At 50.4% G+C, this 57671-nt stretch carries 53 protein-coding genes (2 of these 53 only partly in view); 26 read left to right on the forward strand and 27 right to left on the reverse strand.

Annotation, left to right across the window (positions count from 1 at the left end; genetic code table 11):
* The 9 genes from L9P87_RS10595 to L9P87_RS10635 all read right to left on the reverse strand — a co-directional run.
* On the reverse strand, window positions 1-2745 hold the 5' portion of the coding sequence (locus L9P87_RS10595) for a PEP-utilizing enzyme (RefSeq protein ID WP_237444713.1). 246 nt of this gene lie to the left of the window's left edge; only the first 2745 of its 2991 coding nucleotides appear in the window; its start codon is at window positions 2743-2745; its stop codon lies off the left edge, out of view.
* 10 nt (window positions 2746-2755) lie between these two features.
* Entirely contained in the window at window positions 2756-2992 is a 237-nt protein-coding gene (locus L9P87_RS10600; RefSeq protein ID WP_237444714.1) for a hypothetical protein, read from the reverse strand.
* Window positions 2992-6150, reverse strand: a complete 3159-nt coding sequence (locus tag L9P87_RS10605; RefSeq protein WP_237444715.1) for a glycosyltransferase — start codon at window positions 6148-6150, stop codon at window positions 2992-2994. The genes L9P87_RS10600 and L9P87_RS10605 overlap by 1 nt, the downstream gene beginning before the upstream one ends.
* Window positions 6150-7430 carry an FkbM family methyltransferase gene (locus L9P87_RS10610; protein ID WP_237444716.1) on the reverse strand — a complete coding sequence of 427 codons (1281 nt, stop codon included), beginning with the start codon at window positions 7428-7430 and terminating at the stop codon, window positions 6150-6152. Before L9P87_RS10610 ends, L9P87_RS10605 begins: the two co-directional genes overlap by 1 nt.
* Complete coding sequence (locus tag L9P87_RS10615) at window positions 7427-8647, reverse strand: ABC transporter ATP-binding protein (RefSeq protein WP_237444717.1); 1221 nt, start codon at window positions 8645-8647, stop codon at window positions 7427-7429. Before L9P87_RS10615 ends, L9P87_RS10610 begins: the two co-directional genes overlap by 4 nt.
* Window positions 8644-10710, reverse strand: coding sequence for a glycosyltransferase (locus L9P87_RS10620; RefSeq protein WP_237444718.1), 2067 nt, complete (start codon window positions 10708-10710; stop codon window positions 8644-8646). Before L9P87_RS10620 ends, L9P87_RS10615 begins: the two co-directional genes overlap by 4 nt.
* A 169-nt stretch (window positions 10711-10879) precedes the next feature.
* Window positions 10880-11389 carry a hypothetical protein gene (locus L9P87_RS10625; RefSeq protein WP_237444719.1) on the reverse strand — a complete coding sequence of 170 codons (510 nt, stop codon included), beginning with the start codon at window positions 11387-11389 and terminating at the stop codon, window positions 10880-10882.
* A 41-nt stretch (window positions 11390-11430) separates the two neighbouring features.
* Entirely contained in the window at window positions 11431-12228 is a 798-nt protein-coding gene (locus tag L9P87_RS10630; RefSeq protein ID WP_237444720.1) for an ABC transporter permease, read from the reverse strand.
* Window positions 12229-12490: 262 nt separating this feature from the next.
* The gene (locus L9P87_RS10635; RefSeq protein WP_237444721.1) at window positions 12491-13072 is read right to left on the reverse strand and encodes a sugar transferase; all 582 of its coding nucleotides are present in this window, start codon (window positions 13070-13072) and stop codon (window positions 12491-12493) included.
* 159 nt (window positions 13073-13231) lie between these two features.
* On the opposite strand from L9P87_RS10635, the gene L9P87_RS10640 reads away from it, so the two are divergent.
* The 4 genes from L9P87_RS10640 to L9P87_RS10655 all read left to right on the forward strand — a co-directional run bounded on the left by L9P87_RS10640 (window position 13232) and on the right by L9P87_RS10655 (window position 19489).
* Window positions 13232-15205: a polysaccharide biosynthesis protein gene (locus L9P87_RS10640; RefSeq protein WP_237444722.1), complete on the forward strand. Its 1974-nt coding sequence runs from the start codon at window positions 13232-13234 to the stop codon at window positions 15203-15205.
* An 8-nt stretch (window positions 15206-15213) separates the two neighbouring features.
* The gene (locus L9P87_RS10645; RefSeq protein WP_237444723.1) at window positions 15214-16122 is read left to right on the forward strand and encodes a UDP-glucose 4-epimerase family protein; all 909 of its coding nucleotides are present in this window, start codon (window positions 15214-15216) and stop codon (window positions 16120-16122) included.
* A 74-nt stretch (window positions 16123-16196) separates the two neighbouring features.
* On the forward strand, window positions 16197-18533 hold the full coding sequence (locus tag L9P87_RS10650) for an AAA family ATPase (RefSeq protein ID WP_237444724.1): 2337 nt from the start codon (window positions 16197-16199) through the stop codon (window positions 18531-18533).
* A gap of 11 nt (window positions 18534-18544) precedes the next feature.
* A complete protein-coding gene (locus L9P87_RS10655; protein WP_237444725.1) occupies window positions 18545-19489 on the forward strand; it encodes a mechanosensitive ion channel family protein in 945 nt (314 codons plus the stop codon).
* Between the two features lie 11 nt (window positions 19490-19500).
* On the opposite strand, the gene L9P87_RS10660 is transcribed toward L9P87_RS10655, so the two are convergent.
* Window positions 19501-20154 (reverse strand): glutathione S-transferase, encoded by a 654-nt coding sequence (locus L9P87_RS10660; protein ID WP_237444726.1) that lies wholly within the window; start codon window positions 20152-20154, stop codon window positions 19501-19503.
* Between the two features lie 57 nt (window positions 20155-20211).
* Entirely contained in the window at window positions 20212-20751 is a 540-nt protein-coding gene (def, locus tag L9P87_RS10665; protein WP_237444727.1) for a peptide deformylase, read from the reverse strand.
* A gap of 75 nt (window positions 20752-20826) precedes the next feature.
* Between def and L9P87_RS10670 the strand changes: the two genes are divergently transcribed.
* Together L9P87_RS10670 and L9P87_RS10675 are read left to right on the forward strand one after the other, a co-directional pair.
* The gene (locus tag L9P87_RS10670) at window positions 20827-22080 is read left to right on the forward strand and encodes a glycosyltransferase (protein ID WP_237444728.1); all 1254 of its coding nucleotides are present in this window, start codon (window positions 20827-20829) and stop codon (window positions 22078-22080) included.
* A gap of 114 nt (window positions 22081-22194) precedes the next feature.
* Window positions 22195-23295: an extracellular solute-binding protein gene (locus L9P87_RS10675; RefSeq protein WP_237444729.1), complete on the forward strand. Its 1101-nt coding sequence runs from the start codon at window positions 22195-22197 to the stop codon at window positions 23293-23295.
* Between the two features lie 109 nt (window positions 23296-23404).
* On the opposite strand, the gene L9P87_RS10680 is transcribed toward L9P87_RS10675, so the two are convergent.
* The gene (locus L9P87_RS10680; protein WP_237444730.1) at window positions 23405-25030 is read right to left on the reverse strand and encodes a sulfatase-like hydrolase/transferase; all 1626 of its coding nucleotides are present in this window, start codon (window positions 25028-25030) and stop codon (window positions 23405-23407) included.
* A gap of 44 nt (window positions 25031-25074) precedes the next feature.
* Window positions 25075-25665, reverse strand: a complete 591-nt coding sequence (locus L9P87_RS10685; protein ID WP_237444731.1) for a TetR/AcrR family transcriptional regulator — start codon at window positions 25663-25665, stop codon at window positions 25075-25077.
* A gap of 133 nt (window positions 25666-25798) precedes the next feature.
* On the opposite strand from L9P87_RS10685, the gene L9P87_RS10690 reads away from it, so the two are divergent.
* Window positions 25799-26992: an NADH:flavin oxidoreductase gene (locus L9P87_RS10690; RefSeq protein WP_237444732.1), complete on the forward strand. Its 1194-nt coding sequence runs from the start codon at window positions 25799-25801 to the stop codon at window positions 26990-26992.
* 202 nt (window positions 26993-27194) lie between these two features.
* The gene (locus L9P87_RS10695; protein WP_237444733.1) at window positions 27195-27647 is read left to right on the forward strand and encodes a MaoC/PaaZ C-terminal domain-containing protein; all 453 of its coding nucleotides are present in this window, start codon (window positions 27195-27197) and stop codon (window positions 27645-27647) included.
* A gap of 8 nt (window positions 27648-27655) precedes the next feature.
* Here the strand turns inward: L9P87_RS10695 and L9P87_RS10700 are convergent, their stop codons facing one another.
* On the reverse strand, window positions 27656-28567 hold the full coding sequence (locus tag L9P87_RS10700) for a LysR family transcriptional regulator (RefSeq protein ID WP_237444734.1): 912 nt from the start codon (window positions 28565-28567) through the stop codon (window positions 27656-27658).
* A gap of 203 nt (window positions 28568-28770) precedes the next feature.
* Between L9P87_RS10700 and L9P87_RS10705 the strand changes: the two genes are divergently transcribed.
* Together L9P87_RS10705 and fghA are read left to right on the forward strand one after the other, a co-directional pair.
* A complete protein-coding gene (locus tag L9P87_RS10705; protein ID WP_237444965.1) occupies window positions 28771-29886 on the forward strand; it encodes an S-(hydroxymethyl)glutathione dehydrogenase/class III alcohol dehydrogenase in 1116 nt (371 codons plus the stop codon).
* 76 nt (window positions 29887-29962) lie between these two features.
* Window positions 29963-30823 (forward strand): S-formylglutathione hydrolase, encoded by an 861-nt coding sequence (fghA, locus tag L9P87_RS10710; RefSeq protein ID WP_237444735.1) that lies wholly within the window; start codon window positions 29963-29965, stop codon window positions 30821-30823.
* 71 nt (window positions 30824-30894) lie between these two features.
* Here fghA and L9P87_RS10715 read toward each other — a convergent pair whose 3' ends face one another.
* Together L9P87_RS10715 and L9P87_RS10720 are read right to left on the reverse strand one after the other, a co-directional pair.
* Complete coding sequence (locus L9P87_RS10715) at window positions 30895-32214, reverse strand: DEAD/DEAH box helicase (protein WP_237444736.1); 1320 nt, start codon at window positions 32212-32214, stop codon at window positions 30895-30897.
* A gap of 127 nt (window positions 32215-32341) precedes the next feature.
* The gene (locus L9P87_RS10720; RefSeq protein WP_237444737.1) at window positions 32342-33250 is read right to left on the reverse strand and encodes a LysR family transcriptional regulator; all 909 of its coding nucleotides are present in this window, start codon (window positions 33248-33250) and stop codon (window positions 32342-32344) included.
* Window positions 33251-33392: 142 nt separating this feature from the next.
* Between L9P87_RS10720 and L9P87_RS10725 the strand changes: the two genes are divergently transcribed.
* The gene (locus L9P87_RS10725; protein WP_237444738.1) at window positions 33393-34088 is read left to right on the forward strand and encodes a type 1 glutamine amidotransferase domain-containing protein; all 696 of its coding nucleotides are present in this window, start codon (window positions 33393-33395) and stop codon (window positions 34086-34088) included.
* Window positions 34089-34236: 148 nt separating this feature from the next.
* A complete protein-coding gene (locus L9P87_RS10730) occupies window positions 34237-34845 on the forward strand; it encodes a glutathione S-transferase family protein (protein ID WP_237444739.1) in 609 nt (202 codons plus the stop codon).
* 25 nt (window positions 34846-34870) lie between these two features.
* Here the strand turns inward: L9P87_RS10730 and L9P87_RS10735 are convergent, their stop codons facing one another.
* Window positions 34871-35554 (reverse strand): nitroreductase family protein, encoded by a 684-nt coding sequence (locus tag L9P87_RS10735; protein ID WP_237444740.1) that lies wholly within the window; start codon window positions 35552-35554, stop codon window positions 34871-34873.
* Between the two features lie 183 nt (window positions 35555-35737).
* Between L9P87_RS10735 and L9P87_RS10740 the strand changes: the two genes are divergently transcribed.
* On the forward strand, window positions 35738-36628 hold the full coding sequence (locus tag L9P87_RS10740; RefSeq protein ID WP_237444741.1) for a LysR family transcriptional regulator: 891 nt from the start codon (window positions 35738-35740) through the stop codon (window positions 36626-36628).
* A 92-nt stretch (window positions 36629-36720) separates the two neighbouring features.
* Window positions 36721-37185: a hypothetical protein gene (locus L9P87_RS10745; RefSeq protein ID WP_237444742.1), complete on the forward strand. Its 465-nt coding sequence runs from the start codon at window positions 36721-36723 to the stop codon at window positions 37183-37185.
* 12 nt (window positions 37186-37197) lie between these two features.
* On the opposite strand, the gene L9P87_RS10750 is transcribed toward L9P87_RS10745, so the two are convergent.
* The 3 genes from L9P87_RS10750 to L9P87_RS10760 all read right to left on the reverse strand — a co-directional run bounded on the left by L9P87_RS10750 (window position 37198) and on the right by L9P87_RS10760 (window position 39407).
* The gene (locus L9P87_RS10750; RefSeq protein ID WP_237444743.1) at window positions 37198-37602 is read right to left on the reverse strand and encodes a GFA family protein; all 405 of its coding nucleotides are present in this window, start codon (window positions 37600-37602) and stop codon (window positions 37198-37200) included.
* 200 nt (window positions 37603-37802) lie between these two features.
* Window positions 37803-38951: a lipase family protein gene (locus tag L9P87_RS10755; RefSeq protein ID WP_237444744.1), complete on the reverse strand. Its 1149-nt coding sequence runs from the start codon at window positions 38949-38951 to the stop codon at window positions 37803-37805.
* Window positions 38952-38999: 48 nt separating this feature from the next.
* On the reverse strand, window positions 39000-39407 hold the full coding sequence (locus tag L9P87_RS10760; RefSeq protein WP_237444745.1) for a DUF6795 domain-containing protein: 408 nt from the start codon (window positions 39405-39407) through the stop codon (window positions 39000-39002).
* 409 nt (window positions 39408-39816) lie between these two features.
* Here L9P87_RS10760 and L9P87_RS10765 point away from each other — a divergent pair, with 409 nt between their 5' ends.
* Window positions 39817-40317 carry a hypothetical protein gene (locus L9P87_RS10765; protein ID WP_237444746.1) on the forward strand — a complete coding sequence of 167 codons (501 nt, stop codon included), beginning with the start codon at window positions 39817-39819 and terminating at the stop codon, window positions 40315-40317.
* Window positions 40318-40499: 182 nt separating this feature from the next.
* On the opposite strand, the gene L9P87_RS10770 is transcribed toward L9P87_RS10765, so the two are convergent.
* Together L9P87_RS10770 and L9P87_RS10775 are read right to left on the reverse strand one after the other, a co-directional pair.
* A complete protein-coding gene (locus tag L9P87_RS10770) occupies window positions 40500-40838 on the reverse strand; it encodes a zinc ribbon domain-containing protein YjdM (RefSeq protein ID WP_237444747.1) in 339 nt (112 codons plus the stop codon).
* 23 nt (window positions 40839-40861) lie between these two features.
* Window positions 40862-41050 carry a hypothetical protein gene (locus tag L9P87_RS10775; protein WP_237444748.1) on the reverse strand — a complete coding sequence of 63 codons (189 nt, stop codon included), beginning with the start codon at window positions 41048-41050 and terminating at the stop codon, window positions 40862-40864.
* Between the two features lie 151 nt (window positions 41051-41201).
* On the opposite strand from L9P87_RS10775, the gene L9P87_RS10780 reads away from it, so the two are divergent.
* Window positions 41202-41912 (forward strand): DKNYY domain-containing protein, encoded by a 711-nt coding sequence (locus L9P87_RS10780; protein ID WP_237444749.1) that lies wholly within the window; start codon window positions 41202-41204, stop codon window positions 41910-41912.
* A 153-nt stretch (window positions 41913-42065) separates the two neighbouring features.
* Here L9P87_RS10780 and L9P87_RS10785 read toward each other — a convergent pair whose 3' ends face one another.
* The 5 genes from L9P87_RS10785 to purM all read right to left on the reverse strand — a co-directional run bounded on the left by L9P87_RS10785 (window position 42066) and on the right by purM (window position 45907).
* Window positions 42066-42713 carry an alpha/beta family hydrolase gene (locus tag L9P87_RS10785; RefSeq protein ID WP_237444750.1) on the reverse strand — a complete coding sequence of 216 codons (648 nt, stop codon included), beginning with the start codon at window positions 42711-42713 and terminating at the stop codon, window positions 42066-42068.
* A 35-nt stretch (window positions 42714-42748) separates the two neighbouring features.
* Window positions 42749-43237: a molybdopterin-guanine dinucleotide biosynthesis protein B gene (gene mobB, locus L9P87_RS10790; RefSeq protein WP_237444751.1), complete on the reverse strand. Its 489-nt coding sequence runs from the start codon at window positions 43235-43237 to the stop codon at window positions 42749-42751.
* A 2-nt stretch (window positions 43238-43239) separates the two neighbouring features.
* Window positions 43240-44034 carry a DUF3108 domain-containing protein gene (locus L9P87_RS10795; protein WP_237444752.1) on the reverse strand — a complete coding sequence of 265 codons (795 nt, stop codon included), beginning with the start codon at window positions 44032-44034 and terminating at the stop codon, window positions 43240-43242.
* Window positions 44035-44177: 143 nt separating this feature from the next.
* Entirely contained in the window at window positions 44178-44837 is a 660-nt protein-coding gene (gene purN, locus L9P87_RS10800; RefSeq protein ID WP_237444753.1) for a phosphoribosylglycinamide formyltransferase, read from the reverse strand.
* Window positions 44838-44839: 2 nt separating this feature from the next.
* Window positions 44840-45907, reverse strand: coding sequence for a phosphoribosylformylglycinamidine cyclo-ligase (gene purM / locus L9P87_RS10805; protein ID WP_237444754.1), 1068 nt, complete (start codon window positions 45905-45907; stop codon window positions 44840-44842).
* A gap of 347 nt (window positions 45908-46254) precedes the next feature.
* On the opposite strand from purM, the gene L9P87_RS10810 reads away from it, so the two are divergent.
* From L9P87_RS10810 to L9P87_RS10855, 10 genes are all read left to right on the forward strand, one after another.
* Window positions 46255-47532, forward strand: coding sequence for a DUF2066 domain-containing protein (locus tag L9P87_RS10810; RefSeq protein WP_237444755.1), 1278 nt, complete (start codon window positions 46255-46257; stop codon window positions 47530-47532).
* 36 nt (window positions 47533-47568) lie between these two features.
* The gene (hda, locus tag L9P87_RS10815) at window positions 47569-48270 is read left to right on the forward strand and encodes a DnaA regulatory inactivator Hda (protein WP_237444756.1); all 702 of its coding nucleotides are present in this window, start codon (window positions 47569-47571) and stop codon (window positions 48268-48270) included.
* Window positions 48271-48352: 82 nt separating this feature from the next.
* Complete coding sequence (locus L9P87_RS10820) at window positions 48353-48589, forward strand: HP1242/YdcH family protein (protein WP_237444757.1); 237 nt, start codon at window positions 48353-48355, stop codon at window positions 48587-48589.
* 127 nt (window positions 48590-48716) lie between these two features.
* Complete coding sequence (locus L9P87_RS10825; RefSeq protein WP_237444758.1) at window positions 48717-50057, forward strand: spinster family MFS transporter; 1341 nt, start codon at window positions 48717-48719, stop codon at window positions 50055-50057.
* Between the two features lie 146 nt (window positions 50058-50203).
* Window positions 50204-52468, forward strand: coding sequence for a molybdopterin oxidoreductase family protein (locus L9P87_RS10830; RefSeq protein ID WP_237444759.1), 2265 nt, complete (start codon window positions 50204-50206; stop codon window positions 52466-52468).
* A gap of 62 nt (window positions 52469-52530) precedes the next feature.
* The gene (locus L9P87_RS10835; RefSeq protein ID WP_237444760.1) at window positions 52531-54411 is read left to right on the forward strand and encodes a DmsC/YnfH family molybdoenzyme membrane anchor subunit; all 1881 of its coding nucleotides are present in this window, start codon (window positions 52531-52533) and stop codon (window positions 54409-54411) included.
* Window positions 54412-54499: 88 nt separating this feature from the next.
* The gene (locus L9P87_RS10840) at window positions 54500-54883 is read left to right on the forward strand and encodes a hypothetical protein (protein ID WP_237444761.1); all 384 of its coding nucleotides are present in this window, start codon (window positions 54500-54502) and stop codon (window positions 54881-54883) included.
* A gap of 29 nt (window positions 54884-54912) precedes the next feature.
* Window positions 54913-55707 (forward strand): tetratricopeptide repeat protein, encoded by a 795-nt coding sequence (locus L9P87_RS10845; protein ID WP_237444762.1) that lies wholly within the window; start codon window positions 54913-54915, stop codon window positions 55705-55707.
* Window positions 55708-55842: 135 nt separating this feature from the next.
* A complete protein-coding gene (locus tag L9P87_RS10850; RefSeq protein WP_237444763.1) occupies window positions 55843-57195 on the forward strand; it encodes a cytochrome P450 in 1353 nt (450 codons plus the stop codon).
* A gap of 247 nt (window positions 57196-57442) precedes the next feature.
* A protein-coding gene (locus L9P87_RS10855) for a right-handed parallel beta-helix repeat-containing protein (RefSeq protein ID WP_237444764.1) crosses the window boundary here: on the forward strand, window positions 57443-57671 show its 5' end (the start). Its footprint extends 854 nt past the window's final position; 229 of the gene's 1083 nt are visible here — the first part of the coding sequence; the start codon lies at window positions 57443-57445; its stop codon lies beyond the right edge, outside the window.

Genomic DNA, 57671 nt, shown 5'->3' on the forward strand with positions numbered 1-57671 from the left:
CTCAACTGTTGCTGAGTAACAAATTACCTCAGCGACAGCCTTTTCTGTGGTGATATAGTTCGGTAGTGAAGAAAATCGCTCGAAGCAATAGAAGTCACTGACGCTTTGGATGAAGCTGGGCAGCTCTACCGACGAAGTAATAGCGTATTCAGCCTTTCGTTGGGCAATAATGGCGGGAATACTGCGCCATTGTAAGGTGTTTAGCTTTAAAGATTCTATGTCGTTAAAATCAAAGAAAGAAAGGTCTGTCCTGCTGATTCCTGCCTCAGCCCCTGCGCTAACGATGTAATCGAGGGCCAAACTCAGACTTTTAGAAAAATCAAATTTAACCGATTCTCTTGATTGAATGGCGCTGATCAAATAGGCAATAAGCTGCTCGACTGAGATAGCGCTACCGAGCTTATCTAAAAACCCTTTTAACGAACATAGTTCGTCTTGCCGAAATAGAAAGTTAGCACTGTCATGAGTTGATGTATTATGAGCGCTGTATAAATATCGTTCGGGGTCTTCCCAATACGCCTGTGTTGATATTTCATAGGTTCCAGGGCGAAGGTGGCCATATGTGCTGATTAATTCAGGGAGATTGATCTTGCCAGAAGCAAGTGCAGATTTAGCCAGCTCAAAATCACCCGCAACAGTGTTAAAGCTTTTCAGAAACTCTGAGCGTCTCTGTTCACTGAGCGCCCCAGTTGCTACAAAACTATTCAGCAGCGTGGTGGCCACAAAGCCTGCTCTTGCCGCATGAGAGAAAGCGAGTGTGCCATATTCCCTGCAAACCTCCAGCAGAGCATAGCCCTTATTGAGGGCGGACTGATTACCTGAACAAATATCTTTGTTTTGCTGCCTCAGCGTCGCGATGGAAGCTGTGTCGTTATCGAGTCGCGCTAAAGCCTTGCGGGTGATATCTTTCAAGCCGAGTTCAAGCTCGCTAATCATCGCAGGGGTTACTTTATAGGGCGTGAGGCGTGCGCTTGCGTTGTCTGAAAAGTCGGGGGTCCAAACAGTAAAGGCAACATCAAACTCAATCTTGTCATGGAAATGAGGGTTTTCAGACAAAATATTTAAGTAGGCATTTGTAATACAGTTGGCGCTATCATGGCTTAAAGATGCAGGAATAAAAGAGTTCAAGCTGGCTCTGGCATCGACATAGGGCTGGCCAGCAAAGGCATTAATGAGGGGGGCTGGCCTTACATCGCGATAACCAAATTCCGCTCGTTGCATGGCCCATACATCATTGGTAATCAGCTGACGATAGAGGCTAAATGCCAAAGTTTTTGGCTTGGTACCAATAATCTCAGCAGGATTCCAATCCGGCATATTAGCGTAAATGGCCTTATCACCCAATATATTGTGCTGCGGTAAGTTGTGGTCAGTGAAATAAGCTTCACAGGCAGCTCTTTGATAAGATATTTCGTTACTGTCTAAATCATAGGCAGAGTGATCGATAGTCACCGGCCTGACTTGAAAGATATGCACCAGCCCACGAGTATCTATGGCGAACTCGATATCAAGCTTGTCGTAGCCAAGCAGCAATTCAAGCTCTTTGATTGCACTCAGGACTGGAGAAAGCGCCGGCTCAACTGTGTAAAGGTGTTGTTCATGGCCTCGGCTGAGGATGACCGTACGTAAATCTCCTGAGCCACCTGAGGTCACCGATTCAGTCGACTGAGTTTTGTCATCAAAATTGAAACGATAATAAGGCGCACCGGTTTCTAAGTTGCAGGTGAAGACGACACCAGAAGCGCTGACCTCGGTCAATTGCTGCTGAATTAAAACTTGGTCATTATTGCAGCTGCCTTCGCCGTATGAGGCGATGACTTCGTCGACGGCAGCGGTGACTGTTTCTCTGCAGTTGGAGTCAACATTTAGTATGCTTTCGAAGCCACCGGCATTAGAGGCATACCAGTTGTCCTCGCCTTTCGAACTGCTACGAATGACGAGTTGAGTGTTGCCAAACAGAGATTGCACAGAGGTTAATATGCTGGCCTTATCGTCATACCATTGCGACGTGGTAAAGCTAACTTGCTTGCCAATGTGGCTTTTTTGCACCAGCGGTTCAAGTCTTGCCAATGTTTCAGCCTTGGTGCCCAGTATGAAATGAGCAATATCGCGTGGCGAATTAAATTCAGCCCACTCACCTTTGACGTCGAAGTAGGCAACACTGTAGCCAAGTGACTCTAGCTGGCGGATAAGCGACATCAAATCATTGCCGGCTTCGGCTTCATCAAGCTGACTCAGCCGCTGGGCAACGCTTTGCTTAAAGTGCACTAAGCCGGTGAACTCGACTGTTTCTAAACCTGCTTGATTGGCGAGGGGGATGTCGAGCGTTTCGGCGCCATCGATGTCTAACTGGGTTCTATCCGCGTAACGACTTCGCCAAATACTATCGATACCAACCACGATGTCGGCTTCAACCGTCGTAATGTCTTTGATGACCTCTTTGCGAAAAACTGTATCTGAATAGCAGGTGATAATGGGTTTACAGCCAAATGGCGCCGATAAAAAGGTATGTAAAAGTGATTTTTTTTGCCAGTCAGCCACGACAGTAAAATTAAGAAAGGGGTAGCTCTCAATGACCTTATCAATATGGTAGCCACCCAAGAAGTGGATGTTGTTCGGTGTCGTCACAGTATCAAAGCTGTGAATTTGCCAGTCCATAGCCCTGCTATTAAGCGCTATGTTTTTAAGTGCAGCCGGTTTTGTGCCATAGGCTGGACGGCCTGCACCTAAAATAAATACATCCATTTCGTCAGCCCTACTTCATTGCTTCGTCGTTAGACTCAGCGTCGTTATCTTGTGTCTTCTTGCTGGTAAATATGCCCTTAATCTTGTACCAATAGGTTTTAAGCGCAATGCCTGCGGCGACAAAAAAGCCAATGATGGCCGACATAATGGCGCTGCCTGAGCCCGGATCAATATAGGCCATTACTGGCGTTACCCAAGACAGGGATAGGAGTACCGTAAGAGTAATTAAGCGTGTAAATGTAGACATTATATTTCCTTTGTGTGGATACGTTGAATGATTTTCGAGCTATATCTCTGGGGGGGGGCATCAAGCGAAAGCTGACTGATTTTGTCCGTCAGAGGGGTGTCCGCAGCGATTTCATCGATGTAGTCAGAATCACTGTGGGATAATAATTGAATGTTATCTGCCAGTGCTAATATTGGCAACCATTGCGCTACATTATTGACGCTATTCTTTATAGGGCTGCTATCACTTGTATTGGGCGCGAGGTCATAACAAAAGAAGGTTTGTATGACGCCTGCAGACCGAGTCGCTTGATAGAACGCGGTGCTTAATCTTGGCGAATAACGTGATGACGTTAAGGTAACTAATTCATCGCCCTGAAAATATTCGACTGGACTGTCTTTTAGCGCATCGGTAGGACAATTGATAAGCTCGAGAGTAAAAGCCCTTGCGTAGTAAAGACAGTTGTTTTTTTCATAAACCGGTTCAATACGATAGTGATTCGAGTGTGTGAGTACCCATTGTTTTAAGAGTTGCTGGAACTGGTTTTCGGTCTCGACATCTGTGTGTTGACTATCAATAATTGCGCTGATGTCAATCAAGCACTGTCGAGGCTTGATTCTTGGTGGAAAACTCTTGTTGATTGCAATGGCGACTTCTGTAGTTACATCTTTGTTCGTGTTGTTTGCGAGCTCTTTTGCTATGGCTTTAATCACGGGGGCGCTATGTTGGGGAGGTTTATGGTAAATACCCTCAATAACATGATGATATTTATTGCCGCAGACCACTGGGCTGTGCTTTTCTAGTAGTAAACCCCTGCCGGCTTGGCCAAGGCGCTCCCTAAGATCAGGGTTGTGGTAGAGCTTGTCTAATGCTGCTGCTAACTGCGCTTGAGTGAAGTCATCGGGGATTTTAAATATGGCCTCATCATCTATCTCATCCATGCTGCCATTTCTGTTGACCAGTGTTGCCTTGCCGTGGCTTAGGCAGTCCAATACTGCGGCAGAGGTTTCACCTCTGGAGGTTCTGCGTAATTGTATACATAGGTCGGTTGCAGCCAAATAGTGCTGGTATTCCTCTTTTTCTGTCCAGCCTGTAATAGTTATATTATGCTGGCCACTTTGCTCCAGGAGGAGGTGCAGTTCGTCCTTATAGTTGTTATTTGGCAGGTCGCCTACAAAGATCAATCTGCACTTTTCGGACTTGGCTATCGAGCTGTCGAGCCAAGATGAAACTAGTTCTTTATTGAGTTTGTTGCGGTGAAGCATCCCAAAAGTGCACACAATGAATTCATCGTTCTCAATGCCCAGTGCCTTGCGCGCGGCATTCTTGCACTGGTCGATTGGATTTCTTAGCAGAGGCAGTACATGCCAGCCTTTCACTGCTGAATCGCCATACCAGTCCGTGGCAAGGTTGCGAGAGTATTCAGAGTGAGAGATAACCCCAAGGGCATTATTTAATACAGTTAGATTGCAGGGGTATGCATCCATTACCGCGTGATTATATTTATCACTGGGGTCTTTGTAACGATCGTAAACTGCGGTGTACCCTGCTGACCTGTATAGCTCTGGTGTAAATCTTAATCCGGGGTTGGGTCTGGTGTCGATATAATTAACGGCTCCGGAAAGATAAAAATCATGCAGGACGACGACTCCCGGTATGCGCTGTATCAAGTGAAACATATGCTTGTGGAATGAAGAGTTGCCGAAGTGATAGATAACTCGGTCGTAGTCGTCGGCATGTTTGATCAGCCAGTCGGTAGATCTGATAAGGCATTGCTGTGGCAGGCAGTTGGTGTCGACATTTTCTTGATCGATGATTAAGTCAATCGTGTAAAAATCGAGCAGCGTCGGTAGTAAGTCGGCGCTATAATCACTGATGCCGCTTCTGGCAGGAGGAAGCGGTGAGACAAAAGCAAGTCGGGGCTTTAGTTTTTGTTTCTGCGGTGTAGTTAGTCTTTTACTCTCGACGCTAGCTTCAAGGACGGAAACAGCCTCTTTGGCGGTTTGCTGCCAACTAAACTTCTGAGCTTGAACCAGGGCATGTTGTTCTAGCTCTAGTTTAAATTGTTCGTTGAGCAATACCTCTTCTAGTTTGCTCGTGATAGCTTGGTCGTTGTTTGCCTCAAAGAGCGCATCGGCTCTACCAATAACCTCGGGTATACTCGATACATTGCTGCCGATAACCGCCTTGCCGCAGGCCATCGCTTCAAGAGCAGGGAGGCCGAAGCCTTCGTGCCAGGACGGGAAAATAAAAACCTCGCAACTGCGATATAGGCGCAGCAAATCATCGTCGTGCACAAAGCCAGTAAAGATTAGGTCGTCTAAATGCAAACCATTGTCTCGGCCTAGCTGTAGTAATTTATCTTCAATGAAGTCATGTACGGAACAAACGATAACAAGCTGGTATTTCTGACGAACGCATTCCTGTAGTTGTGAATACCCTCGAATCAGTCCCTCGATGTTTTTCCGGTGATCGATGCCACCGGTATACATAATAAATGGACGGGAGATATTAAAGTGCTGTTTAAGCCGCTCGCTATCAACGGCTGAAGGTAGGGCAGGGCTAAAGTTGGGCTCTATTGCTGTTGATATGTTGGACACAGACGACGGCTCAAAGCCGAGAAAGTTAATTGCCTCTTGCCGTGATGACTCGGAAATAGTGAGTAGCAAATCCGACTGCCTGATATGTTTTATTTTTGAATGATACCACGCGGCAATGGCCGGGTTAACTAGATAGATGTCAGGGTAAATATAGGGTATGAGGTCGTAAAGTATCGTCGCTACTAGGGCGTCGGGATTGAAGCGTTTAATGCTGGTTACTGCATCGTCACCAGAGCCCTCGAAAAGACTAGTGATAAGGATGATGTTAGGCTCGAGAGAGCAAAGAAAGGCCTCGTAAATGAGCTCGGCTGACTTTCTTCTGCTGGCATTTATCTCGGTCAAAAAATCAACATTATCGGGTGGAGTCCAAGTGACGATGTTGTCATTTTCTATCAACCCGTCAAATTGTTGTCGAATGTTGTCAATATGCTCTGAGAAACGGCCATTGAGGGCGATGATTAGTTCATGGTCTTTGTGATTTTTGGCCAGTGCTTGGACAAAGGATTGAGTATATCTTCCGATACCTCGATCTCTAGAGCCAGAAGATTGCGCCCCTTGATAGTCGATGACAATACGCATTACTTATTTCCTTTGTTCTTTTTTATTTCGGCATTAAGAAAGTTAAGTGCAGAGGATGCGTTTTCTGAGATGTGCTTGTGCTGTCTCAATGTTGAGGTTTTTTTGTCTTTTGTGCTCGGTCGGTTGAAGCGCGTCTTTAGGGTCGGGGAGAAATACAGTAAGCCATTGACCATTCTTTTGAAGAGCGGCTTTCTTCTTGCGGTTCGTATTGCCTTTTTTCGGAGTCTGCTGGTTTTTTCTTTGGTTTTTCGACGTAAAACTGAGATTGATTTGACTGTTTTTCTCAGCGGCTGAGTGAGTCGCCAAGAGCGGCTATTGGTTAGTAAGTTGATTTTTTTTGTGAGATTCTTGTGGTTTTTTTCAGATTTGTTGAGTCGTGACTTTAGGCTGAGTGTTTCTTTTTTAAGTTCTTCATTTATATCTTCATGAGATAATTTTAATGCAATTATTTTTTCTCTTGTCGATTTTCTTATTTTGAAATTTTCACTCTCAATCTGATGTATTTTTCTTTCAAGTTCGGTGGTGTACTCTTTTTGTTCCGCTAAAGTTGTTTCTGCCTTGTTGCTGACAGTGGTGCACCATAGGTTATTAGACAATCCTGACAGAGAGGCGCCATCGAATACATTAGGTGGGGTGCTAAAATGATGGTCAAGATCCTTGTGTTCGTCAGCAACGTAATACCTATTGAGGCCGTCAAAATAGATGAAATGATAATCCTTGCTTAGGATGATCGGTTCCCAATCTTGATGGTCCTGATTCTGGCTACCGGGTAATGTTGCTTCTACGACAAGTATCCAAGGCCTGATCAAGCGTAGGTCGATACCTTCAAGGACAGACTTCTCTGCTGTTTCCACATCGATCTTTAGGAAATGAATATCATTTACGTTGTTCTCACGGCAAATGGTCGTCAGGGTCTTCAGAGGTACTACTGTTTCTGTAACTGAAATACTATATTCTTCTTCATGCTCTTTGGCAATTTCTTTGTTACTTGTTGATAATCCGGTGCCAGGGAGCACAAATAGTTTTAGGCTGCCCTCGCTTGACCCCGCAGCGCATTGTATATTGTTGTCGCGGGTGCGTTGTGCGGCCAGTTTGTCGAACCATTCTTTCTCGGGCTCGATGTTTATGCCTGACCAGCCCGCATCGTAAAATGCCTTGGTAACAGAATCTATGGTTGGGTCGTTGGCGCCAACATCAATATAAAAGCCATCGTTGATGTGCCCGAGAGCACGCCACAGCATAACGTCTTCAAAATTCTGTGCATAAGAAACTAATTTCATTTGCGGTTGGTCTCAATTATAGGGTCGATCCAGGCGCAGCCTGCAAACTCTTCTTTGTTGATATTTATGACGTTGAATAAATAAGCTAAATCCAGCCATTCATAATTGTTTTCTAAGTGTGATTCGCTGCTGACTAAGGCGGTTTGAATAGAGTAGCTACCAATCCCAAGGTTTATCGGGAAGCGAATGTTGTAAGTAATAACTTCCCCGGACGAAATATTTAGCAATGGTTGATTTTTCAAAGCGGTGTTTGTGCCGTAAATGGTTTGTCCGAGGCGGTCCTTGATGCTGTAGCCCAAAATTAGCGTCGGTATATCGGCGTGTGCCTTTACCGTTATTTTTAGGTTGACATCATCTCCAACGCTGACACTCTCTACCTCTTCTTGCATGTGGTTTAGAAGAGAAATTTTAGATACTTTTGCTTCTCCTGTGCCTGAGCTGGTTTGGGTCTTGCCATTGCTCAATGTCTTTGTTTCAACGGTGCTGTTTTCTTTTTCCGCGATAATAGCATTATAGAAATCAAAGACCGCTTCAGGATTTCCATCCTTAATAATATGGCCATCTTCAAGTAAGATGGCGCGATTGCACAGTGATTGAATGGCCCCGCGGTCGTGAGAGACAATGAGCAAGGTTGTGCCTTGTTCTTGGAACTCTCTTATTCGGTTGAAACTCTTGTGTTTGAAGTATTCGTCACCAACGGACAGGGCCTCATCAACAATTAATATCTCAGGTCGATAGGCCGTGGCGACGGCGAATGCGACCCTTACCCTCATGCCGCTCGAATAGGTGCGTACGGGTTGGTCGAAATATTCGCCTATTTCAGCAAACTCTTCCATTGACGCCATTGCGCGATCAATTTGCTGGCTGTTAAAACCCATTAATCCGGCAGAGTGGCGCACATTTTGTCTGCCAGTTAGCTCTGGATTAAACCCCATACCGAGCTCTAGTATGGCTGCAATCCTGCCATTAACTCTGACTTTTCCTTTGGTGGGTTGCAGGGTTCCTGTGATCATTTTAAGTAGGGTGCTCTTGCCTGCACCATTTTGTCCGATAATACCTATAGCCTCACCTTTGCAGATTTTGAAGCTTATATTTTTGAGTACCCATTTTTCTTCTTTCGCTTTAATTGGTATACCAAACCAGCTTGCAAAACGATGGAGCTCAGAACCGTATTTTCGAAATGCTTTCCCTAGGCCTTCAACGTTGAGCAAAATCATGAGATAGCGCCTGAGGTAACGGATACGGGGATTGACAAGAAGTGCACAACATTATCGTCCGTGGTTAATGTGATATCTAAGCTGGCGGGTTTGTTTTGTTTGATCGATGAAAACCTGAGTAGAAACCAGCGAGTGGACGATAATTCATTGAAGTCATAATTTCTATTTTGAATTCGTAGGTTTAGATTAAATGTCCGAAGTTCAACCTGCAGTACCAATTCACAGCGACTAGACTCCGGTCCGCTTATCTTGTCGCTATTGAATGCCAATCCTTGATTTGACAACGTAAGCACTGCTTTTTCTGGTCGGACGTGGGACTTGTAAACTTTTGCTGACTTGTAGTCATCGAGGTAGCGGTCAATTCTTGTGCCTGTCGGTAAACTGTAATTATTGTGTTCATAATAGTTTTCAAAAATAACATCATCCGAAATAGCGGTTGGAAGCCAAGAGGATATGTTTCCTGGCCAGCCTATAACTCGGTAGGGTCTGTCAGCAAAGTTGTTAGGATGTAGGTGCTTTGCAATATTAAAATACACGCTCCATTCATCAAGCCCCATACCTTCGGTTCGCACCAATATTTGCAAGGCAAGAGATTTGTTAATGATTTGCGGAGAGTGTGAGTTATATAATTTGTAGTCGTAACCGCAGCTTTTTAGAAAACGAACAGTTTTAAATAACCCTTCGTCAAAGCTTGTGGGTTTGGGGAATCCACCTAGCCAATCAGCGCCATTGGTGTAAAAATAGTATGATTGATGGACACCATCTTGGATAAAATCATCAGTATTTGAGGGGTTGATGACAATATAGTCATCATCAAATGCTATGAAATTGTCATTAATGATCTCTTCTGCATAGAGCTTTTTTCTAAGTAGTGTATTTCTAACTTGATGATCATGAGGTAATTGAGTTAAACCGACTTCAGACTCTTTGATAATAGTAATTTGGATCTCTAGCTTAGCAAGCTTGTCAGAAAGCTTGTTGTAAAAATTGTCTGCAGTTAAAACCACCACGCTATTTATATAGGGCATGTACTCTATAATGCTTGAGATGGAGCGATGTAAGGCATCTGGACGGATTGATATGTATACCGCTTGGCAGGGGAGAGAGGAAATACCTGGCGATGTGCGGGTGGCGCGCAAAGCGTTGTATATACCATCGGCGGCCTCGTCCCATGTTGGGGTGACAAACTCGGCTGCATCCAGCTTTAACTTGGCGTAGCGTTTTTCATTGCGTAGCTGCAGCACCGCATTCTTTACGGCGTTAATATTCAGCGCTGTTGTCACTGCAGCGCCTCTTGAAACCTCTTCCATTGCGCTGCCTTTGGTGCATATTGATATGCAATTTTGGCTGAGTGACTCGATGACTGGTAGACCATAGCCCTCGTAGTGAGACAAGTTGATTGAGGCCAGCGCCTTACCGTATAACCCGAGCACATCGGTATCAGAGGCGTTTTGAAGCCAAAATACACGTTGGCCATAGTCAGGGTGTTTTAATATTCGTTCTGAAACATCTTCAACATTCCAGCCTTGTTTACCGACGATTACCAGATTTAACTCCGGGTAGTCGTCTTTGCAGGCGTCAAATCCATCAAGTAAAAGCTGATGGTTTTTTCTTGGCTCTACAGTGCCTACAGAGAGTAAAAATGTGCCATAGCCAGATATTTTACTATTGGCTTGTATGTGCTTGCTGGTAGAGAAGTCGCCACCTAGCTGAACTTTATGTGCCGTTGGTCGGCCAAGGTTAATGCTTTTGCAGATACTATACAGGTCTTTTTTGACCGTATTAGAAATGCAGTACCAGTAATCGGAGTATTTTAAGCTAGCTGAGAAGTTTTCAGCGAAGCGAAATACCGTGTGAGCATGAGAGAATTCAGGGGTCAAAATTGGTACAGCATCAAAGTGAAGTTTTATGATGATGGCACCCTGCTCTTTTAGAGATGAGAATAGTTCATCGCAGTTGTAGCTATCGCCCCAAGAGGCGTCGATATCAAAGAATATATCGCCAGATTGAAAATCTCCAATGAGGACTTTTTCTTTCAGAGTCACCTCTTCTGCTTGAAGCATTGCGCTTAGTTCTGGGCCGCGCTTTATCTCGTAAAATGAAGCCCCGATGTTTGCGATAAATATTACCTCATGGTGCCTACTGAGTCTTTTTGCCAGCTCTCTAGTAACACGTTGTATCCCTGTTTTTCCTCGATTTACGAATGTGTTTGTCAGGTTAACGTAGATTCGATTATTCAACACGACGATAGCCTTTTTTCTTGAATTCTTGAGAGTTGAATATGGACGTAAAAACAGAGTTAAATTTTTTTTCCTTTTTCACATTTTTAGTGTGTTTGATAATGTCGGCTTGCAATGGATATCTTGTGAGTAGAGCAAGATAAATACAGCTTATTGTATGGATAATGCTTTTGGTTGATTCGTTATCATAGTTTGCAAATTGTTGTGCACGCAATTCATTAACATAGCTGTGATCAATGTTTAAGCCATATGCTGCGCTAACTTCTTCGGCTATTTTTAGCTCGTAATAACTGCTGTGGTAAGGCTTGTGCCCCCAGTCGTCTGTCTTCCTGACATCGCCACCAATGATGGCGTTGTTTGCAGCCCATTTTGAAATCAGCCATGCGTTTAGTCTACCAGGTATGGGAAGTCTGTTCTGAATGATATGTCTGAGCTTGGGTCTGGATATAACGAAGCTAATAGCCTTGAGCAAAATCCGTCTAGTTAATTTTTTTAAAATCAAATTATTGGCTCCGATGCCGATTCAATGTTAGCTGATGTTATTTACAGGACGTCCATCATTTCTGCACTCGCACGCCGGAACATAAATAAACTCAGCAATAAGGCAGCCAGAGAGACTGCTGCAACAAGAATAATGCTCTCCCCAAGTTGCGGCGCTGAGTTATATACTAAGATATCGTGATAGCCAGTGACGATTGGGTACATTGGATTTAATTCCATTAAGTGCATGTACTTTTCGGGTATTATTGATGCAGGGTAGACGATTGGGGTTAACCAGAACCACACTTGCAGAACTACTGGCACCAGTTGACCTATGTCTCTCAAAAAAACATTCATAACACCGAGGATGAGGCCGAGACTCGCAGCGAGTACGACCACTGATAACATTAGGGGGATTAAGTAGAGCATTGCAGAGCTGAATTGCTGGCCCAGAAGCGCAAAAATAATTAGCATGCAAAAGAACAGTAATAAATTGTTAAGCAGGCTGGATCCTACGGTGATAATGGGCAGGGTGATTTTTGGGAAGCTAACTTTTTTCATTAGCCCGCCCCTGGAGATAAATAAATTGAGGAAGTTGCCAATGATTTCGGAAAATAGATTCCAAGCTAATAAACCGGCCATCAAATATATGGCGTAGCCATATGTATTGGTTATTTCAGGTAGTTTCGCTGCCAGCACGTTTGATAAAATGAGAGCGTAGATTAACACTTGTGACAGAGGGTTTAAAACAATCCATAGGCCGCCGAGTTTGCTGGCGGCAAACTTCCCTTTGAGCTCGTTGCGGATGGAGCTAATAATAAATTGACGGTATCGCCAAAGATCTTTGAGCATGCCTGACATTTAACGCGCCTTAATTGTTATCTAAAAATGAGCGCTTAGGCTCAGAAAATGTTGGGTGTTAAGCGAAGCCGTTAGGCGAAATGACGCATTTAACTTACTCTGACTTTCAGATGCTTAGGCACAACGCTTTGAGCTGCAGAATAAGTGAATCGGCATTGTTGGGCCCGATTGGATTTGGAAGAAACCTTATCATAAGCGCCCAGTGTTTGTGAATATCTTACCTCTTGGCTGACATGGGTTTTCGTATTATGCATGCAGCGCCTCATGTCTTTGTTATTTTGTCTCCTTGTCCTTTGCCGTATATAGTCAACAATAGACAAGTAAGATAGTGTCTTGCTGTCACCTTGTTACCCAGTGCAGAGTCATACTTGGCTAGTTTCCTCGGCGTTGACATATCGACATTGTTGATCTGGCCTAGCCCGGTGATCCCAGGCCTCACCTCAAACACCCTTCTTTTCTCTCGCTCTTCAATCAGTTCGACTTGGTTGAACAGACAGGGCCTGGGGCCAACCAAACTCATCTGGCCAAATAAGACATTGATGAGCTGAGGTAACTCGTCAAGTTTAGTGCGCCGTAAAAAGCCGCCGAACTTGGTCACAGAGCTGGCGCAGGCTAGGTGAGTGGCAACAGATTTTGTCTCAACTGACATTGTTCGAAATTTAATCAAATTAAACGGCTTTTGATGACGGCCGACTCGGCTTTGAATGAATAACGGCGAGCCGGTGTCGAACAAGCCGACAACGAACAGTATGGTGAGCACCGGCAGTAGGCAGATAAGGCCGGTAAGGGATAATATGATATCGAATAGACGGATGTTGATCTGGCTCATGTTGATCTGGTTCATGTTGATATAAATCAATACGTTTTCGGCAGGAAATTCAAGTATGCCATGCTATCATAACAAGTGTTGTTTTTATTGCTTGTTTACTTGTGACTGGTTATTTTGGATTGTGACAATAATAAAAGCGTTTAACAGGCGTTATTTTTACCTATAAGGGATTTCATGCCGCAGCTTAACTTTTTATGGAATATGCCTCGTGTATACAAGAGGTTGTTGAGTGTTGTGATTGATTCGGCCTTTATCACTCTCGCCTTCTGGGGGGCTTATTGGGCGCGCTGGGGTTCATTTGAGGTGGTATATTCGTCTTTAAATTGGGCGGTTTTTTCTGTCAGCCTGATCGCCACCCTGGTCGCCTTTGCTAAATTGGGTTTATATCGAGCGATTCTTCGCTATCTCACCTTTCACGCGCTGTTTGTGGTCTTTGTTGGCGCCCTTATCTCTATACTCTCTGTCACCCTGACCTCCTTTTTTGCCGATGCCAATATTCCCCGTTCGGTGCCGATTATTTACGGCGCCTTTTTAATATTGCTCTGTGGCGGCTCCCGCTTGATTATGCGGGTATTAGTGGCGCAGAGTTTTGAGAAAGGTCATGAGCGTGTTGTCATTTATGGCGCCGGCAGCACCGGTCGCCTGCTGGCAATGGCGCTTAGGCACTCCGACACCTATAAGGTTAAGGCGTTTATCGATCATGACAAAACGCTCTCGGGCACTGTTATTCAGGGTGTGAGGGTCTGTTGGCTCAATGAGCTGGAAGATTTAATAGAAAAGAAATCGGTGCGAAAAGTGTTGTTGGCGCTGCCGAAGGCAACCCGGTCGGAGAAAAAAGCGATTATCGACAGCCTGGTGCATCTGCCGGTTGAGGTGCTCACTGTCCCTCGAATGACTGATATTGTCAGTGGTAAGGCTAAAATCGATGAGCTGCGTGATGTGCCAATTGAAGATTTGCTGGGGCGTGACCCTGTGGTGCCGCAGAAGTCTCTGATGCAAGCCGATATCAAGGACAAGGTGGTACTGATTACCGGTGCTGGCGGTTCTATCGGTTCGGAGCTGTGTCGACAGATTATTTGCCAGCAACCCAAGCAGTTAATCTTATTCGAGGTTTCAGAATTCGCACTGTATAACATCGACAAAGAGCTTAATAATATTAAGGCTGAAGAAGGGTTGATCGACTTAGAGATAATGCCGTTTTTAGGCTCAGTTCAGCGGCAAAACAGGCTGGTGGCAATTTTTGATACCTTTGGTGTTCAAACCGTATATCACGCGGCAGCGTATAAACATGTGCCAATGGTTGAAAATAACGTTGTTGAAGGTGTCCGTAACAACCTGTTTGGTACCTATTATGCGGCTAAGGCGGCGATAGAGGCCGGTGTTGAATCCTTTGTTTTAATCTCTACCGATAAGGCGGTGCGACCGACCAATGTAATGGGTGCCAGTAAGCGGATGGCCGAGATGGCGTTGCAGGCACTGGCCAGTGACTGTGATAAAACCCGTTTTACCATGGTTCGCTTCGGTAATGTCTTGGGCTCTTCTGGCTCGGTAATTCCGCTGTTTAAGAAACAGGTGGCCGAGGGTGGCCCAATTACCGTAACCCACCCCGATATTATTCGTTACTTTATGACAATACCCGAGGCCGCCCAGCTGGTAATACAAGCTGGGGCCATGGGGCGAGGGGGCGATGTCTTTGTGCTCGACATGGGGGAGCCAGTTAAGATTGTCGATTTGGCGAAGGATCTGGTGAGGTTGTCGGGGTTGGAGCTGAAGACGGAAGACAACCCCCACGGCGATATCGCCCTTAAGTTTACCGGTTTACGCGCCGGTGAAAAGTTGTTTGAAGAATTGCTGATTGGCGACGATGTCAGTGGCACAGCCCACGAGCGCATAATGACTACCTCAGAGGCCTTTTTGCCGCTGCCAGACTTCGAATCGATCATCAAGCAGTTGGATGTTGCCTGTCATAACTTCGATCATCAATCAATTCGCCGTATTTTGCTCGATACACCGACCGGTTTTGCCCCGACTCACGGTATTGGTGATTTGCTGTGGAGAGCGAAGCGTCAGCCCAGCGCCGTCGATGAGTTGCCGCCTATGCAGCCGTCTAAACCCTTAAAATTAGTGCAGCAGCCACAGACTAAGTAACGCCCTATATGAACGTCCTTCTTACCGGTGACACAGGCTTTGTTGGCTCGTCGCTGCTGCAATACGATCACGCAAATAGCTATATTTTGTTTTCAGAGCAGTCGATGATACTCGATGGTGTTGCTGGCAAGGCTAGAATCACTGCTGCTGCCGATTACGGTAATCTATTTGATGGTATTGAGGTCGTTGTTCACTGTGCCGCCAGGGTGCATGTGATGGATGATCAAAGCGCTGACCCCTTGGCGGCATTTCGCGCGGTGAATACACAGGGCACTGTGAATCTTGCCCGTCAAGCCGCCGCCGCTGGTGTAAAGCGCTTCATTTTTATCAGTACCATCAAGGTCAACGGTGAGTTTACCGAAGCCGATCAAGCGTTTCGCCACGACGATATCGCTCAACCTTGTGACCCTTATGGGCTCAGCAAGTGGGAGGCTGAGCAGAGCCTGATGCAGTTGTCGAACAACAGCGGTATGGAATTGGTTATCATCCGCCCGCCCCTGGTTTACGGCAAGGGTGTTAAGGGGAATTTCTGCGCACTAAGCCGGATTGCCTGTAGGGGGGTACCACTGCCCTTGGGTGGTATCAATAACCGTCGCAGCCTGGTCTTTGTCGATAACTTGGCCGATTTGATTGTCACTTGTTTAGCGCACTCTGAGGCGGCGGGCGAGACATTTTTAGTCAGTGATGGGATGGACCTATCGCTCAGCGATTTGCTGATCAATATTGCCGAGGCAAACCGACAGCATTTGCGTCTGCTGCCACTGCCTATATTTTGTCGGCGCTTGATGACACGAATAGCGCCCGGTATCGCTCAGCGACTGTTTACCAGTTTGGTCGTCGATATTAGTCATACCCAGAAGACGTTGGGCTGGCAGCCACCGTTTAGTGTCTCTTATGGATTGGCTAAAACAGTATAATCCGTGCTATTACTTAGAGCGTTGAAAGCCGTTTAATTAGCATTGTTTTATAATGGAATATCAAAAGGTTGGCTATGCAAATAATAATAATTCGGCAGACTTTTGCGCTGCTTTGGCTGCTGCTGTTATCGCAGCCAGTCTTTGCCGTAAGTGACTCCGAGCAACAGTACTCAAAACTGACGACGGATTGGCAGCAAACATACCAAGGGCTTGTTAAGCGGGGCTTCCCCCGTGCCGCCACGGATCAGTCGCTGTTTGAAATCTACCAAGACCTGGGCCAGCGCAGCGATAAAATAGAACAGCTGTTAGCGGATGAGACGAGCACCGGCGAGCAGCGATTTGAACTCTGGCAAGACACTCTGGCATTGCTGAAAGTCCGTACCCAATTAATCGATGCCGCCCCCAGCAGCATTGCCGGTAAGGTGGTCGGCTTTGGCCCGTCCGGGGTGCGCAATTTACAGTTAGAGTTGCGGCTTTATCGATTATCCGTGGCCATTAAACAGCAGCATATCTACAGCGGCTTTGGCAGCTTAGGCAATGATATGTTGTTGTCGCCGGTGCCACTGGTGATAGCAGTGATCGAGATTTTACTGGTCGTGGCCTTCTTCATCTATTGGCGCCGACGTGGCATTGCCGCAATACTCAAATTTAACCATGTCGAGGCAGGGGAAAAGCGCACGCTGCCCCAGTGGATTAGCTGGTGGTATCTGCGCCTGCGCAAGCCATTGGAGTGGTTTGTTTTACTAACCATGGTCTTTTCCATTGCCGCCGATTTGCTATTCTTTGTACGTTTTTATATTTTTCAAACAGTCATCGACTGGTTATTACTGGGTGCTGTGGCCATCTATTTTATTGATACCGCGATGGGGTATCGCAGTGGCTCGACCAATAACGAGATGGCGGAACGGCGTTTAAAATCACTGAAACTGATCGGTTATACCTTTATTTTCATCGGTTTGATTTCGTCGGGCCTGAAATCGTTGGAGTTGGCCTGGGGAACGATTGAACACTGGTTTGATACCGCCTATTGGTTGGTTATGCTCCCCGTCGGCTATACCCTGTTACGCTGGTGGCGGCCCTATGTTTTCGAGCGTTTGCGACAGCGGCGCTACCGTGATATCCCGGTGGTTAAGGTGTTGCTGGCAAAGCGGGAGGCGCCGCTCAGCATTGTGTATACCGTGGCCGGTATTTTGTTTTTAATGGTGTACCAGCTTTCCAGTTTTGTGTTGATCTCTGTCAGTGAGCAGGAGTTGGTGCGCAGTTGGATGGCCTATCTATTTCGCATCGAGGTGGCACGGCAGTCGGCGAAGGATGACAATTCTGAATACCAGCCTATCAGCAGTCAATTAGAGTCCTGCTTTGGCTTGCATACCCCGTCGAGTTATTACAATAGCGATGTTGCCGCGGCAGAGCGCCAACTCATTGCGGATAAGTGCATCGATGATCGGCCGACAATCGGGGTGGTCTATGCCGCACGTGGCATGGGGCGCAGTCATTTTCTTCGCTCTCTGGCGGATGAGCTCAGCGATCGTAAGCAGACGGTGGTTGTATCGACCCCTCTGGGTGATTTCTCTGACCTGCTGCCGGTGATAGGCAAGGCACTGGGGCTTGCGCTTGATGCGCCATCGCGAGACATCGTCAACCTGTTGAAAGAGGATGTTCCTCGAGTCATTTGTATCGATGATGTGCAGCGTATTATTACACCGACTATCAGCGGGTTGAAGGAGCTAGATCGACTGGTACGGCTGATGCGACGCAGCTCGTCGACGGTTTCCTGGGTGATGACTATTGAGACCTCGTGCTGGCGGTTTATTGAGCTGGCCAGAGGGGAGCGTTTTTTGTTCGATAGGGAGATTGCACTGCCGCCGTGGAGCGAGAAAAACATTGCCGGCCTGATATCGGCTAGAAATAAACAGGCTGATATCGAACCTAATTTTTCCACCCTGGTATTGCCGCGGCAGCTGGGTCGAGGTGATGAGCCAGAGGAGAAGGCGGCGATGAGCAGTTATGCCCGTATTCTCTGGGATTACAGCAAGGGCAACCCTGGTATTACGCTGTTTCTGTGGCAGCAGTCATTATTTGAGGGACGGCTCAATGAGTTTGGTGAGCTGGATCCCGAGGGTGAACCGCATATTATTGTGCGTTTATTTGATATACCCGACGCCGGCCACCTCGATACCATGCGGGTGACCTCACTGTTGGTATTGCGGGCGATAATGCAGTTGGAGCAGGGCACTAAGGATCAGATTGCCAATTGTATCAATCTCAGTAGTGAGGAGGTTGTCGATGCTTTACGACGTTTAACCAGCGCCGGTTATCTGATGTCATGCGATGGTTATTACCAGATTGTCTGGCCGTGGTATCACGCTATTGCGACCGTGTTGGTCCGCCAGCATTTACTGCGCCTATAGAGGGCTTAAGAATGAGAACAACAAAGAAACAGCACGCCCTATTCAGCCTGATGCTGTTTGTGGCGGCCCTGTTATTGCCTCAACTGGGGCTGGCTCAGGCCGAGTTGATGGCGAACGGCGGCGAGGCGCTGGGCCAGTTTGCTCAATTGATTCGTTGGAGTGGTGTTTTTACCTCGGTATTTGTGGTGTTTATCGCTTGGTTAATGCTGCGTGTGGTGCATCGTTTCGTCGAGCGTATCAGCAGTCAGTTTGTACAGCGTCGTTTAATGCTGCAAAAATCAGAGACTGTGTTTCAGTTTGTTATTTATATCTCGACAGCGCTGGCGGTGTTTAACCTCAGTCTACGGGTGGATGATCGGGTGCTGGCGCTGATTGGTGGTACGGTGGCGGTATCAGTCGGCTTTGCCTTGAAGGATTTAGTAGCATCATTTATTGCCGGTATTATGATTATGATCGATAGGCCTTTTCAGGTTGGCGATCGTGTGACGTTTGATGGCCAGTATGGCGATATCACATCGATCGGCCTGCGTTCGGTGCGGATGAATACCCTCAACGACGATGTGGTGACGATTCCCAATAACAAATTTCTCAGTGAGTCGACGGTCAGTGGCAACTTTGGTGAGTTATCGATGCATGTCGGCATCAATTTCTACATCGGTGTCGATCAGGACATTGAGCAAGCCGAGACGGTGATTCGTGAGGCGGCGGCGAGTAGTCGTTATGTCTATAGCTCGCAGCCGATTGTGGTATTGGTGTCGCAGCAGATTATCGAGGGTTATTTGATGGTTATGTTGAGGCTCAAGGCCTACGTGTTAGATACCCGCTATGAGAAGAAATTTGAAACCGACATCAATCTGCGGGTACTGAAGGAGTTTCAAAAGCTCGATATTAAGCCGCCGGCAGTATTGCATCGTAGCCTCGACGAGACCCCGCTGCCGAGTATCGTTGAAGAATAGCAGCGCTGTTTTCAGCCTTGACCAAACAGGGTAATGCTATCGCCGGTCTGCCAGGGGGGGTATTTCTGCATAATGTCGATAAAAGGCGGCTGTGTCATTAGTTGTTCCAGCCACCGTATTAATTGCGGGTAGGGTGACTGCAAAAACCAGCGTTTATCATTGTGGGCAAACTGGCGGATAAACGGCATGATGGCCATGTCAGCCCAGCTGATATCGTCATCAATGAGGTAGCGATGTTGCTCTAACCGTGTTTCTAAGCCGCTGAGTGTCTGCTCAGCCTGTTGGCGGTAATACAGTGGGTCATGTTCGGGGTAGCGGTCAGCGTACTTATAACGATCCAGCCAGTGCTTGAATATGATGTCGTTATCGCTGATCAGCTGTTGTATCTCGGCCTGCTTGGCAGTGTCTTCCCGTCGTTGCCAGTTATCCTCATCACGCCGATGCAACGCCCAGGCCATAATATCGATGCTTTCGTCGATGATGGCATCGCTTAGCACTAACACAGGCACTGTGGCCTTGGCTGAGGCGTCGATCAGAGTCTGAGGCTTGTTTTTTAATACCACCTCACGCAGTTCGACAGCCTGCTGGCTATAGGTAATCGCCAAGCGGGCGCGCATGGCGTAGGGGCAGCGACGAAAAGAATATAAAACGGCGTTATTGGGCACAGAGAACTCACGGATTAACAATAGGGCGCTGCCATTATGCCTCAGTGGCGGGGTTTATCAATTGTCGGTTAAGCGCTGTCGCCACTGTTGCTCGGTGACAATATTGCGGCTGTCGGTCCGATCGATAAAGACGGTGCCGTCTAGGTGGTCGATCTCATGCTGAATGATTCTGGCGACAAAGCCTTGGTATCGTTGCTGCTGTCGCTCCCCCTCGACATCGTAAAAGCTGACGTCGATTTCACTGCTGCGCTCGACTTGGGCTCGTATGCCGGGTATCGATAGGCAGCCCTCCCAGTCCCAGTTCTTGTCGCTGCTCCATTCATCGATTGTCGGGTTGATCATTACCATCGGTGTCATCAGTGGTGCTGTCGGATAGCGGCTATTGGGTTTTGATGAGATGACGATGACACGTTTGGCGATAAAAATCTGCGGCGCGGCCAGCCCCATTGCGCCGGTCTCTTCGGCGCGGGTAAGCATTTGCTTTATTAGAGCCTGGCAGGCCTGCGAACCAATGTCATCGACAGCCTCGGCAATGGTTCTCAATACTGGCTCGCCAAGTTGGGCGATATTTTGGGCTTGGCTGGGAACCGCGGCCATATTATCCTCGGTGATCAGTTGGTGGTGGCGACAATACCCCCTACAATAGCGCTTTTTCCTGCCCGAGACGAGACTATGCTAAACCGTTGCAGTGCCGGCACCGAAACGCAGCCTAAACTATTGATTATTGGTTATGTGTGGCCGGAACCCAACTCCTCTGCCGCCGGCAGGCGGATGATGACGTTTATCCAGCTATTTTTGGCCCAGGAGTGGCAGCTACGCTTTGCCAGTCCGGCGCAGAAAGGCGAGCATCATGTCGACCTCGAGGCGATGGGGGTGGCTGCCGACAGCATTGCCTTGAATTGCGCCAGCTTTGATGACTACGTCGCCGATTATCAGCCAGACATGGTGTTGTTTGACCGTTTTATGATGGAGGAGCAGTTTGGTTGGCGGGTGGAGCAGCAGTGTCCCGAGGCATTGAGGATACTCGATACTGAAGATTTGCATTTTCTGCGACATGCGCGCCATAACGCGGTAAAGCAGCAGCGTCAGGTGTGTTATCAAGATTATTGTACCGATATGGCCAAGCGGGAGGTCGCGGCGATTTATCGCAGTGATTTAACCCTGATGATATCGGAGTATGAGTGTCAGTTATTAAGAGAGCAGTTTGGTGTCCCTGCCAGCCTGCTGTGCCACAACCCATTCATGCTGCCTGAGGCAGCCCCATTAGATAGCCTGCCCAGCTTCGAGCAGCGCCAGCATTTTGTCTCTATCGGTAATTTCCGCCATGAGCCGAATTGGGATGCGGTGTTACAGTTGAAGCAGCTTTGGCCAAAAATTCGTCAGCGTCTACCGCAGGCTGAGTTGCATGTTTATGGCGCCTACCCACCGAAAAAAGCCACTCAATTACATCAAGCAAAGCAGGGCTTTATGGTTAAAGGCTGGGCCGATGATGCTCAGCAGGTCGTCGCTGGTGCGAAGGTGTTATTGGCGCCGCTGCGTTTTGGGGCTGGCCAAAAGGGCAAGTTGGTCGAGGCCATGCTGTGCGGCACCCCCAGTGTGACGACGCCGGTCGGCGCAGAGGCGATGGGTGATGGTGGCGAATGGCCGGGGCTGATCTGCAACAGTGATGAAGAGTTTATCGACGCTGCGGTCGGCCTTTATCAGGGCGCAGATTGGCTGGTTAAACAGCAGCATAGCCGCCGCTTGTTGGCGGCGAACTATGATTACTCCTCACTTTCAGCGCAGCTTTTAACTCGCATCGAGGTTGTCAAAGATAACCTGGCTCAGCTTAGGCTGGCTAATTTTACCGGCCAAATGTTGCGCCATCATCATCACAAAAGCACCCAGTATATGGCCCAGTGGATCGAGGAAAAAAACAAGCACTAGAGAATGCTTTGTCGAACAATTGGTCGATTCGCTGGTCTGCCGCATGGCTGAAGTGTTATATTCAGAGGCTGTGCGAAATTATAATAAATCCTAGCCTTGGTTGTGGAGAAAATAATGCGTTTAAGAACAAAAGCCCTGTCAGTCATGTTGGGCAGCCTGATGGCTGTTGCCGCCCACAGTGAGGGTGCGGAAAGAGTCCTGAATTTCTATAATTGGTCCGACTATGTGGCGGAGGATACCCTCGAAAAATTCACCGAGCAAACTGGTATTACGGTCAACCTGGTTGAGTTTGATGAGGAAGAAGAAGTCAACACCCTGCTGGACGATGGCAGCAGTGAGTATGACCTGGTGGTCACCTCGCTCGATTATATGGCACAGCGCCTGTTGATGCAGAAGACAGTATTCCAAAACCTCAATCAGGCCAAACTGGTCAACAAGGGTAACCTTGATGCCGAGGCGATGGCGTTCGTCGCTCAAAAAGATCCGTTTAACAACTATGGCGTGCCCTATCTATGGGGAACAGTGGGCATTGGTTATGATGTTGACGCTGTCGAAAAAGCCTTTAATGGCAATGCCCCCACCAACAGCTGGGATCTTCTATTAGACCCAAGAAACCTGAAAAAGCTACAACACTGTGGTGTTGCCTTTGTCGACACCCCCAACGAAGTGTTACCGATTATTATCAACTACCTCGGTGGCGACCCGAATACCATGGATAAGGATATTTACTATGGCATGGCGCAAAAACACCTGAAGAAACTTGCCCCCTATGTAACCTTTACTTCCGATATCTCTGAGGCAATGTCAGAGGGCGAGTTCTGCGCTGTATTGGGTTGGTCGGGTGATGTTCTCTATGGTGCTGATTTAGCAGAGGAAAACGAAACCGGTATAGAGCTAGCCTACTCAATACCACGCGAGGGAACCTCGGCCTGGTATGACATGTTGGTTATTCCTAAGCATGCGCAAAACGTCGATGAGGCCTATGAATTCTTAAACTTTTTGATGCAGCCTGAAATCATTGCCGATGTGACCAACTATGTGTGGTACCCCAATGTAAATAGTGCCTCCAATGAGTTTGTCGATGAGGAAATCTTGGGTGATGAGAACATTTATCCCACGCCAGCCATCCAACGCAAGCTCTACCTACTATCGGTGGCACCAAAGCGTTTGGCCAAGCATCAGCAGACTATCTGGGACAATGCCAGAGCGCAGTAAATTGTTGGTTGCTTAGCGGCACAAAAAAACCGTCATGGTGAAGCATCATGACGGTTTTTTTATGCCTGGCTGTTGCTGGCAGGTGGTGCTTGGAGTGATTGTCTCCCGGCTATGGACTGAGAGGGTTGCAGACATTGCCCAGCAGCGATAGCCGTTGACAGTCATAGACCAGGCGTCCGCGATCTCCCTGCTTTTGATCCAGCATGTACAGTATGGGTTTGTTGGGCGCCATCGAATGCGCCGGCTCTTCCTGTAATTCGTTCAGAGGTTGCGGGAAAGTAGACCAATCGAGTGGTGGATGCCAGCCCGGCGGCGCCGCGATACGTGCACGGGTACCGTTGATAGGATAATTGGCCCGCCATTGAGCAATAGCCTCGGTCATGCGCTTAACTTGCTCGGGATGTTTGTCGCTCAAGTCGTTCCACTCACCAATATCGTTACTCAGGTTGTAAAGCTCATTCTTGACGGTGATCTGATACAGATCTTGTTCTACCCATTGAACCAATTTCCAGTCGCCTTCGATGGCAGCGAAGTTGAACGAACCATAAAGAGGAATCTCGGAGCCAAAGATAACAATGTTGTCGCGTTCAACCGGCTGATCTTCGGTCAGCGTCTTGAGGGCGTTATAGCCATCAAAGGTCTTCTTGTTCTGGGCCTTTATACCGGTAGCAGCGGCGAGGGTAGGGAACACATCCATCACGGTAATCATTTCATCAATCTCGCTACCGGCTGCGATATGTTGCGGCCAGCGGGCTAATGCGGCGACGCGAATACCTCCCTCATAGCTCTCGGCCTTACCGCCACGTAGCGGTGCATTATCGCCGCCGCCGCGACCATCCACACGGGTGGCACCGTTATCGGAAAAGAACAATACAATGGTATTGTCGGCAATGTTTTCGCTGTCGAGGGTGTCTAACACCTGCCCAATGGATTGATCCATGGCGTCTACCACGGCGGCATAGAGTGGACGTCGTGAGGGCAGGATGTGACCAAAGGCTGACATATCACTCGAGGGGCTGCGGGCCGGCTCGCGCTGATCTTCTAAGTCTTTATACTTCTCGACGAACTCATCGGGTGCCTCCAGTGGCTCGTGGGGGGCGAGGAAGGGCAGGTACATAAAGAAGGGGCGGGTCTTATCGCGCTGCTCGATCCAGCGGCTGGCCTCATCGGCGAGCAGAAAGGTCTCGTAGCCCTGATCATCGATGGTTTTGCCGTTGCGCTGAAAATCGATGCCGCCGAGATTGGCGAACGGTGGGTAAAAACCAACCTCGGTATGCAGGTGACCATAGAAACTATCAAAGCCACGCTCGTTGGGGTGAAACACCTGTTGACTGTGGCCGAGGTGCCACTTGCCGACCATGGCTGTTTGGTAGCCCGCCTGTTGGAAACTCTCTGGCATAAAGTGCTCATCAGTATGCACGCCGCCGGTATCCCAGGGCAGGATGACGCTGTAGGCAACCCCGAGGGTGCCGGGGTCACGGCCGGTCATCAGTGCCGCGCGGGTAGGGGAGCATATTGGCGCGGTATAAAAGCGGTTGAGCACTGCGCCCTCACCGGCGAGTCGGTCGAGGTTGGGTGTTTGAATCTGCGATCCCTTAAACCCCATGTCGGCATAGCCCAAATCGTCGGCAACAAAAATCAATACGTTGGGTTTGGTGTCAGCGGCCTGAGCGGAGATGGCGGCAGATAAAATTATTGCCGAGAAAGCCGCGATAGCATTTTTTTCAAAAATCATTTTTCTCACTTTTTTAATTATTTTTTTAACAGTGTCTGCTCTATCTATGGTTGCCTAGCAAGAGGCTGGAGTAAACTAACAATTAGTTCATCGACATGTTTTCTGGCGCCAATTAAGTCTTCTGCTTCGGCAATATAAAGGCCGATTTCAGCAAAGCTGGCCATTACTACGCGGGTAATCAGTTCGAGCTTTTCAATTGGCCAGTGATCGGCAGATTGCTCGGCTGATTTGAGCAAATGTTGTTTGGCCTGTTGACTGACCTCGGTATTGAGCCAGCGCTTTCTACCGAGTACATTGGGGCTGTCGAGCAGCACGATTTGACGAAAGTCCGCTTGGCAGCAAAGGTCGAGAAAACCATCGAGGCTGGCCAGTACGGGGTTGGCCTGCGGTGTCTCTTTCGCCTCGCTGAAGGTCAGTAGTATGTTGGCCTCCATTGCCTCGGTAACCGCTTCAAATAATTTTAGCTTGTTGCCGAAATAGTGATAAATCGGACGTATGGTAACGCCACAATGATTGGCTATATCTTCCAGTGAGGTGTTGTGAAAACCCTGGCTACCAAATAATTCAATGGCGCTGTTGAGCACTGCCGATTGGGTGTGGGCGCGCCGCTCGGCCTGGCTTTTTCTTTGACTCATGGTGTTTTCTCGGCCAATAAGGCTTTTGTTGCGACTTGGTAACGTCGCTGTGGCGACAACTGTTTGACAAATGTAGTTAAGTTACATAACTTGTATGCTATCACTATACTGAATAATTACAAGGTTCGATTCGATGTCTCAATATTTGGAAAAATGCTTCTCCGGTGCAAAAATAAATAGCCTCGAGCTGCGTAACCGTATTATTAAGGCGGCGACATTCGAAGGCATGAGTGCCAACGGCGCACCCAAGCCCAGCCTCGGCGCCTTCCACAGCCGTCTGGCCGAGGGCGGTATCGGCATGACAACACTGGCTTACTGCGGTGCTGAGTCCAACGGCCGGGTGATGGATTCGATGCTCTATATGGATGAGCAGATCAAGCCGCAGTTGCAGCAAATTATCAGTGATGTTCACAGCCATGGTGCCAAGGTGTCGGGACAGCTCTCTCATTGTGGCAATTTTTCCAAGAACAAAGAATTTAAGGGGCGCCGCCCACTGGGCCCGTCATTTGGCATTAATTCGGTCGGCATTGCCTCGGGCATGCCCTTCGCCGGTGCGCTGACCATCCCTGAAATCAAAGAACGGGTCAAGACCTTCGCCCGTGCCGCGTTGTTCATGAAAAATACCGGTTTCGATGCGATCGAGATCCACTTTGGCCACGGCTACGGCATCAGCCAGTTTATCAGCCCGCGCACCAACAAGCGCAAGGATGAATACGGCGGCAGCTTGGAAAACCGCATGCGCTTTGCCCTTGAAGTATTGGCGGCGGTGCGCGCTGCGGTCGGCGACGACTTCCCGATTATTGGCAAGATCAGCATGATGGACGGTGTCGGTGATGGCATCAAAATAGATGATGCGGTCGAGATTGCCAAGATGCTGGATAAGGGCGGCATCGATGGCATTATTACCAGTGGCGGCACCAGCAGCATGAATCCAATGCTGATGTTCCGCGGCGATACGCTGCTTAACGGTATGATCGAGCAAGAAACAAACCCTATTATGAAGTTCGGTCTAAAACTGGTCGGGCCGAAACTATTCCGCCAATACCCCTACGAAGATACCTACTTTCTGCCGCAGGCTCAGCGTATTCGTGATGCGGTCGACTGCGCCGTAGTCTATATCGGTGGCTGTAGCAGCAATGCCGACATCGAGCGGGTAATGGGGGCGGGTTTCGACTTTATTCAACTCGGCCGCAGCCTGATTCACGACCCGGACTTCGTCAAGCATGCAATGGCCGACGCCAATTATAAAAACGGCTGCAGTCACTGTAATAAGTGTGCCACGTTGATTGAACATCCCGACGGCATTCGTTGCGTCGAAGTCGCTTAGTCTAGGCGTTAGGCTTAAAGTGTTAGTCGACGGGTAAGCATCTACTGTCTCGACCATTTTAACACCTTATATCTGCTGTTAGGTTGTAGTCCAAAAATAGGGGGGCAGGAGATTTACCGTTAATCATTGTTAAGTTTATCTTTTCTCTCTAATTTATGTCGATATAATACCGTCGATAATAAATTGAGTAGATAGAATCGCCATGATGTATTTTGAAGATTATCATGTGGGTTTGGTGATGAATTCGCCGGCCTATACGGTAACCCAGCAAGAGTTAGTTGAGTTTGCCAGCAAGTGGGATCCACAGCCGTTTCATATTGATGAGGCTGCGGGCAAGGCTGCTTTTGGTGGCCTGATCACCTGCTCGGCCCATACTTTTTCCATATTTTCTGCCCTCGGCAGCAGACTTGATATTGGCAGTAATGGCGCAATTATTGCCGGACTTGGGTTTAACCGCATGCAGATGATCAAGCCTATTTATGTTGATGACCGGGTTCGGCTGCGTGCCGAGGTGACCAAGTTGCGTCGCTCGCAGAGCAATCCGGCTCAGGGCATTATGACCACGATTAATCATCTATATAATCAGAAAGACGAGTTGGTGTTCAGTGTTGAAACGGCGACTTTGATCGGCGTTAAAGAGACCGTGCCAGCATAATGCGGCGGCTATTCTCTATTTTTATCCAGCGCTGAGACAAGAAAATCGATGACCAACCTCAGCCGGGTCGATAGGTGGCGGTTTTGTGGGTAGACCGCCCAAATGCCCTCATCCTCCCGCCGATATCCGCTCAAGACCTTAATCAATTTGCCCTGCGCCACTGGCTGTTCGGTGTAGTAGTCTGGCAGTTGAGCCAGGCCGATGCCATCCATTGCCGCGGTGGCAACGGCGATGCCGCTGTTGCAGCGCCAATTACCGGTGACACGATAATCCTTGTGGTGGCGCTGCTGCCTTGGCTGTGTGGCTGAATGTTGTTGGAACACCCAGTGTTCGCTCATTCCTCGCAGGCAATTGTGGCCTGCCAGCTCGTCAATCGTATGGGGTTGGCCGTGGCGGCCAAAATAGTCCGGCGAGCCGACCACATCGAAGCGCCGGCTGGCTATTTTTCTTGCCATTAAGCTGGAATCGGCAAGCTCGCCGAGACGAATCGCCAAATCAAAACCCTCGGCAATTAGGTCGACATTGTGATTGTTGAGTTGCAAGTCCAGTTCTATGTCGGGGTACTCGGATAGCAGTTGGCTAAACAGGGGGGCAATCACCTGCTCGCCATAGTAGATAGGGGCGGTGACTCTGATCAGGCCGCTGGGGGTGGTGTTGAGCTGAGTGGCGGTGCGGTTGGCCTCGAGCAGACCATCGACCAGTTGCCGGCACTGTTGGTAGTAAATCTGGCCGCTGGCCGTGGTATTCACCTGGCGGGTAGAGCGATGCAGCAGTTTGACCGCCAGCTTCTTTTCCAGGGCATGAATGCTGCGGCTGACGTGGGCGGTTGACACCTCGAGTTGCTTGGCGGCGGCGGTGAAGCTGCCGGCCTCGACCACGGCGACAAACTCGTCCAGGCCCTGCCAGTTGTTGATGGCCATGTTGATTCCCTGAAATCCGGCTTATTGTTACTGTACAGTAATAGTATATTGCAATGACAGGGTATTATCTTTTTTCGGGTAATGGTTAATAATCATCTTATCACTTAAGTCAGCAACTACACTGTATGGGCTGCTTTCAATTTGGCTACCCGCCTCAGATTGCCCGTCACCGAATACTGGAGAACACTATGTCGAAAGAGACAATGAAAACACGCGCCGCCGTTGCCTGGGGCCCCGGTCAGCCGCTGCAAATAGAAGAGCTGGATTTGGAGATGCCGAAGGCGGGCGAGGTCTTGGTACGTATTGTCGCCACGGGTGTCTGCCATACCGATGCGTTTACTCTGTCCGGTGATGATCCCGAGGGGATTTTCCCCGCTGTCTTGGGGCACGAGGGCGGTGGTATTGTTGAGCGCATCGGTGAGGGGGTGACCAGTGTGGCGGTTGGCGACCATGTGATTCCGCTGTATACCGCCGAGTGTGGTGAGTGCAAGTTCTGCAAATCGGGCAAGACCAACCTTTGCTCCGCGGTGCGTGAGACTCAGGGCAAGGGCTTGATGCCCGATGGCACCACCCGCTTCTCCAAAGATGGCAAGCCGGTTTATCACTATATGGGATGCTCGACATTCTCTGAGTACACTGTACTGCCTGAGGTATCGCTGGCCAACATCAACAAAGAGGCACCACTGGAGGAGGTCTGTTTACTCGGCTGTGGCGTCACCACCGGCATGGGTGCAGTGAGTAATACTGCCAATGTTCAACCCGGCGATACCGTCGCCGTCTTTGGTTTGGGCGGCATTGGTTTGTCGGCGATTATCGGTGCTCGCATGGCCAAGGCCAGCCGTATTATCGCCATCGATATCAACGAATCGAAGTTTGAGATTGCGCAGCAACTCGGTGCCACCGACGTGGTGAATCCGAAGAGCTTCGATCAGCCGATTCAGGAAGTGATAGTCGATATGACCGATGGCGGTGTTGATTACTCCTTCGAGTGTGTTGGCAATGTGCATTTGATGCGCTCGGCGCTGGAGTGCTGCCACAAGGGCTGGGGTGAGTCGATTATCATTGGTGTGGCCGGTGCCGGCCAGGAAATAGCCACCCGTCCATTCCAATTGGTGACCGGTCGAGTCTGGAAGGGGTCTGCCTTTGGTGGTGTGAAGGGACGTTCTCAGCTGCCCGATTACGTGCAGCGTTATATGGACGGTGAGTTCCAGCTCGACACCTTTATCACTCATACCATGGGCTTGAATGAGATCAATAATGCCTTCGATCTGATGCATGAGGGCAAATCGATACGCACCGTGATTCACTACGATAAGTAATCGATTTTTATCGCGAGCTGTTATCGCCGCTGCGCCCAAACCGCGGCGGCTTTTTGACTTCAGGAGTATCGGTTACATGTCTTCATCGTTAGAAATGATCTCAGCCAACCGCAGTTTCGGCGGTTGGCATAAAAAGTACCAGCATCGCTCGAGCAGCCTGAACTGTGAGATGACGTTTTCGATTTACCTGCCGCCGCAGGTCGACGACGGCGGTAAGGTGCCGGTGTTGTATTGGTTGTCGGGTTTAACCTGTACCGACGACAATTTTTCACATAAGGCTGGCGCGCAGCGCTATGCAGCAGCGCTAGGTGTCGCCTTGGTAATGGCCGATACCAGCCCCCGTGGCGACGGTGTTGCCGACGATGCCGATGGTGCCTATGACATGGGGTTGGGCGCGGGCTTTTATCTGAATGCCACCGAGGCGCCGTGGAATAGTCACTATAAAATGTACGACTATATCGTCGATGAATTGCCCGCGTTGGTCGAATCGGTGTTTCCGGTCACAACAAAAAAAGCTATCAGCGGTCACTCCATGGGTGGTCACGGTGCGCTGACTATCGCGCTAAAAAACAGCGGTGTTTATACCTCTGCCTCTGCCTTCTCACCGATTGTTAACCCGGTTAACAGCCCATGGGGCAAGAAGGCGTTTGCCGCTTACCTTGGTGATGATGTGGCGGCCTGGTCAGCGTACGACACCGTCGAGCTAATGAATCAGGGCGCGGGTAAGGCGTTGCCGATCTTGGTCGATCAGGGCTTGGATGATAGTTTTCTGGCGGAGCAATTGTTGACTGATAATTTGGTGCAGGCGGCGCAGGCGAATGGTGTTGACGCCAAGGTGCGATATCAGCCCGGCTATGACCACAGTTATTATTTTATCGCCTCGTTTATCGAGCAGCACTTGATATTTCACGCCAAGCATTTGGTCGGCTCAGCTTGATAAAGTACTAGATATCAGCAATAAAAAAGGCTTAACCCTTAGGTTAAGCCTTTTTTTATTTTCTGAAAAGCTTACAGGTTCCAGGGGTTGGGTTTTCCCGGTGCCGGTTTTTTAGGGTTGCCATTAGAGTTCAGGTTGCGCTTCTTGTTACCCTGCTTGGATGCGGTGTTCTTCTCACCCTGGCGGTGCGAGGACTGTGTGCGCTGTTGTGGTCGCCTGTTTTTAGGCACGTAGTTAAGAATCGACACCGGCACCTCCTTATTGGGTGTAAAGCCCTCGACCACGCGGCGCTCTAACAGTTTATCCAAGCGGCTTTCAATGGCGCAGAGGCTTCTGAAATCGTCGCGGGAAACCAGCGAGATCGCCTCGCCTGCGGCGCCGGCGCGGCCGGTGCGGCCAATGCGGTGGATGTAGTCATCGGCCTCGTCGGGCAGGTCGTAGTTGATGACCCGGCTGAGTTCGTCGATATCGATACCGCGGGAGGCAACACCGGTGGCAACTAAAAACTGTAGTTTGCCAGATTTAAAATCATCCAATAAGTTGCTGCGTGAATCCTGGCTGCGGCCGCTGTGAAAGGCCTCGGCCTTGATGCCGCGTTTCTCTAACTGGCCGACTAATTTGGCGGCGCCGTGTTTAGTTTTAATAAAAATCAAGCCCTGTTGCCACTGCTGTTCATTGATCAGATGGCTGAGCAGGGCAGATTTCTTGTCTTTGTCGACGGTAATTGCCCACTGCTCGATCTGTGGTCGGTCTTTGTCGCTGGCGGCCAGTGAGATTTCTATCGGCCGGTGAATAGTGGTCTTGGCCAGCATCCGCACCTGATCGGATAAGGTGGCAGAAAACAGCAGGTTTTGGCGCTGCTCTGGGAGTCGCTCGATAATCTTATTGATATCGGCGATAAACCCCATGTCCAGCATGCGATCGGCCTCATCCAGCACCAACACCTTCAGCTCATCAAAGTACAGTGCGCGTTGAAACAGTAAGTCGAGTAGTCGGCCGGGGGTGGCAACAACAATATCCACGCCCTCAATCAGTTGCTGCTTTTGTGGTTCCTCATCGACACCGCCGTACATGGCCATCGAGGTGACGCCGGTATGTTTGCCATATTGGCGAATATTCTCTTCCACCTGCACGGCTAACTCCCGTGTTGGCGTTAAAATCAGCGAGCGGATACGCTTGCCGCGCACCTTGTTGCAGTTACTGAACTGCTGCAATAACGGCAGCACAAAGCTGGCGGTCTTACCGCTGCCCGTGGCCGCCGCGGCAATGACATCGTTGCCATTGAGTATCGCTGGAATCGCCTGGCGTTGAATAGGGCTGGGAGTCTGATAGCCTTTTTCGCTGAGGGCATTAACAATAGCGTCACTTAATCCAAGCGTGGAGAATGGCATGATGGGTCTCGGGTATAGGGAATAAACAGGCTGCGGCAGCAGGTGATGGCGGCAGTGTACGGCTGGTATTATAACAGCTCGCGGCCGTATTGGGGTAGTGGCCTTGCGGTATCGGGCCGCAGCGGGGTTAGGGGCGTTGTCGGTCCAGCTTGCTGAAATACTCTTTGAGATAGTCAATCAACAGCCGCAGTTTTTTAGAACCGGCGGCGCCGGGTGGAAAAACACCATAGATATCAATATCACCGGCTTGGTAGTCGTCGAGTATCGACTCCAGTGAGCCGGCATCGATTTTTGGCCTGGCATCGTACAGCGGGATTCTGCCGAGGCCATGGCCACCCTCAATAAAGGCGGTGCGAGCGGCGGCATTATTGGTGCTGATGCCGCCTTTGACCGCAATGCTGTATGAGCGCTGGCCCTTGCTGAGAGTAATTGTTGCGGCGCTTTGCTTATATACCACCCAGTCATGCTGTTCTAAATCGACGGGTCTGTGGGGTCTGCCGTGTTTTTTAAAATACTCCGGTGAGCCGCAGAGGCAGGTGGCCAGAGTGGATAACTTGCTGGCCTGTAGGCCAGAGTCGGGCAGTGGCGCGCCGCGAATCGCCAGGTCGATACCCTCCTGCATAATGTTCACCACCTCGTCGGTTAGCATCACATCGAGGTCAATTTTAGGGTAGAGGCGGCGAAATTCATTCAGCGCCGGCACTACTATTTGCAGGCCGACATTGACTGGACAGGTGATTTTAAGCAGCCCCTCGGGTTCATTTTTGAAGTGTTCAATGTGCAAATTGGCGTTGGCGGCTTGGTCGGCAATGATGCGGCAGGATTGGTAGTAGGCGCTGCCAGCATCGGTCAGGGTGACCGAGCGGGTCGACCGGTTAAGCAGTTTGACGCCCAGTTGAGATTCTAATTTTTTGATGTGGTAACTCACCACAGCGCGGGATAGGCCAATATGCTTGGCGGCGGCGGTAAGGTTGCCCTGCTCGACGACTTGGGCAAAGACGACCATACTTTTGAGCTGTTCAAAGGAGAGTTTCATTGTTGGATTGTATCAATTTGCTGAACAATGTGTTCGATTTTATTCGTATTGTTTGACCTGACTCATGGGTCTACACTGATCTCAATGGTTAAAGCAGCGATTGCCTAACAACCAATTTCCGACACACAGAGAGAGCGCAGCAATGAATACAGCAACCAACAAAAAAGTACTGATGGTTATTACTTCCCACGGAGAACTGGGTAATACCGGTGAAAAAACAGGATTTTGGGTCGAGGAATTCGCCGCCCCGTATTACGCACTTGTCGATGCCGGTGTTGACGTGGTGCTGGCCTCTCCAGCCGGTGGCCAGCCGCCGATAGACCCGAAGAGTGAAATGGCCGACTTTCAAACCGCCTCGACCCAGCGCTATGATCAAGATGCCGCTGCCCAGGCACTGGTGGCCACGACTCAGGTGTTGGCGAATGTACAGGCCGGTGATTACGACGGTGTGTTCTACCCCGGTGGCCACGGCCCGCTATGGGATTTGACCGATAACAGCGATTCAATCGCACTGATCGAAGCCTTTTTTGCCGCCAATAAACCAGTGGCGGTGGTCTGTCATGCGACGGCGGCGGTATTGAATGTGAAAACTCCCGCCGGTGATTTTGTTGTTAACAATAAGGTGGTCACCGGTTTCTCCAACACCGAAGAGGAGGCGGTGCAGCTTACCGACATCGTGCCTTTCTTGCTGGAAGACGAGTTGGTGAAGCGCGGTGGCGATTATCAAAAAGTTGCCGATTGGAATGCCTTTGCGGTGCAGGACGGCCTGCTAATCAGTGGTCAAAACCCCGGCAGCTCAGAGCTGGTGGCGGAGAAACTGTTGGCTGCCCTAGCCTAAGTCTTACCGCGTTATCAACAGCCTGGCCGAGCCCTTCGGTCAGGCTGTTGTCGTCTTGTTAGTGACGATTAGATCTAAAACCGATGGTGCTGCGTAAACTCAGGCGGTTTACCCGTTTATTCGTCGTTAATTCACTCCAGGAGTCACCATGTTAACCGTCCACCATTTGAATCAATCTCGTTCTAAGCGAGTACTGTGGCTGCTTGAAGAGCTTCAAACCCCCTACCAGCGGGTTGATCACCAGCGCGATGAGCAAACCCATTTAGCCCCCGCCAGTCTCGCTGCCGTACACCCACTGAGCAAGGCGCCGGTGATTGTCGATGGCGATATTACGCTGTGTGAATCCAGTACCGTGATGGAATACATTCTCGACCAATACGGCCGCGGGCGCTTAAGGCCTCCGGCGGCCAGTAGGGCGTATTATCAGTACTTGGAGTGGTCTCATTTTGCCGAGGGCTCATTGGCTTTGCCGGTGATGTGTCGACTGTTTATGGGGATGGAAACCCGTGCTGGCGATCAGCCGATGGATGGTTACATCGCCAAAGAGGTGGCGCTGGATTTTGCCTATATCGAATCGGCATTAAGTGATCGTGCATACTTTGCCGGCGACGACTTTAGCGCCGCCGATATTATGATGACGATTGTTTTGGAGTTCGCCGACGGCATCGGCTTGCTCGAGCAGCGGCCGAAGACCCGAGCCTATCTGGCAAAAATGCAGCAGCGTTCGGGCTATTTGGCGGCGGCCAGCCTGGGTTAAACCAGGCTAGGGCAGTGCTGTTAAGTTAAACCAGAGTGAGTACTTCACTCACCGGGCGGCGCTGCTTCTTCTGCCAGTTGCCGGCGACTTCACGTCCTACGGTGACCAGCATGACCGGTACTTCTTCGGCACTGAGATTAAACGTCTGCTGTATCGCCTCGGCATCGAAGCCAATCATCGGGCAAGAGCCATAACCCATCGATTCCGCCGCCATCATCAGCGTCATAGCGGCTAATGAGCCTGTCCGCATCGCCTCGTCACGCTGCATGGTGGGGTTGTCGCCGTACATACCATCGGCCATGCCCTGCCAGACATCGGCGACCTGCTGAGGCAGCGTGCCGTTGGCAATAGAGGGCTGCAGTGACTCGGCCAGGCTGCGGTGAATATCGAGACGACCGACGATGATAAAGCTGACCGAGGCCTCGCTGACCTTGGCCTGATCGAAGGCCATTTGCTGCAATGTCGCTTTTTGTGTGTCGCTGTGGACAGCAATAAAATGCCAGTTTTGGCCGTTAAACGCCGTTGGTGCCTGAGTGGCAAGCGCAACCAGACGGGCAATTTCCTGTTCACTCATGGTGTGGTCGGGGTCGAAATGATTCAGCGAGCGACGATTTTTGATCAACTCTATCATTGGGTTTGCTGGTGTTGCGGCGGTGTTAGTCTGTGTCTTGTTGTCGATGCTTGCGGCGCTGTCGATGGCTTTGTTCATAATCGTTTCTCTGCGATGGTGTCTGGTGGGTATCGGTGCTGATGTCACTGGGCCAGCCCGTTTGATGACGCCACTATAACGAGAGCGAGGTCTGTGGATAAGCCGGTGAAAGCAGGAATGACCTTTCCAAATATCGTGGTAATATTATATATGCCTCCTCACTACTGCTAAAAAAGGTGTTACATGGACCTGAATTCGCTGAATATCTTCGTCAATGTTGTGCAGCAGGGCAGTTTCTCCGCTGCCAGCCGTAAGACCGGTATTCCTGTGGCAACAGTCAGTCGCCGTGTCAGTGAGTTGGAGAGCGCGCTACAGCAACGCTTGCTGGAGCGTACCACGCGGTCGCTGATGTTGACTGACGCCGGCAATACGCTCTATCAACATGCGGTGCAGGGGCTTGAGGAGATATTCTTTGGCGAGCAAAAAATGCAGTCAAACGATCAGCAGTTACGCGGTTGTTTACGCATTTCTATTCCGCCGGCACTGGAGGCCCTGACGCCGCTGTTTAGTGAGTTCTACCGGGCTAATCCGGGCATACGCATAGAGCTATTAACCCAGTCTCGCAAGCTGAACTTTATCGACGACAGCATCGATATTATGCTGCGCATCGGCGACATTAATAATGAGTTGGCCATCGCTAAAAAGCTGGCGTCGATGCGCCATATGGTGGTCGCCACGCCGCAGTTTATCGACCAGCATGGCCGGCCAGAGACCATCGAACAGCTATTGGCGTTGCCGATTGCCACCTTCCTACCGACTAACGGTAAACCGCAGTGGCGTTTTGGCGAACAGCTGTTCACCCTGGAGTCAGCCTTTTGCTGCAACGAATACAGTCATGTTTTGAATGCGATTCGCAGCGGCCAGATGATCGGTGAACTGCCGCCGATGATAGCCATGGCGTCTATCCGCAGCGGCGAATTGGTCGAGGTGTTACAGCATCAGCCACTGCCGGTATTGGATATCAACCTGCTCTATGCCTCCAACCGTTTTACCTCGCAGTTGATCAAGACCTTCAACCGCTTTGCCGTCGATTACTTCCAGCGCAATCGTGGTGATATTACCAATATTGTTTGATTCACAGAGGCTGGGCTAAAAACCATTTGATAATGGTTATCATTTGCATTAACTTTGTGTGATTCCGTTAACTCATACAGGTATTTGTCGCTATGCAATTCTTATGTCCCACCCATCAGGACGAACTCGGTAAATTATCGGATGCCGACATGGTGTCGCTATGGTTTGATTGGATGAATCAAGCCGCGTTGTATTATGAGGAGGGTGACTGGCAGCAGTCGGTTGTCTACAGCGGCTGTTCGTTCGAGTTGAGTATTATTTATTTATCGCAGGCGGAAAAAAATATGCAGGCCAATGCCTGTAAAAATTTATCGCTGTCGGCGATGTACTGCATCAATGCCTTGATTCAAAATAATGAAAACCATAAGGCCAGCTATGTGTTTGCTGTGGTTGGTAAGCTGCTCGATAACTGCAGTGCCCGGCAGGAGAAGGTCAGCCCGATCAAAAGAATCACCAGTGCCTTTCGCAATATCGCCGGCCACGGTGAGTATTTTAACAACCACCTAAACTTCCCCTTCAACCGCCTCGACCCGCAACTGAATTTTGCCGTGCATTAGGGCGATGTTTTGTTAGCGGTCGGCGGGGTGGTGAACGCCATCGTGGGTGGGGATGTTGCTGAGCTTGAGCGGGTTGATACCCTCCAAGCAGGCGACATTGAAGCCATATTGACTCGGATTGGAGCGCCGTTGGTGGTGGGTGTAAATGCCGCAGTGGCGGCAAAAATAATGTTTGGCGGTGTGGGTGTTAAATTGGTAAAGGGTGAGATCCTCAGCCCCCTTGATAATGCTGATGCCGGCCAGCGGCACCGAGGCCACAATCGCCCCGCGGCGTCGACACATCGAGCAGTCGCAGCGCCTCAGTTCGCCCAAGCCCTGGCGTAGGTCTAGTACAATTGCCACCGCGCCACAGTGACAGCTGGCCTTGTGCTTGGTCTCAACGCTGACGCCATCTACCTCGGTTACATTCCCGGTCATCACAAACCCCTGTTGTTGTTTTTTTGATTGATCAGTATAGCGGCAGCCTCGACACACTGCGGGAATACCCGGACTAGAGTGCCATTAAAAGATTGATCGGCAACTCGCTGCGCTCAAACACGGCCTCGGTATTGTTGCTGTGACTGAATGAGGACTTTTGGGTGGTTTTTAAGGGATGCCATCTTAAGAGCCCGAATTTATTAAAACAGAGCTTGACCAGTTTTCCGGATCAGGTGACCAATATCGCTGTGTAGTCGTAAGAATATACTGCGAATGAATGAGGCAGTGAATTTCGTGGTGTCGGTGACAATAATGCCGAACATTTTCCCCAAACGTTTGATCAGGAGGATGACCCAGCGTGAGAGTTCCTTACTATAGTTGACAGCTTTTGACATCAAATAAGCCAGTCGATCAAGTATCGTAAAAGTTGTACTGAAGCCTGATACTAAAATTATTCCCAACCCGTTGGTTACTTTCTTTACTACATATAATAAGGCTGCCCCGACCAGTTCAATACTGTTAATCCCGAGGGCAACAAAGCTGTCGGATTTAAGCCAGCGTTCAATTGTGATATCCATATAAGATTTTGGTCGATGTGTCTTCAGAGTCATCCAGTCTTTCGATCGTGTGGACGTCATATAATTATCCATCTTATGGAACTCCCAAGGAAGTGGGCTGACTCGTGAGTTGAGCAAATAGTCGCTATCATTATTAGGTACATGTACAAACGGCCAAGTTGGCACCATTGGGACTGGGTCTGTTTTATGGTAAACCCGATGAATATTGCTACTTCCTAATCTGCTGGAGGCCTTCGCGGCAAAGAACTCTAGACCGGTACGTGGTGAGCCAAATGTGTAGAGTTTTACCGTGCAGGCTAGCTGTGTACTTAGCCAGTCTGCAGTTAATGTAGCAAGAGCACCGCCTAGGCTATGGCCTACGCAGTGAATAGTGTGGATACGCTGCCCACTACAGTCGCGGACAAAGGCCTGAAGGTCGGGCAGTATTGAGGCGAAGGTGTAATAAAACCCTTGATGTACATAGCCGCCATTATGACTGGGTTTGAGGCCTGCATTTAGATCGGTGAGTGCATCGAATAACCCCGCGGTACCTTTTAAAGCGACAAATGCCTGGCCCGAGTATTTATCTTTACCTAGGGCCGCAATTCCCATGACGTGTTGTTCTTTGATGAAGCAGCCAGTGCTGCCTGATAGACGCTTTGAACTCTTTTCAAAATTAACATCGAATTCATTTTCGTAGATGGCTAGAAAGACATCTCGAGAAAGTTCTGACTTGATGGCATAGATATCCGAAGCTAGCGTGGCCGCGTAATGAGGTGTAAGTGTCGACATATCGATTCCTTTCTAATGTGACGATTTCTTGCCTGTTTTTTGAGGATATTAATCATTCCAATTGCAATTGCTTCTGAGTAGTGAGGCACCGTGGCGAATTGTTTTTAATTCGTCGGTAAGTTCGCAGCTCAGCCTCAGTTCAGCACCGCCCAATTCGGCATTTTCTTCTGAAGAGCGCTTTACGCCAGACCATATTTTATACTCCTGACCCTCATACTCGACGACTAACGACTGACTCGCGACAAATTCGACAGGCATAAGGCTAGTGGCGGAGCGGTGATAGAGACCGGGCATTTGGAAGTAACCGTTTTCATCAGTGGTTGTTTCGTCAGTCTCAGTTTTTTGCCATTCCACCATGCGGGTGATTTTTGCATTGCTTATTGGTTGGCCGTTTAGCGTTAAAACACCGCTGGCAGGGGAAAACACACAGGATTTACCAATATCGAAAATAGACATAGCTGTAACCGTATTGCTGTGTATCAAAGTACACAAAATGATAGTGAAGAATATAAGCGTGTTTTTTTTAGCCATTATAGAGTCCATGTTTTGCCGGGCTAACAAGGCCGCAACATAAGCTTATGTTGATCATACACGAGATTTTTTCTTTAAATAATGGTTTTTTATACAATCTTTTGCAGACAGCGGGAATGTAAATATTGTGAATAGGTGTGAGTGTAAATCGTATGCGAAATAACAGTAATATCCTGTTGTTGTGAGTGTTTTCTATGGTTTTAAATTCGAAGTTGAAAATGTCAGAAGTCATAAAATAAAGCCTTATTTAATGCACTGTTGTCGCTTGCGTTCGAGGTTATATGACGTGCATGATGGGCGCTGAATTTCGATATTTTTCTACAAGGACGTAATCATGGCGACGACAAAACTGACTGAATTTGATCAATCCACCCATATTGTTGGCGGCGGCCCGGCGCAACATGGCATCTGTTATTATATTTGCGACTACGTGCAAAAACACAAGGACAGCCCCTGGTCCAAGGCCAACAGTTTTAATGAGGCCAAGGCAAATTCAACCCGGTTGAGAACAGTCCCTCTGGTGGCGGCGGGAAAGGCGGCCAATGCAAAGCATTTCAAGCCACAAAATGGTGGCTATGCCGATGCTGCACCGTTAAAGGATAATGCTATTTACCGTGTAGAGGTCGCTGTCGATACCAATGTTGGTGTCAATCACGAGACCATGATGATGACAGGCAATAATGAGATCATCCTGTTTGATCCCAACTTCGGTTTCTACCACATCGACACCGCCCCCGTCGGCCATGCTGCCAAGTTTGAGCAGGCGCTGACAGCGCTCTATGGCACGACCACGGTGACTAACTTCGGTTACAGTAAGGTGCAAAAAGCGTATTAGATTTATATAGAAGGGGTGTTGTTGATCCCAATTAGATCGGATGGAGGCCTCGATACACTGCGGGGCTTTCATGAAAATATTGATCGGCAACTCGCTGCGCTCAAACACGGCCTCACAATTTTTAATAAAACCCCTCCGTGTCTTTGCTGTGGAGCGGGGTTTGGAATTGCAGATGCTAGTCGTCAGGCCTTCTTAACAAACTTCGCCGTTACCATCATGTCGCTGGCGCCGGCCATTCTGCAATCGAGTTGATGATCCTTGCCCTCGACGATGCGTCTAACGACAGCCTTGGTGCCAATCTTCAACACCTGTGAACTGCCTTTTATCTTAAGGTCTTTAATCAGCGTCACCTTATCGCCCTCGGCCAGCACGGCGCCGTTAACATCTTTGACCTGCCGCGCCGCGGCTTCGGCAGCAGCCTCTGCCGCGTTCCATTCATGGGCACACTCCGGGCAGATCAGTTGATCCTGATCCTGGTAAACGAATTCAGAGTTGCAGTTGGGGCAGGGAGGCAGCGACATAGGTGGTTACTTTCTTGGATGTGTTAGATAGTTATATCGGCATGATAAGGGTTCTGTGCGGTCTTGGCGAGGGGGTGATCTAGGGTTGGCGTTTGGTTAGGTAAGGAGCTGCGTCTGGCAATACCGCCGCAGAGGACGCCGTGAATACCTCCCTGTAGGCTCAGCGTCAGCGTCCCTGCTGACGATGCCTCTGCGCCGATATTGCCAGCCACGTCGGGTTGAGTTTTTACTCTGACCCTAAATATGCTAGCAAAAGAAAAGGCCTAACTCTATCCCCATCTTTATGGCTGCCAATTTAGTGCTTATATAATTCATTAAGTCCTAGTGATAAAATATAGATAATAATAAGTAAGGGTAGGATGAATGGCAAAATTAGGGCATGGCTATGAGAGAGTTCATGGTGAGATTAGATATTCTGGCCGAGTGATAATGAAGGCTGATTCAGCATCATTTGAAGTCTTCAATAAACAGTGGGCCAAGGATAAATATCGCGCCTATCGCCATGGTGATCCTGTTAGAGGGGTGGATATCGACTCGTTTGTTATCCTAAATGAGATCTTCTCGAAAGATATAAGCCGAGTATATTTCAATATCGGCAACCTTAAAGATGTTGATGCAAAAACCTTCACAGTGCTGGATGTTGGCAAAAATTTCGCAGGCCGGGTGTCTGTTGATAACTATCTGTTGATTGATGAGACGGAGTATTGTGGGTATGCCAAAGACAAAGAGATGGTCTTCTTTCATACGTCATCGTATGGCAAGCCTAAGAAGATAAAATCCGCCAATGTTAATACATTTCAATCTATTGATTACGGCTACGGTAAAGATGACAAGCGTTGCTTCTATAAGGGGGTTATTGTCAAAGGTGCAGACCCGGATACCCTAGAAGTGATTGGCCAGTATCATGCCAAGGATGGAAAATCTGTATTTTATAGAGGTGAGAAAATAGTTGATGCTAACCCGGAGCATTTTGAAATGCTAGATCACCCATTTGTTGGAAACTGCCGTTGGGCTAAAGATGACCGGCATATTTATTGCCAAGAGAGAATTCATGCTGTTGTAGTGGCAAAGTGAATTTGGCCGCTACAGCCAACACCGCCCGTTGATATCACCACCGAGCCATCGCCAGCAGGTAAGCTGGCGATGAGCCTACAGGGACGTACTTGCGGCGTGCTCGGTGGTGGTGTCGGCGGGCGAGTCCGAAGTGAGGCCTAAACACTACCGTCCTTACCCCAATCCCTCAAAAAACCGAACAACCTCCTCAACCGCCGCATCCATATTCTGTTGTAGGGTAAAGCCAGACTTCACCCGCGGCTTAAACGAGTGGTCGCCATCGGGCAGTATCTGCACGCTAACGTTTTTCGATAGTGGGAAGCCTTTAATCGCTTCCTCGCCGCCGAAGGTGTCGCGCTGGCCCTGGATAATCAGTACCGGGGTGGCGATACTTTCGAGGTGCTGTCCGCGGAAGTTCTCTGGCTTGTTGGGTGGGGTGAAGGGAAAGCCGAGGCAGATGACGCCGGCGAGACTGAAGCGCTCGGCGCTGTCGGCGGCAATCATGCTGGCCAGCTTGCCGCCCATCGACTTACCGCCGATAAACCAGTGCTGGGTATCGGGGAACTGCTGTTGCACCTGCTCGATCACCGCCTCGAAGGCGGCGATGGCCTTGGGGGCGCGGTCGGGTGGGTATTTCAGGCCATCGAGGCGGCGTTTCTGCATATAGGGGAATTCGAAGCGAATAACGCGGATGCCGGCACTGGCGATGGCGGCTGCCATGGCCTGCATAAACTCATGCTCCATGCCGGCACCGGCACCGTGGGCGAGAATGAAGGTGGTGGTGGCATTATCGGGGCCGTCGATTAACAGCGGTGTGGTCATGATGTTCTCGCATTAACAGTATTCATCAGCGGCGGTTAAACGTCGGCGGCCAGTAGGAAGTCGGCGATCTGCTCGGCGTTGTTTAAGTCGAGTACCGGCACTGGGCAGTCGTCGATCGGCTGGTCGCTGGCGACGGCGATGACGTTGCTGATCTTGTGGGTCAGCAGCTCTTTTTCCATCTCGGGGCGATAGACCAAAATCTTAGGATGGTCGTGCAGCTTGTAGCCCTCAACCAATAACACGTCGACCGGCTGGACGCGGGCAATGACCTCGCTTAATTCCGGCTCGGTGGGTTGCTCATGAAAAATCATCCAGCCGTTGTGGGTGGCGAGGATGACCTCGTTGGCACCGGCCTTGCGGTGTTGGTAGCTATCCTTGCCGGGCTGGTCGATTTCAACGTCGTGGTGATGAGTGTGTTTGATGGTCGATACCGACAAACCTCGGTTTTTAATATTGCTGACCAGCTTGCACACCAGCGTCGTTTTACCGCTGTTTTTCCAGCCTATAATGCCGATAGTCTTCATGGTTACTCCGCAGGATTCTGCTTGTTTAATGGTGATTCAGATGGCGCGCCGGTAACGTTTTTTCCGTCGATGGTGGCGGCGGTCAGTTTAATGGTGTCGCAGTTACCCTCGTCACAGAAGACAAACTGGGCAATCAGATTGTGCCAGTCCTTGGCCAGCCAAACCGTGGTGCTGTGGCCGGGGTCGGTGACCTTGCTCTGCTCAAATTTTAACGTGTCGAGCTCGCCCAGTGGTGTTGTTAGGCGCTCTTCGCCACGGTAGTGGATAACAATATTATCGCGCAGCGATTTTCGGTCAACGACAGGGTAATAGGAGCCGGTGTAATTATCATCGTACTGTTGGCCGTTGATAATGCTGTCGGCCTCTAATCGAATGGCCAGCTGATAATTGAGTCGGTCGAAGCTGCGTGGGTAGATCTCAATGATGTAGTCTTGTTTTTTATAGCGGCTGGTCACCGTCAGTGTCGACCATTGCCATTGCTGGTTGAACGCTTTACTGGAGCCGAGGCCGCCGCGCTTGCGGCTAAACGTCTCGGTGTGCAGTTGGTTGTTGGTGTCGATACTGAAGATGCTGGTTTCGTTAATACTGGCCAGCGGCACCTTGGAGTGATTGTTGAGTTGATAGCGACGGTCGCCGTTGGTGGCGGGGGGGAGTTTGGTCAGGCTGCGCTCGGCGGTGGCCTCGATGCCGTAGACAGTGGTTTGATAACTGGCCCGGTATTCGGCCAGCGCGTCGTTAGGCTCGGCCACGGTGTTGGCGCCTAATATCAGCGCGGCAAGGGTGAAGATTAATCGCATAGAGAGTCCACTCAATCACTGGCTGCAAAAAATGGGCAGCGATGACAGTGTACTAGAAAACGTCGCACAAGGGGGTGATGTAAGTTGTGGGTTTGTTGTTGCGGAAGATGCTCGGCACGACAAAATCGTGCCGGGCTAATCAATCAGCGCTGGCTAAGGTTGTGGTTGAGGCCAGAGCTGGGCAGAGCCTTGCCGTCGAGCAGGCTGTTGTCGCCGTCTAGGCGTAATCGTCCCTCGGCAAACCAGGCGGCGGCCAGTGGGTAGATGACGTGTTCGCAGTGAAGAATCCGGCCGGCGAGGGCGCTGGCGGAGTCGTCGGCTTCGATGGCGACACTGGCCTGTAACACCGGTGGTCCCCCGTCGAGTTCTTCGGTGACGAAGTGAACCGTGCAGCCAGCCTTATCATCACCGGCGTCGATTGCCCGCTGATGGGTGTTGAGTCCGGGGTATTTCGGCAGCAGCGACGGGTGGATGTTGAGCAGGCGACCGAGATAGTGGCGGGTAAAGCCGCCGGTCAGAATACGCATAAAGCCGGCGAGGATGACCAGGTCGGGTTTGAACTGGTCGATCTGCGCCATTAATGCCGCATCAAAACTGTCGCGGCCGTCGAAGGCTTTGTGGTCGACTACGGCGGTGGCGATACCAGCTTTACGGGCACGCTCCAAGCCAAAGGCGTCGGCCTTGTTACTGATCACGGCACAGACTTCAAACGGGTGATCAGCATCACCCGCCTTATCGATAAAAGCCTGTAGGTTGGAGCCGCTACCAGAGATTAAAACCACTAATCGGCAGGGAGACGACATGGTTATGCTCCGACGAGTTCGACCGCTTCTTCACCGTCTGCAAGGGCGGCGATTTCACCGATCTTCCAGGCGTTCTCACCCTCGGCGGCGAGGAGTGCCAGCGCTTGCTCGGCCTCTTCGCTGGGCACGCAAATTACCATGCCAACACCGCAGTTAAAGGTGCGGTACATCTCGGTGGCGTCGACGTTGCCGTTGTGCTGTAGCCAGTTGAATAGCTCAGGCATCTGCCAGCTGTTCAGGTCGATTACCGCCTTGGCGTTGTCGGGCAGTACGCGGGGAATGTTCTCTAACAGACCACCACCGGTAATGTGTGACAGGGCGTGAACGTTCTGCGACTTGATCAGCTTTAACAGTGGCTTGACGTAAATACGGGTTGGTTCCATCAGCGCCGCTGACAGTGAGCGGCCATCGACTTGATGGGCGTCGAGGTCAACACCGCTGACGTCGATAATCTTACGGATCAGTGAGTAACCGTTAGAGTGAGCACCGGAGGAGGCGAGGGCAATCAGGGTATCGCCAACGGCGACCTTGGTGCCGTCGATGATTTCGTCTTTTTCGACCACGCCGACACAGAAACCGGCAAGATCATAGTCGTCGCCCTCATACATGCCGGGCATTTCAGCGGTCTCGCCGCCAACCAGTGAGCAGCCAGAGTATTCGCAGCCCTTGCCGATGCCTTCAACCACGCTGGTGGCAGTGTCGACATTGAGGGCGCCAGTGGCGTAGTAATCGAGGAAGAACAAGGGCTCGGCGCCGGCGACGATCAGGTCGTTAACACACATGGCCACTAAGTCAATGCCGATGCTGTCGTGAATGCCGGTGTTGAGGGCCAGGCGAAGCTTGGTGCCGACACCGTCGGTGCCAGAAACCAAAACCGGCTTCTTGTAGCCTTCGGGTAATTCGCAAAGAGCGCCAAAACCGCCGAGACCGGCCATCACTTCTGGTCGTCTGGTGCGTTTGGCAACGCCTTTAATCCGTTCTACTAAAGCGTTACCCGCATCGATATCGACGCCGGCGTCTTTGTAGCTTAAAGAAGGTGTGTTGTTTGACGGAGTATTGCTTGAACTCATTGGATTCGTACCCTATGCGAGTGCTCTAAAGAGGCGCGCTATTCTAGCAACAGATGCGGGGCAGGGATAGAATATTTTGTTGAAAAACGCTTAAAATTCAACAGCAAAAACTGTCTATTTGGTCAGGAGTTTTTTATTTATATGACAAATATCAGTATTTCTCGTCAAACCATTGTTGCCGGCAGTCGGCTTTGGAGGCTGGCGGTGACAGACGAGGGTTCAGGGGGCTGGGGAATTAGTCAAAGCGTGGGGTGTTTCTCGCTTAAACCGTGTCGATGCTGGCCATTAGTTGGACAGATTGTGCTAGTATCGCAGGTTGATTATTTCTCATCATTTAGGAGCCAACTTTGCCCTATACATATACTGTCGCGCGATTATCAAGAGCCCGAATTCAAACCGGCTTGGCGCTGATTTGCCTGTTGCTCGCGGTGGCACTGTTGTCGCCGCCGGCCGACGCTGTGGTGGTCGACAATTTATTTCGTGTTGAGACCGAGGTTGCCGATCAGAGTAATAGTGCTCGTTTAGAGGCGCAAAAGCTGGCCCTTGCGGAGGTGTTAGTCCGCTCGTCAGGTCGTGGCGATATCACCCAGCAGGCTGAGATCAAGTCGGTGTTAGCCAGGCCCGATCGCCTGGTCAACAGCTATCAATATCGCACCGTCAGTTTTACCGATGAGGAAACCGGTGAACAGGGGCGTCGGTTGATGCTGATTGTCGATTTTCAACCGAAAAAAATCACCGATATATTGCGCCAGTCGTCGCTGCCAATCTGGTCGAGTAATCGCGCCAGTATTACCACCTGGATAGCGGTTGATGATAGCAGCGGCCGTCAGGTCGTCAGTGCTACTAACCGGATACCTTTGGCAGAGGCATTGGCGGCCAATGCCAAGCGTCGTGGTCTGCCAATGCTGCTGCCGGTCTACGACATGACTGATATTATGGCGGTGAGCACCGATGATGTTTGGCAGATGCAGCAGCAATCATTATTTGCTGCCTCTGAACGCTATCAGGCCGATGCTATTCTGGTCGGCCGTATTGTTGCCACCGGCGAAAGCCAGTGGCGTGCAAGCTGGACCTTTAGCCATGCCGGAGAGCATTTCAGCTTCGACAGTCAGGGGCAGGATTTTAACGCGGTCTTGGCGCCGGTCATCGACAACGTCGCCGAGGCGCTGTCGCGTCGCTATGCGGTGATTGTCGGTGAAAACAGCGCCGAGCTACAGCTCAGCATCGACAGCATCGACAGCTTTGCCGATTACACCTCGGCGTTATTGTATCTGCGCGGTCTCGAGGCAGTACGCCAAGTCGGGCCGCTGTATATCGAGGGCGAGCAAGTAGTCTTTGCGCTGGAACTCGATGGCACCGAAGAGCAGGTGTGGCAGGCGATCTCGTTAAACCGTCGGCTAAAAGAAGCCACGGCAAAGTTGATTCAAACACCGCAGGCGGCTCAGCCGCCTGTGCTGACGCCGGCAGCGGTCAGTGATGACGAGGCGGTGAGTCGCGCCGAGGACAGCACTGAGGGCAGCGCCGAGGACAGCGTCGAGGTGGCGAATCCGGCGGAGGCCGAGGTGGCTCCGGTTATCGTCGATCAGCCTATAGCGCCGTTGCGATATTATCAGTGGCAGGGTTAAATGACTGCGACCGCGATGTTTAACCACAGGTAACCCATGGAACAGATGGCATTGGCGATGTCGTTAACCGACGAGCCAACACTCGACAATTTTATCACCGGTGCCGGTAATCGTTTGGCGCTTGCCGCCGTGACGCAGCAGGCATTGGAGAACGGTGAGTGGTACCTCTATTTATACGGCAACCAGGGCTGCGGTTGCAGTCATTTGTTGCAGGCCGCGGCGGCGGCGGTCAACGAACAGCAGGCCGGCAGCGCCGTCTATATCGCCCTCGATACTGTTGTTAATCGCCTGCCTGGCGAGGTGCTGGAAGGCTGCGATGAGATCTCGCTGGTGTGTTTGGATAACCTGCAGGCAGTGGCCGACAGAGCCGACTGGCAAGAGGCCTTGTTTCATTTTTATAATCGTTGTCGCGACGGTGGTGGTGCCAAATTGCTGTTGGCCGGCAATAGCACGCCGCAGCGTCTGGGGCTGAGTCTGGCCGATTTAGAGTCGCGGCTGAGTTGGGGCATTGTGATTCAATTGCACGAGCTGGATGACGAGGAAAAACTCGAGGCCTTGGCCGCCCATGGCCGTCAACGCGGTCTGGAGATAACTGCCGAGGTTGGTCAGTTTATTCTCGCTCGCTCGCCCCGCCATATTGCTGAATTGTTGACCGTATTGGAACGCCTGGATCAGGCCTCGCTGACTGAGAAGCGCAAGATTACCGTACCCTTTGTCAAGGCGGTCATGGCCTGGTAGCGGTTGCCGATACCGGGCGGCGTATTGGATAAAACTGGGCTATAGTTTTTAGCACCTTTTTTTATCGCATAGGATGCCGCCAATGTATGTACCGAGTCACGCCTTAAAGCAAGATTTCAGCGATCAGATCGACACTATCAAAAGCCTCTGTGCCAGCGAGTTAAAATTTGCCGAGTTAGCCCGGGACTACGACAGTCTCACCGGCGAGATAGAAAGCCTGGAGGCGCAAGAGGTTCCCACCACCGATCAGCATATGGCCGAGCTCAAGCTGCGCCGGGTGCAAATGAAGGATCAAATTGTCAGCCGCTTACTGCGTTAACACTGCCGGTTTATCCTCGTTTCCTCCCCCACAAAGGCGGAGCTCGCCGTGTGTTTTGAGACCTTTTGCTGCACGACTTTGTTATCATGATGAGCCATAATAAATCGTCTATCGGCAGGTACGTGCAGTGCAACATACTTCTTCTTACCCCTCCTCTTCGGCGGCGAACAAGGCGCTGATACTGCTGTTTGTTGCTTATGTGTTGTCGTTTATTGATCGCCAGATACTGAGTGTGTTGATTGGGCCAATACGTCAGGCCTTCGATATTTCAGATTTTCAGTTTAGCCTGTTGCATGGATTCGCCTTCGCGATCTTTTATACCTTCTTGGGCTTGCCTATCGCCTGGGCCGCCGACCGCTTCAGTCGCAAGCGAATTATTACCTGGGGCATATTTTTTTGGAGCATCGCCACCTGCGCCTGCGCGCTAACGAAAAGCTTTAGCGGTTTGTTTATAGCGCGCATCGGAGTCGGTGTTGGTGAGGCGGCATTGTCGCCCCCAGCACACTCGATGATGAGTGACTATTTCAGCCCACAAAAACTCCCCTCGGCGATGGCGTTCTATTCGTTGGGTATTACCATCGGTGGTGGCTTGGCCTACATTATTGGGGGTTCTGTCTATGACTATTTTGCGTCTATGACGCCACTAACGCTGCCGCTTGTTGGTGAGATGGCAGCCTGGCAGTTAACCTTTGTTGCTGTTGGCGCACCGGGTTTTGTCGTTGTTTTATTCATGGGCTTTATCGCTGAGCCTAAGCGTCAGGGTGTCAGTGCTGATGCGGTTGTCGACCAGCCCATGTTGGAGACGTTCAAAGAGCTGCTGGGCTATATCAAGCAATTCCGACGGGCCTATCTGGGTCATATCATCGGCGTCTCGCTGCTGTCGATTTTGGGTTACGGCACCATGGCCTGGTTTATTGAATTCCTGTTGCGCAGTTTTGCTATGGCCAAGGCCGAATCCGGTGCTATTTTTGGCACCATGTTTATTGTTGTTGGCAGTCTGGGTGCCTTTGCCATCGCCGCCTTTACCCGCTGGCTGGGCGCCCGCGGCTATGAGGATGCCAGTATGCGTATTGTTTTTATCGTGGCCTTGGCCATGCTGATTCCTGCCGTCGCCGCACCGCTGATGCCAACGGCGCAGTCTGCGCTGATAGTTGCCGGCGGCATTATCTTTTTTCAGTTTGGCTATTTTGGCGTGGCAACGGCAGCCTTGCAGTTGATTACTCCCAACCAATGGCGGGCACAGGTGTCGGCGCTGTTGCTGTTTTTTACCAATTTGATCGGATTGGCACTGGGCCCAACAGTGGTTGCGTTTTTTACAGACTTTGTCTTTAAAAGCGACGCTAAGTTGAATTACTCGATGGCCTTGGCGGCGGCGATCTTCGCCCCTGTGGCGGCGGCAGTGGTGTATTCTGGCCTCAAAGATTTTCGCCGAGCACTGGCTTTTCAGCAGCAAAACCTGGTGTCGTAGAGCGAGCTTAAGGCCAATATATCGAGCGAAATTGTTAGCTGGCATATTTCTTGTATGAATATACTCAAAATAGTCTGATGGAGTCGTTTTCCCACTGCTAAAGCAGGTCTCAGCCCTCACCCACCGGTGAATGACTAAGGTCTGGCTTGCACCATATTAGCGCAATCGCCCTCGGCGAGCGCATGGTCAGTGAGAAGTTACCCGGCACCGGTTTTGGGGAGAGAGATATGTTGTTTGGCCGCAAGAAAAAGAAACCAATTGTTATCGCCGACAAGAAAGTCAAAGAGTGGAAATACGCTGTTTGCGGTTACTGCTCCACAGGCTGTTCGTTAGAAGTCGGGGTCAATGAGCAGGGGCGTCCCGTGGCCACCCGTGGTGTCGATGACGGCAAGGTCAATACCGGTAAGTTGTGTATCAAGGGAATCTTCGAACACGAACTGTCAGAGTCCTCCGGGCGCGGTGTGCAGCCGTTGATGCGCGATAGAATATTCGACGATTATAAACCGGTCGAATGGGATGAGGCGCTGGATAAAACCGCCGCCGAGTTCAAGCGTATTCAAGATAAGTATGGCCGTGACTCGGTTGCTATTGTCTCTACCGGACAGTTAATGACAGAGGAGTTTTATACCCTTGGCAAACTGGTTAGAGGCTGTATTGGTACCAACAATTATGATGGTAATACCACGCTGTGCATGGCCTCGGCGGTATCGGGTTACAAGCGTTCCTTCGGCAGCGATGGCCCGCCGGGTTGCTATGACGATTTTGAGCACACCGACTGCCTAATGGCTTTCGGCTCCAATCTACCCGAGCAACACCCGATTATTTATTGGCGCCTTAAAGAAGCGATGGAGAAGCGAGACTTCCCGTTGATTGTCGTCGATCCTCGAGTGACGATGTTTGCCCAGTTTGCCGATATCCACCTGCCGATTACGCCAGGTACCGATTTAGTGCTGTTGAATGCCATTGCCCATGTGATTCTGAAAGAGGGGTTGCAGGATCAAGACTATATCGATGCTCACTGTAATGACTTCGAACAGATGAAGGACGTGGTTGACAAGTATGACCCCACCACGGCGGCGAAGATCTGTGGCATCGACGAGGATATGATTCGCCATGTTGCCCGTATTTATGGCCGCGCCAATTCGGCGATGAGTATCTGGACCATGGGTATCAATCAGTCGACCCACGGCAGTGATGGTGTCTGCGCGATCAACAACCTCAACCTGATTACCGGTAATATCGGCAAGCCCGGCGGTACCAGCTTGTCGATTACTGGTCAGTGTAATGCCATGGGAACCCGCGAGTGGTCAGCCTGTTCAGGCCTGCCCGGTTATCGCATGCTGGAGAAAGAAAAAGACAGAAAAGAAGTGGCGGAGTTTTGGAATGTCGACGCCGACTTTTTTCCACCCAAGGTTGGCCTCAAGGAAACCGATATTTTTCCCGCCATCGAGTCAGGACAGATCAAGGCGTTGTGGATTGTCGCCACCAACCCAATGACCTCGATGCCAAACCTGCCGCGTATTCGTAAGACGCTAGAAAACCTTGAGTTCATGGTAGTGCAAGATGGTTACCGCGATGCCGAGACCACCGAATATGCTCATGTGTATCTACCGGGTGCGGTGTGGGGCGAGAAGGACGGCGTGCTGACCAATACCGAGCGCCGCGTTAATCTGGCTAACAAGTTTGTTGAGCCGCCGGGAAACTCCAAGCCCGATCTGTGGATTTTTAATGAGTTGGCCAAGCGCTGGGATGTCAGCCAACAGATGAAATTCCCCGCTGCCGCCTCCGATGTTTTCGATGAGATGAAACAGCTATCGAAGGGCGATGGCCGCACTTTGCATATCGCCGGCATGAGTCATAAGTTGATTGAACAGCAGCGCGGTATTCAATGGCCGATGAAAGAGGGCGAGGAGACAGGTACTCAGCGTCTCTATAGCGATGGTCATTTCCAGACGCCCAACGGCAAGGCCAATTTAATGGCGCTGGATTATATTGAAAATAACGAGGTGCCCTGTGAGCAGTTCCCATTTTGGATGAACTCGGGCCGGGTGGTCGAGCACTTCCACACCCGCACCAAAACCGGAAAATTGGGTAACCTCAATAAATACAGCCCGACACCCTACATGGAAATTAACCCCGATGCCGCCGAGCAGTTAGGCATTCGCAGCATGGACTATGTGCGCTTGGTCAGCCGTCGTGGCGATGCGGTGGTAATGGCGCAGTTAACCCATCGGGTGCCGCGCAATATGGTGTTTATTCCCTTCCATTTCCACGATTGTGTTAACCATTTATCGCTGGGTCTGCTCGACCCGCATTCGCGTCAGCCTGCGTTCAAGCAGTTCTCGGTGAAAATTGAGAAAGTCGACCAACTCGAGGCGGCGCAGCTGAATGCCCGTCGCCGCAGTTTTTAGGCGGTTGAGATTGACAATGAAAACAGCGATAAATTTTAGCAAGAAATACGAGCGACGCAGATATGTTTAAAGTACGTGATAATGAACCCAGTTATGCCAAGCTAAACGACCCGGTAATGCAGTCCGAGAACACCTACGGCCTGGCCATCGACCTCCTTGAGCGCGCTGGCGCCGATGGCGATGCCAATAACATGGTCTGTAAAGACCGCTCCATGGGCATCAACGGCGAGGAAGATTTTGTTGGCGACAACCCCAACCGCAACAAGCAGCATGCCTTTCACTTCACCGCCGATAACTGTATCGGCTGTCACGCCTGTGAGGCAGCCTGTAGTGAGAAAAACGACAACCCCGCCCACTTAGCGTTTCGCTCGGTCGGTTATGTTGAGGGCGGCACCTACCCCGATTTCCGCCGCATGAATATTTCGATGGCCTGTAACCACTGCGATAATCCGGTGTGTTTAAAGGGTTGTCCGACCAAGGCCTATACCAAACACGTCGAGTATGGTGCGGTCCTGCAGGACCCTGACACCTGTTTTGGTTGTGGCTACTGTACCTGGGTCTGCCCGTACAATGCGCCGCAGCTCGACCCGGTCAAGGGCCAGGTGTCCAAGTGCAATATGTGTGTCGACCGCTTAGAGGTGGGTTTAAAGCCGGCCTGTGTTGCCGCTTGTCTGGGTAATGCGCTGAACTTCGGTGTGGTGGAAAACACCCCGGACAATCGCCAGCAGGCCAAGACCAATCTGCCGGGCTTTCCCGATACCTCGATTACTCAACCCAATATCCGCTTTCAACAGACCAAGTCGATGCCCGATGTGGTGACCCGCACCGATGGCATGCCGGTAAAATATAAGCGCCAGGATGACGGCGGTTATAGCCCCGTGGTCGACCAGAAAAAAGGCAAGGAGACGTTTTGGAATCTGCCGCGGTTGAGTTCGCGGGAAAACCCGCTGGTAATTTTCACCCTCGCCGTGCAGATGGCCATCGGTGGCTTTATTGTTAACTTCTTTGGTGGCAAGTTGGGCCTTAGCGCCTTTAACGAACTCACCGCCTCGGCGTTGTATGTGCCGTTCTTGCTGCTCTGCTTAGGTCTGACTGGCCTCGGTCTGTTGATGACAACCATCCACCTCGGTAAGCCGATGCGCTTCTACCGCGGCTTTAACAACCTGCGCTACTCACCGGTCTGTCGTGAGGGCTTGGGGATTATGCTGTTTATGGCCTTTGCCGGCCTGCATCTGCTCTGTCAGCTGCCAGCCAATGCCTTGATTGTCAGCTATTTACCGCTGCTTGCAACTTTGCCAGATTTAGCCGCACCGGCACAGACCTTTGCCTGGTTGGCGACGGTTGCCGGTTCGACGGGACTGTACTACATGTATCGCTGCTACCGGATCAAGGCGCGTCCTTTCTGGGATCACTGGCAGACCGCTACCAGCTTTGTCGGTACAGCCCTGACCTTCGGTGGTATCGCGCTGTCGCTGATTACAGTGCCGGTTTGGGCTTATCTAGGAGAGTCTTATAGTGGTTTTCTACAGGCGACGGCGGTGCTGATGATGGCCGGCATGGCGCTGGAATTAGTTGGATTGTTTTTCCATGCCCGAGCGATGAACCACGGCAATCACGAAGGTGCAGCGTCGCACTATATTCAGTGCACCACCTTCGGCAACAGTTATCTGCTGCGCAATACTCTGTTGGTTGTGAATATTCTGGCGGTGGCACTGTTGGCCTATTTGGCCCTGACCGGAGTGGCTGGTCTTGTGTTATGGTCGCTGGTATTGCTCTGTGTCGTTGCCTCGGCGGTAATTGGTCGAGCGTTGTTTTATGTGTTGGTGGTACCGACGACGATGCCCGGTGGCTTCTTTTGGAAGAACAAAGATTTTGAACAGCACGCCCGTGACATTGGCCTGGCCGATATGCCGCAGGTAGGTGTCGTACCGTTGGCGCACTAATAGTGATGGGTACCACGTGATGGGCGTATTACATTCGCTGTGGTACCGTTGGTATATCAGAGGTTGAGCGAACAGTCGTAGGTAGCTTATGAGTAGTATCGATCGCAGTCAGTTGCTGACTAAACGCATTATTATCGGCCTGCGTTATTATGATTTTGAAAAACAAAACCTGTTGCAGCAAAAACTGCTTTACGGTGTGGTGGTCAAGGTAATGGAGGAGGATGGTATCGTCGTCGAGCTGGCGCCGAAGAGTGAGCCCTTCACCCTGCCATCGGATATCAGCAGTTGGCACCCGGCCCCCAGTGGCAGCTTTGTGGTCGATGAACTCGACGACGATGTGGTTGACCCCGATTACTTGGTGCGCTGGGATATCGTCCGAGGCGAGCAGAGTAACGACAAGGGTGAGCATGAATGGTGGCAGTGGCAGGCGATCAGCGAGGCGCCGACAATTGATGTTGAGACCAGTCAGTAGTAGCAGAATAGAGCAAGGTGGTAAGCCGTATGTTTAAGAAAATGCTGTCGATGTTTAGCCAACGTGATGCAGTCAGCCCCTGGGCAGTCAGTAATATTCAGCCACCCAGCGTCGACGCACTGCAGCAGGAACAGGCCTTCTGTCGGCAGTATGAGGCGCTGGCCACCGAGGCGGCGGTCGAGCTGTGCTTGACCGAGGCGCAGGCTGGCATTCGCGCGGCGCAGTATTTCCTGGCGCTGTATTTCGACAGCGGTAATGCCGGCGTGCAAGATTACCAGCAGGCACGGCTGTATTATTATCGCGCCGCCCTACAGGACAGCCCCGAGGCCCAGTATAATCTGGCGACTCTACTGATGACCGGCCGAGGCGGTGATCAGGATATCGCCACCGCCTTTGACTGGTATCAGCAGGCGGCAAAAAACGGTATTGCTCAGGCGCAGTTTAATATGGCGTCGATGTTGGATGATGGTTATGGCATTAAGGCCGATAAACCACGCGCCTTTGCCTGGTATCAGGCGGCGGCAAAACAGGGCTATCCACAGGGTTGTCAAAATCTGGCGGTGATGTATTTCGAAGGCCAGGGTTGTGAACAAAACTTTATCGACAGCTATGGTTGGGCGATGCTGGCAGCGGCGGCCAAGGCCGACGGAGCAGAATCGTTGATCCAGGCGCTGGCTGAGAAGCTACCGCACGATGATATTGTGCTGGCCAAAACACGGGGCGATGAATTATTTGCCCTCTTTGCCCCTGAGTTGCGCCGACGCGCGGTGCAGAGCTTCGACCCGATGGCGACAGAGGTGGTCAATACCGCGCTGTTGTCGTGAGCATTAACAAGGGGTAATCACTGGTAGGTGATTAGCCCTTGTTTCAATGTAACAGCTCTGAGATAGTGTTTTAAATCCTGCGGCATGCATATGCTCAGGCGAATAATAATAAAAACACTATGGGTAGTACGTACCGTGACCACTGACTATAAGCAGCGCCCCGATTGTAACAACCTCTCACACATTCCTGGCGCCAAAGGCCTGCCGATCCTGGGTAACACCCTTGATGTGATCAAAGATCTGGAGGGGTTTATTCAGCAACTGCACCGAGATCATGGCAAGGTGTCGCGGATTAAATTGCTTAACCAGCACGGCTTAATGGTCAGCGGTGCCGACAACCACCAGCGTATTTTCCTCGATAGAGAGAAGAATTTCTCCAGTCAAAAAGGCTTGGAGCAGTCGATAGGACAGTTCTACAGCGGCTGTATTCAGATGACTGATTTTGACGAACACAAGTTTTTGCGTCGTATGATGCAGACAGCGTTCAAGTCGGCGGCGATGAAAAATTATCAGGCAATGGTTAACCCGGTTGTTGCCCAGCATTTAGCCACCTGGTCTCAGCAGCCTGAGGTCGATATCTTCCCCGCGGTAAAATCAACACTGCTGGCCATCGGTGCCAAGGTGTTTATTGGCGAGGAAGACCCCGCCGAAATTGAGCGTATTAACACGGCTTTTTTGAATATTAATATCGGCCTGATGGGGCTGATACGTAAAGATTTGCCGGGTACGAAATACCGCAAGGGAAAACGCGGCCAGCAGTATTTGCAGCAGTACTTTCTCGGTCAAATAGCGCAGCGACGCCAGGGTGATCAGCAGGATATGTTTAGCTTTATGTGCCGGGAAAAAGATGACGATGGCAATTATTTTCCCAACGAAATGATTATTGCGCAAGCCTCATTCATTTTGTTCGCCGCCCATGACACCACCACCTCATTGCTTAATCATCTGCTCTATTACACCGCGCTTCACCCGGAGTGGCAGCAGCGCCTGCGAAGTGAATGTGAGTCGATAGGCCGAGGCGCCGGTGAAACATTGGGCTATGACGACCTGCCGCTGATGCCAGTGATGGACAGGGTGATTAATGAGGTACTGCGCATGCGTCCCTCTGTCAGCCTGACGCCGCGACGGACGATTAATGCCTGTGAGATTGATGGCCATCAGGTACCGGCCGATACGATGATATTCACCTCGCCGATTTTCAATCACTACGACCCAGAATTTTGGAGTGAGCCCAACACGTTTGACCCTGACCGCTTTAGCGAGGAGCGGGCAGAGCATAAACGCCACAGCTTCAGCTATTTGCCCTTTGGCGGTGGTGCCCACAAGTGCATAGGCATGCATTTCGCAGTCATGTTGACCAAGTGTTTCATGCAGCAGTTATTAACCGACAATAGTTATGCCTTGTCGGCTGATTTTAACAACCAGTTCGAGTGGGTACCAATGCCAAAGCCCAAGGGGTTAAAAATTCACTGTCACCGCACACACTGATTTATGGTCGCTGGCATATTAAAAGTACGATGTTCGTCTTAGTTTTTTTATTTTTTGTTTTTAATAAGAAAAAAATAATGCCAGTGATTTCTCTACGGTGCTTATAGCGCTTTAAAATGACCAATATCTACTGCGTCTATTAATTAATAACTCAACTCCATATTGTGACTATAACTCTAAGATGCGTTGGCTGGGCACGATGCTTAGGCAGCATTTATGCGGTAAATCACAGTTGGAGTGTATAACAATGGATGTTTTCAATAACCCGTTTGGCAGGCGCGCAACAGCGCTCTGTTGCCTTGCTTTCTCTGCCATTAATACGCCGGTGTATGCGTTGGAGTGCGGTGATGTCATCACCACGCCAAGCTTTTTATTCAAGCAACTAAGTTGCAGCGAGAGTCCTGCACTGACGGTTGTCGGCCCGGCGACATTATCAATGAACGGCTTCTCGGTAACCTGTGACAGCCAAGAGGGTG

It is taken from the genome of Sinobacterium norvegicum (assembly GCF_923077115.1).
Taxonomy (GTDB): domain Bacteria; phylum Pseudomonadota; class Gammaproteobacteria; order Pseudomonadales; family Sinobacteriaceae; genus Sinobacterium; species Sinobacterium norvegicum.

Bases quoted from the DNA above. Each gene is read 5' to 3' on its own strand.
- L9P87_RS10670 (WP_237444728.1), top strand. From the start codon at position 20,827: ATGCTAAACCGTTGCAGTGCCGGCACCGAAACGCAGCCTAAACTATTG.
- L9P87_RS10600 (WP_237444714.1), bottom strand. From the start codon at position 2,992: ATGTCTACATTTACACGCTTAATTACTCTTACGGTACTCCTATCCCTG.
- L9P87_RS10780 (WP_237444749.1), top strand. From the start codon at position 41,202: ATGGCAAAATTAGGGCATGGCTATGAGAGAGTTCATGGTGAGATTAGA.
- L9P87_RS10680 (WP_237444730.1), bottom strand. From the start codon at position 25,030: ATGATTTTTGAAAAAAATGCTATCGCGGCTTTCTCGGCAATAATTTTA.
- L9P87_RS10765 (WP_237444746.1), top strand. From the start codon at position 39,817: ATGGCGACGACAAAACTGACTGAATTTGATCAATCCACCCATATTGTT.
- L9P87_RS10690 (WP_237444732.1), top strand. From the start codon at position 25,799: ATGTCTCAATATTTGGAAAAATGCTTCTCCGGTGCAAAAATAAATAGC.
- L9P87_RS10645 (WP_237444723.1), top strand. From the start codon at position 15,214: ATGAACGTCCTTCTTACCGGTGACACAGGCTTTGTTGGCTCGTCGCTG.
- L9P87_RS10840 (WP_237444761.1), top strand. From the start codon at position 54,500: ATGAGTAGTATCGATCGCAGTCAGTTGCTGACTAAACGCATTATTATC.
- L9P87_RS10785 (WP_237444750.1), bottom strand. From the start codon at position 42,713: ATGACCACACCGCTGTTAATCGACGGCCCCGATAATGCCACCACCACC.
- L9P87_RS10820 (WP_237444757.1), top strand. From the start codon at position 48,353: ATGTATGTACCGAGTCACGCCTTAAAGCAAGATTTCAGCGATCAGATC.
- hda (WP_237444756.1), top strand. From the start codon at position 47,569: ATGGAACAGATGGCATTGGCGATGTCGTTAACCGACGAGCCAACACTC.
- L9P87_RS10675 (WP_237444729.1), top strand. From the start codon at position 22,195: ATGCGTTTAAGAACAAAAGCCCTGTCAGTCATGTTGGGCAGCCTGATG.
- L9P87_RS10695 (WP_237444733.1), top strand. From the start codon at position 27,195: ATGATGTATTTTGAAGATTATCATGTGGGTTTGGTGATGAATTCGCCG.
- L9P87_RS10760 (WP_237444745.1), bottom strand. From the start codon at position 39,407: ATGTCTATTTTCGATATTGGTAAATCCTGTGTGTTTTCCCCTGCCAGC.
- L9P87_RS10745 (WP_237444742.1), top strand. From the start codon at position 36,721: ATGCAATTCTTATGTCCCACCCATCAGGACGAACTCGGTAAATTATCG.
- L9P87_RS10795 (WP_237444752.1), bottom strand. From the start codon at position 44,034: ATGCGATTAATCTTCACCCTTGCCGCGCTGATATTAGGCGCCAACACC.
- L9P87_RS10755 (WP_237444744.1), bottom strand. From the start codon at position 38,951: ATGTCGACACTTACACCTCATTACGCGGCCACGCTAGCTTCGGATATC.
- L9P87_RS10630 (WP_237444720.1), bottom strand. From the start codon at position 12,228: ATGTCAGGCATGCTCAAAGATCTTTGGCGATACCGTCAATTTATTATT.
- L9P87_RS10700 (WP_237444734.1), bottom strand. From the start codon at position 28,567: ATGGCCATCAACAACTGGCAGGGCCTGGACGAGTTTGTCGCCGTGGTC.
- L9P87_RS10715 (WP_237444736.1), bottom strand. From the start codon at position 32,214: ATGCCATTCTCCACGCTTGGATTAAGTGACGCTATTGTTAATGCCCTC.
- L9P87_RS10655 (WP_237444725.1), top strand. From the start codon at position 18,545: ATGAGAACAACAAAGAAACAGCACGCCCTATTCAGCCTGATGCTGTTT.
- L9P87_RS10635 (WP_237444721.1), bottom strand. From the start codon at position 13,072: ATGAACCAGATCAACATGAGCCAGATCAACATCCGTCTATTCGATATC.
- L9P87_RS10730 (WP_237444739.1), top strand. From the start codon at position 34,237: ATGTTAACCGTCCACCATTTGAATCAATCTCGTTCTAAGCGAGTACTG.
- purM (WP_237444754.1), bottom strand. From the start codon at position 45,907: ATGAGTTCAAGCAATACTCCGTCAAACAACACACCTTCTTTAAGCTAC.
- mobB (WP_237444751.1), bottom strand. From the start codon at position 43,237: ATGAAGACTATCGGCATTATAGGCTGGAAAAACAGCGGTAAAACGACG.
- def (WP_237444727.1), bottom strand. From the start codon at position 20,751: ATGGCCGCGGTTCCCAGCCAAGCCCAAAATATCGCCCAACTTGGCGAG.
- L9P87_RS10735 (WP_237444740.1), bottom strand. From the start codon at position 35,554: ATGAACAAAGCCATCGACAGCGCCGCAAGCATCGACAACAAGACACAG.
- L9P87_RS10770 (WP_237444747.1), bottom strand. From the start codon at position 40,838: ATGTCGCTGCCTCCCTGCCCCAACTGCAACTCTGAATTCGTTTACCAG.
- L9P87_RS10845 (WP_237444762.1), top strand. From the start codon at position 54,913: ATGTTTAAGAAAATGCTGTCGATGTTTAGCCAACGTGATGCAGTCAGC.
- L9P87_RS10750 (WP_237444743.1), bottom strand. From the start codon at position 37,602: ATGACCGGGAATGTAACCGAGGTAGATGGCGTCAGCGTTGAGACCAAG.
- fghA (WP_237444735.1), top strand. From the start codon at position 29,963: ATGTCTTCATCGTTAGAAATGATCTCAGCCAACCGCAGTTTCGGCGGT.
- L9P87_RS10705 (WP_237444965.1), top strand. From the start codon at position 28,771: ATGAAAACACGCGCCGCCGTTGCCTGGGGCCCCGGTCAGCCGCTGCAA.
- L9P87_RS10615 (WP_237444717.1), bottom strand. From the start codon at position 8,647: ATGATTTTGCTCAACGTTGAAGGCCTAGGGAAAGCATTTCGAAAATAC.
- L9P87_RS10720 (WP_237444737.1), bottom strand. From the start codon at position 33,250: ATGAAACTCTCCTTTGAACAGCTCAAAAGTATGGTCGTCTTTGCCCAA.
- L9P87_RS10650 (WP_237444724.1), top strand. From the start codon at position 16,197: ATGCAAATAATAATAATTCGGCAGACTTTTGCGCTGCTTTGGCTGCTG.
- L9P87_RS10640 (WP_237444722.1), top strand. From the start codon at position 13,232: ATGCCGCAGCTTAACTTTTTATGGAATATGCCTCGTGTATACAAGAGG.
- L9P87_RS10685 (WP_237444731.1), bottom strand. From the start codon at position 25,665: ATGAGTCAAAGAAAAAGCCAGGCCGAGCGGCGCGCCCACACCCAATCG.
- L9P87_RS10605 (WP_237444715.1), bottom strand. From the start codon at position 6,150: ATGCGTATTGTCATCGACTATCAAGGGGCGCAATCTTCTGGCTCTAGA.
- L9P87_RS10725 (WP_237444738.1), top strand. From the start codon at position 33,393: ATGAATACAGCAACCAACAAAAAAGTACTGATGGTTATTACTTCCCAC.
- L9P87_RS10620 (WP_237444718.1), bottom strand. From the start codon at position 10,710: ATGCTTCAAGCAGAAGAGGTGACTCTGAAAGAAAAAGTCCTCATTGGA.
- L9P87_RS10835 (WP_237444760.1), top strand. From the start codon at position 52,531: ATGTTTAAAGTACGTGATAATGAACCCAGTTATGCCAAGCTAAACGAC.
- purN (WP_237444753.1), bottom strand. From the start codon at position 44,837: ATGTCGTCTCCCTGCCGATTAGTGGTTTTAATCTCTGGTAGCGGCTCC.
- L9P87_RS10740 (WP_237444741.1), top strand. From the start codon at position 35,738: ATGGACCTGAATTCGCTGAATATCTTCGTCAATGTTGTGCAGCAGGGC.
- L9P87_RS10610 (WP_237444716.1), bottom strand. From the start codon at position 7,430: ATGAAATTAGTTTCTTATGCACAGAATTTTGAAGACGTTATGCTGTGG.